53 protein-coding genes and 1 pseudogene (2 of these 54 cut by a window edge) are annotated in these 55774 nt (G+C 71.6%); 18 read left to right on the top strand and 36 right to left on the bottom strand.

Annotation, left to right across the window (positions count from 1 at the left end):
• Positions 1-247, top strand: partial view of a hypothetical protein gene (locus tag AMK10_RS13380; RefSeq protein WP_073747899.1) — the end only. The gene continues 449 nt to the left of window position 1, outside the view; 247 of the gene's 696 nt are visible here — the last part of the coding sequence; its start codon lies off the left edge, out of view; its stop codon occupies positions 245-247.
• Positions 248-307: 60 nt separating this feature from the next.
• On the opposite strand, the gene AMK10_RS13375 is transcribed toward AMK10_RS13380, so the two are convergent.
• On the bottom strand, positions 308-1357 hold the full coding sequence (locus tag AMK10_RS13375; protein WP_073747898.1) for a zinc-binding dehydrogenase: 1050 nt from the start codon (positions 1355-1357) through the stop codon (positions 308-310).
• A gap of 73 nt (positions 1358-1430) precedes the next feature.
• On the opposite strand from AMK10_RS13375, the gene AMK10_RS13370 reads away from it, so the two are divergent.
• The gene (locus tag AMK10_RS13370) at positions 1431-2012 is read left to right on the top strand and encodes a TetR/AcrR family transcriptional regulator (protein WP_073747897.1); all 582 of its coding nucleotides are present in this window, start codon (positions 1431-1433) and stop codon (positions 2010-2012) included.
• 43 nt (positions 2013-2055) lie between these two features.
• Entirely contained in the window at positions 2056-3063 is a 1008-nt protein-coding gene (locus AMK10_RS13365) for a VOC family protein (protein ID WP_073747896.1), read from the top strand.
• 3 nt (positions 3064-3066) lie between these two features.
• Here the strand turns inward: AMK10_RS13365 and AMK10_RS13360 are convergent, their stop codons facing one another.
• Both AMK10_RS13360 and AMK10_RS13355 read right to left on the bottom strand, forming a co-directional pair.
• Positions 3067-4626: a glycoside hydrolase family 53 protein gene (locus AMK10_RS13360; protein ID WP_073747895.1), complete on the bottom strand. Its 1560-nt coding sequence runs from the start codon at positions 4624-4626 to the stop codon at positions 3067-3069.
• Between the two features lie 45 nt (positions 4627-4671).
• The gene (locus tag AMK10_RS13355; protein WP_073747894.1) at positions 4672-6717 is read right to left on the bottom strand and encodes a beta-galactosidase; all 2046 of its coding nucleotides are present in this window, start codon (positions 6715-6717) and stop codon (positions 4672-4674) included.
• A 188-nt stretch (positions 6718-6905) separates the two neighbouring features.
• On the opposite strand from AMK10_RS13355, the gene AMK10_RS13350 reads away from it, so the two are divergent.
• The 4 genes from AMK10_RS13350 to AMK10_RS13335 are packed head-to-tail and all read left to right on the top strand — an operon-like array spanning position 6906 to position 11076.
• Entirely contained in the window at positions 6906-8219 is a 1314-nt protein-coding gene (locus AMK10_RS13350) for an extracellular solute-binding protein (RefSeq protein WP_073747893.1), read from the top strand.
• Positions 8216-9142, top strand: a complete 927-nt coding sequence (locus AMK10_RS13345) for a carbohydrate ABC transporter permease (RefSeq protein ID WP_073747892.1) — start codon at positions 8216-8218, stop codon at positions 9140-9142. Before AMK10_RS13350 ends, AMK10_RS13345 begins: the two co-directional genes overlap by 4 nt.
• On the top strand, positions 9139-9999 hold the full coding sequence (locus AMK10_RS13340) for a carbohydrate ABC transporter permease (RefSeq protein ID WP_073747891.1): 861 nt from the start codon (positions 9139-9141) through the stop codon (positions 9997-9999). The genes AMK10_RS13345 and AMK10_RS13340 overlap by 4 nt, the downstream gene beginning before the upstream one ends.
• 42 nt (positions 10000-10041) lie before the next feature.
• Complete coding sequence (locus AMK10_RS13335; protein WP_073747890.1) at positions 10042-11076, top strand: LacI family DNA-binding transcriptional regulator; 1035 nt, start codon at positions 10042-10044, stop codon at positions 11074-11076.
• 113 nt (positions 11077-11189) lie between these two features.
• Here the strand turns inward: AMK10_RS13335 and AMK10_RS13330 are convergent, their stop codons facing one another.
• The 4 genes from AMK10_RS13330 to AMK10_RS13315 form a co-directional block, all read right to left on the bottom strand.
• A complete protein-coding gene (locus AMK10_RS13330) occupies positions 11190-11651 on the bottom strand; it encodes a GNAT family N-acetyltransferase (RefSeq protein ID WP_382565777.1) in 462 nt (153 codons plus the stop codon).
• Positions 11652-11862: 211 nt separating this feature from the next.
• Positions 11863-12318: a MarR family transcriptional regulator gene (locus tag AMK10_RS13325; protein WP_073747888.1), complete on the bottom strand. Its 456-nt coding sequence runs from the start codon at positions 12316-12318 to the stop codon at positions 11863-11865.
• Positions 12315-12809 carry a MarR family winged helix-turn-helix transcriptional regulator gene (locus tag AMK10_RS13320; protein ID WP_073747887.1) on the bottom strand — a complete coding sequence of 165 codons (495 nt, stop codon included), beginning with the start codon at positions 12807-12809 and terminating at the stop codon, positions 12315-12317. Before AMK10_RS13320 ends, AMK10_RS13325 begins: the two co-directional genes overlap by 4 nt.
• Positions 12810-12898: 89 nt before the next feature.
• A complete protein-coding gene (locus AMK10_RS13315; protein WP_073747886.1) occupies positions 12899-13966 on the bottom strand; it encodes an alkene reductase in 1068 nt (355 codons plus the stop codon).
• A gap of 144 nt (positions 13967-14110) precedes the next feature.
• Between AMK10_RS13315 and AMK10_RS13310 the strand changes: the two genes are divergently transcribed.
• A complete protein-coding gene (locus AMK10_RS13310) occupies positions 14111-14647 on the top strand; it encodes a MarR family winged helix-turn-helix transcriptional regulator (protein WP_073747885.1) in 537 nt (178 codons plus the stop codon).
• A gap of 14 nt (positions 14648-14661) precedes the next feature.
• Here AMK10_RS13310 and AMK10_RS13305 read toward each other — a convergent pair whose 3' ends face one another.
• Together AMK10_RS13305 and AMK10_RS13300 are read right to left on the bottom strand one after the other, a co-directional pair.
• Positions 14662-15723, bottom strand: coding sequence for an aminotransferase class V-fold PLP-dependent enzyme (locus tag AMK10_RS13305; protein ID WP_073747884.1), 1062 nt, complete (start codon positions 15721-15723; stop codon positions 14662-14664).
• A 70-nt stretch (positions 15724-15793) separates the two neighbouring features.
• Positions 15794-16531, bottom strand: coding sequence for a DsbA family oxidoreductase (locus AMK10_RS13300; protein ID WP_073747883.1), 738 nt, complete (start codon positions 16529-16531; stop codon positions 15794-15796).
• 147 nt (positions 16532-16678) lie between these two features.
• On the opposite strand from AMK10_RS13300, the gene AMK10_RS13295 reads away from it, so the two are divergent.
• Positions 16679-17173 (top strand): DinB family protein, encoded by a 495-nt coding sequence (locus tag AMK10_RS13295; protein WP_073747882.1) that lies wholly within the window; start codon positions 16679-16681, stop codon positions 17171-17173.
• Positions 17174-17311: 138 nt separating this feature from the next.
• Positions 17312-17884 (top strand): dihydrofolate reductase family protein, encoded by a 573-nt coding sequence (locus AMK10_RS13290; protein WP_073747881.1) that lies wholly within the window; start codon positions 17312-17314, stop codon positions 17882-17884.
• An 83-nt stretch (positions 17885-17967) separates the two neighbouring features.
• Here the strand turns inward: AMK10_RS13290 and AMK10_RS13285 are convergent, their stop codons facing one another.
• The 7 genes from AMK10_RS13285 to AMK10_RS13255 all read right to left on the bottom strand — a co-directional run bounded on the left by AMK10_RS13285 (position 17968) and on the right by AMK10_RS13255 (position 26151).
• Positions 17968-19494, bottom strand: coding sequence for a sensor histidine kinase (locus AMK10_RS13285; RefSeq protein ID WP_073747880.1), 1527 nt, complete (start codon positions 19492-19494; stop codon positions 17968-17970).
• Positions 19491-20213, bottom strand: a complete 723-nt coding sequence (locus tag AMK10_RS13280) for a response regulator transcription factor (protein WP_073747879.1) — start codon at positions 20211-20213, stop codon at positions 19491-19493. The genes AMK10_RS13285 and AMK10_RS13280 overlap by 4 nt, the downstream gene beginning before the upstream one ends.
• 160 nt (positions 20214-20373) lie before the next feature.
• A complete protein-coding gene (locus AMK10_RS13275; protein ID WP_073747878.1) occupies positions 20374-22209 on the bottom strand; it encodes a CotH kinase family protein in 1836 nt (611 codons plus the stop codon).
• A complete protein-coding gene (locus AMK10_RS13270) occupies positions 22209-22886 on the bottom strand; it encodes a DUF4956 domain-containing protein (protein ID WP_073747877.1) in 678 nt (225 codons plus the stop codon). Before AMK10_RS13270 ends, AMK10_RS13275 begins: the two co-directional genes overlap by 1 nt.
• The gene (locus tag AMK10_RS13265; RefSeq protein ID WP_382565729.1) at positions 22883-23803 is read right to left on the bottom strand and encodes a polyphosphate polymerase domain-containing protein; all 921 of its coding nucleotides are present in this window, start codon (positions 23801-23803) and stop codon (positions 22883-22885) included. The genes AMK10_RS13270 and AMK10_RS13265 overlap by 4 nt, the downstream gene beginning before the upstream one ends.
• A gap of 216 nt (positions 23804-24019) precedes the next feature.
• Positions 24020-24634, bottom strand: coding sequence for a DUF1349 domain-containing protein (locus tag AMK10_RS13260; protein ID WP_073747876.1), 615 nt, complete (start codon positions 24632-24634; stop codon positions 24020-24022).
• Positions 24631-26151 (bottom strand): aldehyde dehydrogenase (NADP(+)), encoded by a 1521-nt coding sequence (locus tag AMK10_RS13255; RefSeq protein WP_073747875.1) that lies wholly within the window; start codon positions 26149-26151, stop codon positions 24631-24633. Before AMK10_RS13255 ends, AMK10_RS13260 begins: the two co-directional genes overlap by 4 nt.
• A gap of 154 nt (positions 26152-26305) precedes the next feature.
• Between AMK10_RS13255 and AMK10_RS13250 the strand changes: the two genes are divergently transcribed.
• Both AMK10_RS13250 and AMK10_RS13245 read left to right on the top strand, forming a co-directional pair.
• Positions 26306-27076, top strand: a complete 771-nt coding sequence (locus tag AMK10_RS13250) for an IclR family transcriptional regulator (protein ID WP_073747874.1) — start codon at positions 26306-26308, stop codon at positions 27074-27076.
• A 126-nt stretch (positions 27077-27202) separates the two neighbouring features.
• Entirely contained in the window at positions 27203-28657 is a 1455-nt protein-coding gene (locus AMK10_RS13245; protein ID WP_073747873.1) for a peptidoglycan D,D-transpeptidase FtsI family protein, read from the top strand.
• Between the two features lie 91 nt (positions 28658-28748).
• Here AMK10_RS13245 and AMK10_RS13240 read toward each other — a convergent pair whose 3' ends face one another.
• Positions 28749-30239, bottom strand: a complete 1491-nt coding sequence (locus tag AMK10_RS13240; protein ID WP_073747872.1) for an NCS2 family permease — start codon at positions 30237-30239, stop codon at positions 28749-28751.
• A 218-nt stretch (positions 30240-30457) separates the two neighbouring features.
• On the opposite strand from AMK10_RS13240, the gene AMK10_RS13235 reads away from it, so the two are divergent.
• From AMK10_RS13235 to AMK10_RS13225, 3 genes are all read left to right on the top strand, one after another.
• Complete coding sequence (locus tag AMK10_RS13235; protein ID WP_073747871.1) at positions 30458-31030, top strand: SigE family RNA polymerase sigma factor; 573 nt, start codon at positions 30458-30460, stop codon at positions 31028-31030.
• Complete coding sequence (locus tag AMK10_RS13230) at positions 31030-31740, top strand: hypothetical protein (RefSeq protein ID WP_073747870.1); 711 nt, start codon at positions 31030-31032, stop codon at positions 31738-31740. Before AMK10_RS13235 ends, AMK10_RS13230 begins: the two co-directional genes overlap by 1 nt.
• Positions 31741-31883: 143 nt before the next feature.
• Positions 31884-32717, top strand: coding sequence for a pectate lyase (locus AMK10_RS13225; RefSeq protein WP_073747869.1), 834 nt, complete (start codon positions 31884-31886; stop codon positions 32715-32717).
• Here the strand turns inward: AMK10_RS13225 and AMK10_RS13220 are convergent.
• From AMK10_RS13220 to AMK10_RS13140, 17 genes and pseudogenes are all read right to left on the bottom strand, one after another.
• The gene (locus AMK10_RS13220) at positions 32714-33850 is read right to left on the bottom strand and encodes a dienelactone hydrolase family protein (protein WP_241839526.1); all 1137 of its coding nucleotides are present in this window, start codon (positions 33848-33850) and stop codon (positions 32714-32716) included. The two genes, AMK10_RS13225 and AMK10_RS13220, sit on opposite strands and share 4 nt — an antisense overlap.
• Positions 33847-34953 (bottom strand): pectinesterase family protein, encoded by a 1107-nt coding sequence (locus AMK10_RS13215; protein ID WP_073747868.1) that lies wholly within the window; start codon positions 34951-34953, stop codon positions 33847-33849. The genes AMK10_RS13220 and AMK10_RS13215 overlap by 4 nt, the downstream gene beginning before the upstream one ends.
• Positions 34954-35046: 93 nt before the next feature.
• Complete coding sequence (locus tag AMK10_RS13210; RefSeq protein WP_073747867.1) at positions 35047-36375, bottom strand: pectate lyase family protein; 1329 nt, start codon at positions 36373-36375, stop codon at positions 35047-35049.
• 56 nt (positions 36376-36431) lie between these two features.
• Positions 36432-37256, bottom strand: a complete 825-nt coding sequence (locus tag AMK10_RS13205; protein ID WP_073747866.1) for a rhamnogalacturonan acetylesterase — start codon at positions 37254-37256, stop codon at positions 36432-36434.
• Between the two features lie 129 nt (positions 37257-37385).
• Complete coding sequence (locus AMK10_RS13200; RefSeq protein WP_073747865.1) at positions 37386-38720, bottom strand: ABC transporter substrate-binding protein; 1335 nt, start codon at positions 38718-38720, stop codon at positions 37386-37388.
• A 68-nt stretch (positions 38721-38788) separates the two neighbouring features.
• Positions 38789-39832, bottom strand: a pseudogene (locus AMK10_RS13195) (pectate lyase family protein); the annotation flags it as partial.
• Positions 39833-39858: 26 nt separating this feature from the next.
• On the bottom strand, positions 39859-41415 hold the full coding sequence (locus AMK10_RS13190) for a glycoside hydrolase family 43 protein (RefSeq protein WP_073747864.1): 1557 nt from the start codon (positions 41413-41415) through the stop codon (positions 39859-39861).
• Positions 41412-42236: a PmoA family protein gene (locus tag AMK10_RS13185; protein WP_073747863.1), complete on the bottom strand. Its 825-nt coding sequence runs from the start codon at positions 42234-42236 to the stop codon at positions 41412-41414. Before AMK10_RS13185 ends, AMK10_RS13190 begins: the two co-directional genes overlap by 4 nt.
• Positions 42233-43405 carry a Gfo/Idh/MocA family protein gene (locus tag AMK10_RS13180; protein WP_073747862.1) on the bottom strand — a complete coding sequence of 391 codons (1173 nt, stop codon included), beginning with the start codon at positions 43403-43405 and terminating at the stop codon, positions 42233-42235. Before AMK10_RS13180 ends, AMK10_RS13185 begins: the two co-directional genes overlap by 4 nt.
• Positions 43402-44757, bottom strand: a complete 1356-nt coding sequence (locus tag AMK10_RS13175) for a pectate lyase family protein (RefSeq protein WP_073747861.1) — start codon at positions 44755-44757, stop codon at positions 43402-43404. Before AMK10_RS13175 ends, AMK10_RS13180 begins: the two co-directional genes overlap by 4 nt.
• Positions 44758-44762: 5 nt before the next feature.
• On the bottom strand, positions 44763-45680 hold the full coding sequence (locus AMK10_RS13170; protein ID WP_073747860.1) for a carbohydrate ABC transporter permease: 918 nt from the start codon (positions 45678-45680) through the stop codon (positions 44763-44765).
• Positions 45677-46612 (bottom strand): carbohydrate ABC transporter permease, encoded by a 936-nt coding sequence (locus AMK10_RS13165; RefSeq protein WP_073747859.1) that lies wholly within the window; start codon positions 46610-46612, stop codon positions 45677-45679. Before AMK10_RS13165 ends, AMK10_RS13170 begins: the two co-directional genes overlap by 4 nt.
• 189 nt (positions 46613-46801) lie before the next feature.
• Positions 46802-48547, bottom strand: coding sequence for an L-arabinonate dehydratase (araD, locus tag AMK10_RS13160; RefSeq protein WP_073747858.1), 1746 nt, complete (start codon positions 48545-48547; stop codon positions 46802-46804).
• Positions 48544-49446: a dihydrodipicolinate synthase family protein gene (locus AMK10_RS13155; RefSeq protein WP_073747857.1), complete on the bottom strand. Its 903-nt coding sequence runs from the start codon at positions 49444-49446 to the stop codon at positions 48544-48546. Before AMK10_RS13155 ends, araD begins: the two co-directional genes overlap by 4 nt.
• Before the next feature lie 50 nt (positions 49447-49496).
• On the bottom strand, positions 49497-50153 hold the full coding sequence (locus tag AMK10_RS13150; protein WP_073747856.1) for a GntR family transcriptional regulator: 657 nt from the start codon (positions 50151-50153) through the stop codon (positions 49497-49499).
• 219 nt (positions 50154-50372) lie between these two features.
• Complete coding sequence (locus tag AMK10_RS13145; RefSeq protein WP_073747855.1) at positions 50373-51557, bottom strand: hypothetical protein; 1185 nt, start codon at positions 51555-51557, stop codon at positions 50373-50375.
• Positions 51554-52513, bottom strand: a complete 960-nt coding sequence (locus AMK10_RS13140; RefSeq protein WP_073747854.1) for a 5-dehydro-4-deoxyglucarate dehydratase — start codon at positions 52511-52513, stop codon at positions 51554-51556. The genes AMK10_RS13145 and AMK10_RS13140 overlap by 4 nt, the downstream gene beginning before the upstream one ends.
• 342 nt (positions 52514-52855) lie before the next feature.
• On the opposite strand from AMK10_RS13140, the gene AMK10_RS13135 reads away from it, so the two are divergent.
• From AMK10_RS13135 to AMK10_RS13125, 3 genes are all read left to right on the top strand, one after another.
• Positions 52856-53665, top strand: coding sequence for an NAD-dependent epimerase/dehydratase family protein (locus AMK10_RS13135; RefSeq protein WP_073747853.1), 810 nt, complete (start codon positions 52856-52858; stop codon positions 53663-53665).
• Positions 53666-53745: 80 nt separating this feature from the next.
• The gene (locus AMK10_RS13130; protein WP_073747852.1) at positions 53746-53979 is read left to right on the top strand and encodes a hypothetical protein; all 234 of its coding nucleotides are present in this window, start codon (positions 53746-53748) and stop codon (positions 53977-53979) included.
• A gap of 64 nt (positions 53980-54043) precedes the next feature.
• Positions 54044-55255, top strand: coding sequence for a TerD family protein (locus tag AMK10_RS13125; protein ID WP_198959684.1), 1212 nt, complete (start codon positions 54044-54046; stop codon positions 55253-55255).
• Between the two features lie 113 nt (positions 55256-55368).
• Here AMK10_RS13125 and AMK10_RS37995 read toward each other — a convergent pair whose 3' ends face one another.
• Together AMK10_RS37995 and AMK10_RS13115 are read right to left on the bottom strand one after the other, a co-directional pair.
• Positions 55369-55599: a hypothetical protein gene (locus AMK10_RS37995; RefSeq protein WP_014156926.1), complete on the bottom strand. Its 231-nt coding sequence runs from the start codon at positions 55597-55599 to the stop codon at positions 55369-55371.
• 79 nt (positions 55600-55678) lie between these two features.
• Positions 55679-55774: the end of a TROVE domain-containing protein gene (locus AMK10_RS13115; RefSeq protein ID WP_073747850.1), read on the bottom strand. The gene runs 1485 nt beyond the window's last position; 96 of the gene's 1581 nt are visible here — the last part of the coding sequence; the start codon falls outside the window, past its right edge — the gene reads right to left on this strand; the stop codon is at positions 55679-55681.

The following is a 55774-nucleotide window of genomic DNA, read 5'->3' as shown; positions in this document are numbered from 1 at the left end:
GAAGGGCGGGACCACGCGCGTCGGAGGGCGGGAGGCGCTCGGGCTGAAGGTGACGGACCCGGCGGACAAGGGCGGGGCGTACACGTTCTACGTGGCCACCGAGGGCGAGCCGTATCTGCTGAAGGCCGTGTACAGGAGCGGGAAGCAGGTCACCACCACGTCGTTCAGCGATTTCGACGAGCCGCTGGACATCCGGCCGCCCGCGTCGGCCGAGGTGCTGGACACGGCCGGCGTCACGGGCCGCTGACCACACCGCCACCCCGCCCCGCGACCCCGGCGCCGCGGGGCGGTCCGGCCTGATCCGGCCCTAGGGGTGCAGGACGATCTTTCCCACATGCGCCCTGCGGGCCAGCTCCTCCTGCGCCTCGGCGGCCCGGTCCAGCGGGAACGCCGCCGCGACGACGGGCTGGATCTCCCCTCGGCGTGCCAGGTCCATGAGCTGGGCGAAGTGCGTCGGCGTGTGCATCGCCGAGCCGATCACCTGGGCGTTGTGCAGGTAGAGACGGCGCACGTCGAACGCCACGTCGTATCCGCCGAGCGCGCCGGCGACGACCCACCGGCCGCCTTCGCGCAGCAGGGGCAGCCCGTCGCCCACCAACTCCCCGGCGACGACGTCGAGAGCGACGTCGATGCCGTCCGGGGCGGCGGCGCGGAGCTGCCCGGCGAGGTCCCGCGCACGGTCGAGGACCTCGTGCGCGCCCGCCTCGCGCACCGCGTCGGTCTTGGATCCGCTGCTGATGGCGAGCACGCGTGCTCCTCGCGCGCGGGCGATCTGGATCAGCGCGATGCCGACGCCGCCGGACGCCCCGGAGACCAGGGCGGTCTCCCCCTCCCGCAGCCGGCCCCGCTCGATCATGCCCAGCGCCGTGCCGTAGGCGGTCGGCAGTGTCGCCAGCTGGTCGTCCGTGAGCGGGGAGTCCGTCACGTCGTGCACCCGCGCCGCAGGCGCGGTCACGTACTCGGCGTAGCCGCCGTCGCGTTCGCTCCCCATCAGGCCCACCGGGTTCGCGTCCGGGCCCTCGGTGTCGTAGATCGCCGGGTCGACGACCACCCGGCGGCCGGCGAGGCCCCCGTCCACGTCGGCGCCGACGGCCACGACGCGGCCCGCGACGTCCGCGCCCTGGATGCGCGGGAAGGCGATCGGGCCTCGCCAGCCCGAGAGCGCCTCGGGGTCACCGGGGCGGCCGTAGGCGCCCTCCCGGGTCCACAGGTCGGTGTTGTTCAGCGCCACCGCGGCGACCCTGACCAGCACCTCTCCCGCCTGCGGGACGGGCACCGCCACGTGTGCCGGCTCCAGGACCTCCGGCCCTCCGTGCCCTGCGATCCGCACGGCGCGCATGGTCTCGGGGGTATCCATCACTCGGCCTCCTCACAGGTATACTGATCTGTAAACATGTCCCACGGTACACCGATCGGTGAAGAGGCGCGCCATGCAGCGGACACCGCCCATGACTCCGGCCGCCCGGCGCATCGTCGCGGCTGCCGAAGAGCTGTTCTACAGCCGTGGGATCACGGCGGTCGGGGTGGATCTGATCGCCGAGCACTCGGGGGTGACGAAGCGGACCCTCTACAACCGGTTCGGCTCCAAGGACCACCTCGTGGCGGCCTACCTCGAGGAGCGCGACCGGCGCTGGCGGTCGCTGGTCCGCGCCGCCGTCGACGCCTGCGACAGCCCGGTCGACGCGGTCACCGCGCCCTTCGACGCGCTGCGGACCTGGAGCGTCACCAACACCCGCGGATGCGCGTTCATCAACGCCCTGGCCGAGCTCCCGGACCCCGCGCATCCCGCGCACGTGATCGCCGCGGCCCAGAAGCTGTGGCTGCTGGGCCTGTTCGGGGAACGCGCCGCCGCGGCGGGCTGTGCGCACCCCGCCGCCCTCGCCGCACAGCTCCTCGTGCTGCACGAGGGCGCCCTCGCCACGCAGCCGCTCCCGGTGGACACCCTCCCGGAGAGCACCGCTCTGGCACGCGCCCTGGTCCGGGCCGCCGTCCCGGCCCGGCACGGGACCTGAAACCGCTGGACCTGAAACCCGGTCAGCGGCGACAGTGACGCCCATGACTTCGTTCGTACAGCACATCACCGTCGACTGCGCCGACGCCTACGGACTGGCCCTCTTCTGGGCCGAGGTGCTCGGCTCGCCCGTCTCGGACGACGACGCGCCCGGCGACCCCGAGGCCCTCGTCGAGTCGCCCCGGGGCACGCTGCTCTTCGTCACGGTGCCCGAATCCAAGAGCGTCAAGAACCGGATACACCTCGACCTGCGCCCCGAGGAACGCACCCGCGACGAGGAGGTCGAGCGGCTGCTCGCGCTGGGGGCCACGCCGGTGGCGGACCACCGCAGGCCGAACGGCAGGGGCTGGATGACGCTGGCCGACCCCGAGGGCAACGAGTTCTGCGTGGAGTGCGGTGCGCGCGAACGCGCCGCGCTGACCGGTTCCCGGCTGCCCGTCACCGCCGACGACGTCACGCTGGCGGTCCGGCTCGCGGTCGACACCCTCGCGACGTCCCCGGCGGACGACTGGCACATCCCGGCGGGCTCCCTGGAGTGGGACTGCTGGGAGACGGTGGAGCACCTGAGCGACGACCTCTTCGCGTACGCCGTCCAGCTCGGCCCGCGCAGGCCGCCGCAGGACGGCGTGGTGCCGTTCCGGTACGCGCCCGACCGTGAGGGCGGCCCCGGGAACTCGGTCTTCGCGGACCCGGAGGCGGGCGTCCCCGGGCTGCTCCAGACCCTGGAGGCGAGCGGGGCCCTCCTGACGGCGATGGTGCGTACGACCCCGTCGGACGTCCGCTCCCACCATGTGTTCGGGCTCTCCGACCCGGAGGGCTTCGCCGCGATGGGCGTCGTGGAGACCCTGGTGCACACCCACGACGTGGCCTCGGGGCTGTCGCTCTCCTGGACCCCGCCCCGGGACCTCTGCGAGCGGGTGCTGGCGCGGCTCTTCCCCGGCGCCCCGGACGACGAGGACCGGTGGACCGTGCTGCTCTGGTCCACCGGCCGGGCCGATCTGCCGGGGCGCGACCGTGTCACCTCGTGGAGGTGGCACGGCGCGCCCCTGTAGCGGTCACCTGTGCGAGAACCAGGTGGCCGCGGGGAGCAGCTTGCCGTTGTAGTCGAACACCGCCTGGTTCTCCCAGGCGTTGCCCGACGACGGGTCGGCGGGGTCCCAGCCGCTGCCGGTCACCGCCGTCCAGGAGGGCTCCCAGTAGACGGCGCCGAGGCCCCGGCCGCCCGGGACGGCCTCGACGACGTTCATGACGTCGCGGAGGTTCGCCGCCTGGCCGGCCGGGGTGGCCGGGTAACCGGCGACCAGCTGGCTCGTGGTGGCGACGTTGTTCTCCAGTCCGTCGTCGTTCGCGAGCGTGTGGGCGTAGGCGGTCTCGGCGACCATCACCGGCTTGCCGTAGCGGGAGGCGGCGTCGTCGAGGTTGGTCTGGAGCTCGGACAGCGAGCCGTGCCAGTAGCCGTAGTAGGAGAGGGCGATGACGTCGAAGGAGATGCCCTGGGCCACGGCGTTGTCGAACCACCAGCGGGTGCCCGCGTTGTCGCCGCCCTCGGCGAGGTGCAGCGCCACCTTCGTGCTGGAGGAGACGGCCTTCGCGGCGTTCGCTCCGGAGGTGATCAGGCCCGCCAGCTGGGACCAGTTGCTGGTCGAGCCCTCCGGCCAGAGCATCCCGCCGTTGATCTCGTTGCCGATCTGCACCATGTCGGCCGTGGTGCCCTGGGCCTTGAGCGCGTTCAGCACGTCGTAGGTGTGGTTGTAGACGTCGGTGCGCAGCTGGCTGTAGCCGTGTCCGGCCCAGGCGGCGGGCTTGTTCTGCTTGCCCGGGTCGGCCCAGGCGTCGGAGTAGTGGAAGTCGATGAGGATCTTCATCCCCAGCGCCTTGGCGCGCTTGGCCATGGCGAGGACGCGGGCCTTGTTGTTGTAGCCGTCGGCCGGGTTCACCCACACCTTGAGGCGTACGTAGTTCATCCCGGAGCTCTTGAGGATGCTCATCGCGTCCCCGGCGGTGCCGCTCGCGTTGCTGTACGTCGCGCCGTACGCCTCGTTCTTCGGGAGGGTGGAGAGGTCACCGCCCTTGACGGTCAGGCCGGTGCTCCCCGCGGTGAAGGTAATGTCGTCGAAGTTGGCCCACTCCCCCGCGTGCGCGTCGGAGTTGAGGCTGATGGTGCAGGCCCCGCCGGTCACCTTGACGGAGGTGACGAGCCGGATCCAGGCGCCGTTCGCGGTCGGCGGCAGATCGGTGCGCTGCTCGGCGCTGCCGCAGTTGCGCAGGGCTATGTAGGCGGAGTTCTGGCCGCCGCCCGAGCGCACCCAGGCGCTGAGGGTGTACGTGCCGTCGGTGAGGCCGCTCAGGTACTGGTAGGTCTCGACCTTGTACGCCGAGGCCGACCAGTGGCTGAGCCGGGTGCTGCCCCCGTGGCCCCCCGCCTCGGTGAAGGAGGCGGCGTTCTGCCCCCCGGCCGAGTACGTCGACCAGCCGGTCGCGCCGGACTCGAAGCCGGTGTTGACGGGGGCGGTGGCCGCGTGTGCGGCCTGGGCGGGGAGCGCGGCGAACACGAGGCCGGCGAGCGCGGCCACCGCCCCGGCCGCCTTCGCGCGGGTGTGCGTCGTTCCGTACATCGTCGATGTCCCTTCGACAGTTGTGCGGGTGAACGTGCGGGCGCCTCAGCCGTCGAGCCGTACGACGCGGACCGCCCCCGCCGGAACGGCGAGCTTGTCCACGGCGGGCTCGCCGGTGAGGAGTTCGGTGCCGGGGGCGTCCAGGGCCACCCCTGCGTCGGCGTCGGTGTGGTTGATCACGAACAGGTAGCTGCCGGTCTCCCCGGTGCGGCGCACGACCTCGACGTCGTACGGGAGGTCGGTGCGGGGCGTGATGCCCGCGTCCGCGGCGGCACGGTCCAGGACGGCGTCCAGGGCGGAGCCGGAGAGCCGGGTGGAGACGTACCAGGCGGTGCCGTCGCCGAGCCGGTTGCGGGTGACGGCGGGGCGGCCCGCCGGGATGCCGTCGGCGTACGACCAGACGGTCTCCGCACCGCGGGGGATCACCGCCTCCGACCAGAGATCGCCGGTCAGGTCCGGGCCTTCGGGTGCGCCCTCGGGGGTGATCAGGCGGACGGTGCCGCCCTCGCCGAGGGGGGAGAACTCCTCGACCGTCACCCCGAGCGCGTCCCGGAGCGCGCCGGGGTAGGCCCCGGGGTGCACGGCGTCGTCGGTGTCGACGATGCCCGAGAAGTACGAGACGACGAGGGTGCCGCCGTTCTCGACATAGCGGCGCAGGTTGCGGCCGCTCGCCTCGGTGGCGAGATAGAGCGCGGGGACGACGACCAGCGGATAGCCGGAGAGGTCGGCGTCCGGGTGGGCGAAGTCGACGGTGAGGTGGCGGTCGTAGAGCGAGGCGTAGAACGTGTCGGCGCGCTCGCGGGCGTCGTGCTCCTCGCTCGGGCGCCACTCCAGGCGCTGCGCCCACCAGGACTCCCAGTCCCAGAGCATCGCCACGTCGGCGACGGTCCTGGTGCCCCGGATGCCTTCGAGGAGGCCGAGACCGGCGCCGAGCGCGCTCACCTCGCGCCAGATCCGGGAGTCGGTGCCGGCGTGCGGGACCATCGCGGAGTGGAACTTCTCGGCACCGCGACGCGACTGCCGCCACTGGAAGAACATCGCTCCCTCGGAACCCCTGGCCACATGGGCCAGGCTGTTGCGGGCCATCTCGCCCGGGCGCTTGGCGGGGTTGCGCGGCTGCCAGTTGACGCCGCTGGTGGAGTGTTCGAGCAGCAGCCAGGGCGCCCCGCCCGCGACCGAGCGGGTGAGGTCGGCGGCCATCGCGAGGTTGACGTGGGTGCGGCGGCCGTCGGTGATCAGGTAGTGGTCGTTGGTGACGAGGTCGACCTCGCGGCCCCAGGCCCAGTAGTCGACGGACTCGCACTGGCTGAGCGCGGTCATGAAGTTGGTGGTGACGGGGATGCCGGGGGCGAGGCGGTGCAGGATGTCCCGCTCGGCGGTGAAGTTCTCCCGCATGGTGGCGTCGGCGAAGCGGGCGTAGTCCAGCTGCTGCGCGGGGTTGCCGACGGTCGGGGTGGTGCGGGGCGGGTCGATGTCGTCCAGGCTCCGGTAGCGCTGGCCCCAGAAGGCGGTGCCCCAGGCCTCGTTGACCGCTTCGGCGGAGCCGTGCCGGGCCGCGAGCCAGCGGCGGAAGTGGGCGGCGCAGCCGTCGCAGTAGCAGGCGCTGACGGGGACGCCGTACTCGTTGTGGACGTGCCACAGCGCGAGGGCGGGGTGCTTCGCGTACCGGCGGGCGAGCTGTTCGGTGATGTTCGCCGCCGCCGCGCGGTAGGGGGCCGAGCTGTGGCAGATCGCGCCGCGTGATCCGAAGGCGTAGCGGACGCCCTCGCGGCTGACCGGCAGGGCTTCGGGGTGGGCGCGGTAGAACCAGGCGGGCGGGGCGACGGTGGGGGTCCCGAGGTCGGCGCGGATGCCGTTGACGTGCAGCAGGTCCAGGATGCGGTCGAGCCAGCCGAAGTCGTAGGTGCCCGGCTCGGGCTCCAGGAGCGCCCAGGAGAAGATCCCGACACTGACCATGGTCACGCCGGCCTCCCGCATCAGCCGGACGTCCTCGTGCCAGACCTCCTCGGGCCACTGCTCAGGGTTGTAGTCGCCACCGAAGGCCAGCTTCCGCAGGCCGACCGGGTAGGGAGCGGATTCTGAGTGCGGCATGGACAGCTCCTGGCTCTTTGGGACAACTTCTGGGAACGTGCACACACACTCTCGGCGGCGCAGGGCCAACATAACCGCACAGCAACAACCATTGACAAGTGTCGGTTTGGTTTCTCTACTGTGAACGCTCACAGCGCTTCTCGGCCAAGCCCGCCGATGCGCTCGCCGGTCTCGTCAGGGGAGAAACCATGAAATACCGCACCGTCGCGGTGACCACCGCCGCCGCTCTCGCCGCCACCGCCCTGCTCTCGGGCTGCGGCTCGGAGGAAGGCGGCGACGAGCCGGCCGCGTCCGGGCCCGCCTCGCTCACGTACTGGGCGTGGGCGCCCGGCCTGGACAAGGTCGCGGACATCTGGAACAAGGGTCCGGGCAAGGAGCAGGGCATCACCGTCACGGTGAAGAAGCAGGCGTCGGGCGACGACCTGGTCACCAAGATCATCACGGCGGCGAAGGCCCACAAGGCCCCGGACCTGGTCCAGGCCGAGTACCAGGCGCTCCCCACGCTGGTCTCCAACGACGTCCTGGCCGACATATCGAAGGAGGCGGGCGACGCCGAGGGCGAGTTCGCCGACGGGATCTGGCAGCAGGCCACGCTCGGCTCGGACGCCCTGTACGCCCTTCCGCAGGACTCCGGCCCGCTGATGTTCTACTACCGCCAGGACCTCTTCGAGCAGTACGGCCTGAAGGTGCCCACCACCTGGGACGAGTTCGCCGAGACGGCACGCGCGCTGAAGAAGAAGGCGCCGGACAAGGACCTCACCACCTTCTCCTCCAACGACTCGGGTCTCTTCGCGGGCCTCGCCCAGCAGGCGGGCGCGCAGTGGTGGACGACCGGCGGCGACAAGTGGAAGGTCGCGATCGACGACCCGGCGACGCAGAAGGTCGCGGACTTCTGGGGCGGCCTGGTGAAGGAGGGCGCCATCGACAACCAGCCGATGTACACCCCGGCCTGGAACAAGGCGCTCAACACCGGCAAGCAGGTCGCCTGGGTCAGCGCGGTCTGGGCCCCTGGCACGCTGACCACCGCGGCGCCCGACACCAAGGGCAAGTGGGCGATGGCCCCGCTCCCCCAGTGGACCGCGGGTGAGAACGTCACCGGCAGCTGGGGCGGCTCCTCCACCGCCGTCACCAACGACTCCAAGCACAAGGGTGCCGCCGCCACCTTCGCGAAGTGGCTGAACACGGACCCGACCGCCCTCGCCGCGCTGGTGAAGGAGAGCGGCGTCTACCCCGCCGCGACCTCCGCCCAGACCGGTGGCGCGCTCGCGAAGGCCCCGGACTACTTCTCCAACCAGCCCGCCTTCTACACCGAGGCAGCCAAGATCGCCCAGGGCACCGCGCCCGCCGCCTGGGGCCCCAACGTCAACGTCGCGTACAGCGCCTTCAAGGACAACTTCGCCACGGCCGCCAAGAACAAGTCCGACTTCGGCGCCGCGCTGACCGCGATGCAGGACGCCACCGTCGCGGACCTGGAGAAGCAGGGCTTCGGAGTCTCCGAGTGACACGCGCACCCCGCGGGAAGGCGTACGGGGTCAGGAGCGCCCCGTACGTCTTCCTGGTCCCCGCCACCCTCCTGTTCCTGCTCTTCTTCGCCCTGCCCATCGGCTACGCCGTGTACCTCAGCTTCCGCAGGACCGAGGTCAAGGGCCTCGGACTCGGCAAGGGTGCCCGGGAAGAGATCTGGGCCGGCCTGGCCAACTACACCGACGCGCTCACCGACACGGAACTGCTCGGCGGAGCGCTGCGCATCCTCGGCTACGGCGCGATCGTCGTCCCGACCATGCTCGGCCTCGCCCTGCTCTTCGCGCTGCTGCTGGACAACGAGCGGCTGCGGCTGCGCGGCTTCAGCCGGCTGGCGATCTTCCTGCCGTACGCGATCCCGGGCGTCATCGCCGCGCTGATGTGGGGCTTCCTGTATCTGCCGGACGTCAGCCCCTTCCTGTACGTGCTCGACGCGGTGGGGCTCCCGCAGCCCGATCTGCTGGACGGCGGGCCGCTGTACCTCTCGCTGGCCAACATCGCGGTGTGGGGCGGCACCGGCTTCAACATGATCGTGATCTACACCTCGCTGCGGGCCATCCCCGCCGAGATCTTCGAGGCCGCGCGGATCGACGGCTGCTCGCAGCTCCAGATCGCGCTGCGCATCAAGATCCCGATGGTGGCGCCGTCGCTGATCCTGACCTTCTTCTTCTCGATCATCGCGACGCTCCAGGTCTTCAGCGAGCCGACCACGCTCAAGCCGCTCACCAACTCCCTCTCCACCACCTGGAGTCCGCTGATGAAGGTCTACCAGGACGCCTTCGTCAACAACGACATCCACGCGGCGGCGGCCCAGGCGGTCATCATCGCCCTGGCCACCCTCGCCCTGTCCTTCGGCTTCCTCAGGGCGGCCAACTCCCGTACGAAGCAGGGAGTCTCCCGATGAGCACCCAGCCCCTCGCCGCCACCGGCCGCCGGCGCTTCCCGCTCGTTCCGACCGCCGCGCTGCTCCTCGGCGCCGTGTACTGCCTGCTGCCCGTCGCCTGGGTCCTGGTCGCCTCGACCAAGTCCGGCAGCGAGCTGTTCTCCACCTTCACCTTCCTGCCGGGCTCCGGCTTCACCGACAACGTCGCCGACCTCACGGAGTACCGCGACGGGGTGTACTGGAAGTGGATGGCCAACTCGGCCTTCTACGCCGGGGCGGGCGCGCTGCTCTCCACCGCGGTGTCGGCGGTCTCGGGGTACGCCCTGGCCGTGTACCGCTTCCGGGGCAAGGAGACGGTCTTCAACATCCTGCTCGCCGGGGTGCTGATGCCCCCGGTGATCCTCGCCGTGCCGCAGTACCTGCTGCTCGCCGAGGCGGACATGACCGACTCCTACCTCTCGGTGCTGCTGCCGCTGATCCTCTCCCCGTACGGCGTCTACCTCGCCCGGATCTACGCGGCTGCGGCCGTGCCGGTCGATGTCATCGAGGCCGGGCGGATGGACGGCGGCGGTGAGTGGCGGATCTTCCGGACGATCGCGCTGCCGATGATGCTGCCGGGGCTGGTGACGGTGTTCCTGTTCCAGTTCGTGGCGGTCTGGAACAACTTCCTGCTGCCCTACATCATGCTCGGCGACGACGAGAAGTTCCCGGTCACCCTGGGGCTCTACACGCTCCTCCAGCAGGGCTCGAACACCCCGGCGCTCTACACGCTGGTCATCACCGGAGCGCTGCTGGCGATCATCCCGCTGATCGCCCTGTTCCTCGTGATCCAGCGGTTCTGGAGCCTCGACCTGCTGTCCGGCGCCGTAAAGTCCTGACTGCTCCTCAACAGGGCACCCCTTCATGAAAGATCGAGCACCATGAGCCGCACAGAACAGAACGGCGCGGGACGCCGCAGGCCGCCGACGATCCACGACGTCGCACGGGAGGCGGGTGTCTCCCGGGGCACGGTCTCGCGGGTGCTGAACGGCGGCCACAACGTCAGCCCGGCCTCGCTCGACGCGGTTCAGTCCGCCATCCGCAGGACCGGTTACACCGTGAACCGGCACGCCCGGTCCCTGATCACCGGGCGCTCCGACTCGGTGGCGTTCCTGCTGACCGAGCCCCAGGAGCGCTTCTTCGAGGACCCGAACTTCAATGTGCTGCTGCGCGGCTGCACCACCGCGCTCGCCGCGCACGACATCCCGCTGCTGCTGATGATCGCGGGCACGGAGGCGGAGCGCCGCCGCAACATGCGGTACATCGCCGGGCACGTGGACGGGGTGCTGCTGGTCTCCAGCCACTCCGGGGACCCGGTCGCGGCCCAGCTGCACGAGGCCGGCGTACCGCTGGTGGCCTGCGGCAAGCCGCTCGGGCAGGGGTCGCGGGTCAGCTATGTGGCGGCGGACGACCGCAACGGCGCGCGGGACATGGTGCGTTTCCTGTACGAGTCGGGGCGGCGCAGGATCGCCACGGTCACCGGTCCGCTGGACACCCCCGGCGGTGTGGACCGGCTGGCGGGCTATCGCGAGACGCTCACCGAGTGCGGCCTGCCCGTCGACGAGTCGCTGATCGTGCCGGGCGACTACAGCCGGGCGGGCGGCGAGGCCGCAGCCTCGCTCCTGCTGGAGCGGGCACCGGACGTGGACGCGGTGTTCGTGGCGTCCGACCTGATGGCGCAGGGCGTGCTGAGCACGCTGGAGCGGGCGGGACGCCGGGTGCCGCACGACATCGCGGTCGGCGGCTTCGACGACTCCCCCGCCGCGCTCGCCGCGCGCCCCGAGCTGACGACGGTCCGTCAGCCGTGGGACCGGATCAGCGCGGAGATGGTACGGGTGCTGCTGGCCCAGATCGGCGGGGAGGACCCGGCCGCGGTGATACTCCCCACGGAGCTGGTGCGCCGCGAGTCGGCGTAGCCGCCGAGCCCGGCGGGGGCTCGGCACAGGCGGCACACTCCGGCGGGGGCTCGGCGGGGGCTCGGCACAGGCGGCACACCCCGCTCAGCCCCGGCCCGTCCGGCGGTCGGGGCTCAGCCGACCCTCCGGGCCAGCACCTGCCCCGGCCAGGTCCCGGACAGGAAGCTGTCCGTGGGCGTGAAGCCGTTGCGCTCGTAGTACGCGACCAGCTCACCCCCGCCGCCCGCCCAGCAGTCGACCCGCAGCAGGCCGACGCCCGCCCGCCGGGTCTCCTCCACCGCGTGGGCCAGCAGGGCCGCACCGATGCCGAGACCCGCGTGCCTGCGGTCGGAGATCAGCAGCCGCACATAGCGCTCCGGTTCCCCGGCCGTCGCGATCGGCATCTGCGGGCTGGGGCCGGTGTCGAGCACCACCGCCCCGGCGGGCACCCCGTCCAGCTCCGCGACGTAGGGCGAGTTCACGGTGGTGTACCGCTCGACACGTTCGGCGCCGCCGGACGTCTTCGAGTACGGCACGGTGCCCCACTGCTGCGTGTTGCCGCGGGCGTTCATCCAGGCCACCGCCGCGTCGAGCATGTCCAGGATGGCCGGTGCGTCGGACGGACGGCCCGGCCGGATGCGTATGTTCCCGTTCGTCTCGTCGTTGCTCACGGCGGCAGTCTGCCACGGGGGACCGTCCGGACGCCGTACGCCCGTACGCCGCCGGCACCGCCCCAGGCCGGGCGGAGGCGGACGCGGATCGCGCCGGACGATCCGGACGGCGGCGTACGGGAAGGTGGTGCGGCGGTCAGTCGGCCAGCGCCGCGAGCTCCGCGTCCGCGCGCTGCCTGACCAGGGCGAGCACCCGCCCGGCGGCGGCGAGGTCCTCGGCCGGTATCCCGGACCAGATGCGGGCGGACAGGGGCGCGGTCTCCGCGCCGACGACGGCGATCAGCTCGCGTCCCGCGTCCGTGGGGCGCAGGTGCGCGCCGTCCTCGACGAGCAGTCCGCCGTCCAGCAGTTCACCAATGGTGGCGTGCACGGCGGCCGGGCCGGTCTTCAGGGAGGCCCGGACCTCGGCGACGAGTTCGTCCGGGGTGAGCGGGGCGTCGGCGGTCACCGCGGCGCGCAGGGCGATCTGCTGCTGGAAGGTGGCGCCGTGCCGCGCCAGGACGTGTTCCTGGACGCCGCGGGCGGCGTAGTGGGCCAGCCCCAGGCTACGGGCGTCGGCGGCGGGTGCGGTGGTGGGTGCGGTGCTCGTCATGGAGTCATCCCCTGAGTGCTCTCGTCGTTCGGTACGGATGGAGCGAGAGGTACGTCGAGCAGGGCCGTCAGCTCGTCGGTGAACGCCCGCGTCCGTGGGCCGTCGAGACCGCCGAGCGGCTCCAGCAGCTGCTGGAGCAGTTCCTGGACCGCCTCGACGGCCTGCCGCGCGACTGCCCGGCCCTGCTCGGTGAGGGCGAGCTGCACGGCGCGCGGGTCACGGGGATCGCGGGTGCGTTCGATCAGACCGGCCGACTCCAGGGCACGCGCCAGCTTCGAGATGTACAGCGCCTCCATGCCGGTGTGGTCGGCGAGGCGGCGCTGGCTGGGCCGCTCCCCCGTGCGCACCATGCCGTACAGCGACGCGACCACCGCGTACTGCGCGTGGGTGAGGCCCAGCGGGGCCAGCGCGCGGTCGACCGCGACGCGCCACTTGTTGGCGAGCCGCCATACGAGGAAGCCGGGTGTGGGCCCGGGTGAACCCTTGCTCATGACACATAGAGTACATGGCGACTATGTACATGGCTACTAAATTCATCGCACCCCGGACCCACACACCCGGCACCCCGCCGGGTGCCGCCTCAGGCCGTCAGGGCCGGATAGTCGGTGTAGCCCTTCGCGTCGCCGCCGAAGAAGGTCGACGGGTCCGGGGTGTTGAAGGGCCCGCCCGCCTTCAGCCGGGCCGGCAGGTCCGGGTTGGCGAGGAACAGGGCGCCGTAGGAGATGATGTCGGCCGTCCCGTCGTCGATCACCGTGTGGTGCTCGGGTCCTGTCGGCCCGTCGGAGAAGACGTTGATGACGAGGGTCCCGGTGAACTTCTTGCGCAGCGCGAGCGTCAGTTCACGGCCGTCGGCCTGCTCCAGCACGTGCAGATAAGCCAGCCCGAGCGGCTCCAGCTCGGCGGCGAGTGCGAGGTAGGCGGCGTCCGGCTCGGGCTCCTCGATGCCGTTGTACGGGTTTCCGGGCGAGATGCGCAGCCCGGTCCGCTCGGCGCCGATCTCGGCGACGACCGCCTTGACCACCTCGACGGCGAAGCGGATGCGGGCGGTGTCGGAGCCGCCCCAGCCGTCGGTGCGCAGGTTGGTGTTGGGGGCCAGGAACTGCTGGATCAGATAGCCGTTGGCGCCGTGCAGCTCGACGCCGTCGAAGCCCGCGTCCACCGCGTTGCGGGAGGCCGTGGCGAAGTCCTGGACGGTCGCGCGGATCTCGGCGTCGGTCAGCTCGCGCGGCTCCACGAAGTCCTTCGGGCCCACATGGGTGTAGACCTGGCCGGGCGCCGTGACCGGGGAGGGGCCCACGGGGGTCAGCCCGTCCGGCAGCAGTACGGGGTGGCCGATCCGGCCCGCGTGCATGATCTGGGCGAAGATGCGGCCACCGGCCGCGTGCACGGAGTCGGTCACCTTGCGCCAGGAGGCGATCTGCTCGGCGCTGTGCAGGCCGGGGGTGGAGGGATAGCCCTGGCCGACCACCGAGGGCTGGATCCCCTCGGTGATGATCAGCCCTGCCGATGCCCGCTGCGTGTAGTACTCCACGGTGAGGTCGGTCGCCGTACCTCCTTCGCCGGCCCGGCTGCGGGTCATGGGCGCGAGGGCGATGCGGTTGGAGAGCTGCGTGCCGGAGAGATCGATGGGGTCGAACACGGTGGTCAAGGGAGCCTCCAGGGCTTTACATGGTCGGCCAAGTAATCTTGCGGCTGCCACTGTAACCGATTAATTGGCCGACCAAGGTAAAGTTCATGAGGGCGTCATGAACCCGGCAACGGTCCGGCAGCGACACCGCCCCGAGGAGACCCGATGCAGGCCGACAGCACCACCCCCGCCGACGCGGCATGCCCCGACGGCGGCGCTCCCGACGGCTCCGCGTGCTCGGGCGGCCTGCCGAGCGCGGCCCTCGGCGGCCCCGTCAGCCTCGCCGTCTCCCGGCTGGCCCGGCTGCACAGGCTCGCGGCGGGCCGGCTGCTCAAGGGGCTCGGGCTCTACCCGGGCCAGGAGTTCCTGCTGATGCACCTGTGGGACACCGGGGCGGTCCGTCAGGCCGAGCTGATCAAGGCCATGGACCTGGACCCGTCAACCGTCACCAAGATGCTCCAGCGCCTCGAACAGACCGGGCATGTGCGCCGCCGCCCCGACCCGGACGACCGGCGGGCCGTGCTGGTCGAGGCGACGGAGAAGAGCTGCGCCCTGCGCACCGAGGTGCGCGACGCCTGGTCGGGCCTGGAGGAGCACACCCTCGCCGGGCTCGGGACCGCGGAGCGCGCGGAGCTGACCCGGCTGCTGGCCAAGGTGGAGGAGAACCTCTGCCGGGAGGCCGGGGACTGCCCCGAGCGGTAGTCCGGGCGTCGGGCTCAGCCGGACAGCACGTCCAGGGCGCGGTCGACGTCGGCCACGGTGTTGTACAGGTGGAAGGCGGCCCTCAGGTTTCCCGCCCGGGCGGAGACCATCACCCCGGCCTCGGCCAGGCCCGGTTCCCTGTCGCCCAGTCCGGGCACCGCGACGACCGCGGAGGCGCCGGGCACGGCCGGGTGGCCGAGCGAAGCCAGCCCCTCCCGGAAGCGGGCGGCGAGCCCGGTGGCATGGGCGTGCACGGCCTCGATCCCGACCTCCGCCAACAGTTCCAGGGACTGCTCGGCCGCGTGGTAGGAGAGGAAGGCGATGGGCTCGTCGAAGCGCCGGGCCTCGGAGGCGAGCTTCTCGACCGGACCGTACGTGCTGTTCCAGCGGTCCTCGGCCGCCACCCAGTTCGCGTGCGGCGTCGGCAGGGACGGCTGCGCCTCCTCGGTCACGGTCAGGAAGGACGAACCGCGCGGACACAGCAGGAACTTGTAACCACCGGTGACGGTGTAGTCGAACGCCCCGGCGTCCAGCGGCAGCCACCCGGCCGACTGGCTGGCGTCGAGCATCGTGCGCGCCCCGTGCGCCACCGCGGCCTCGCGCACGGCGTCCAGGTCGGCGATCCGGCCGTCGGAGGACTGGACGGCCGAGAAGGCGACGAGCGCTGTCCCGGGCCGGACCGCCTGGGCCAGTCCGGTCAGCGGTACGTAGCGCATCCTCAGGTCACCGCGTACGGCGAAGGGGCTGACGACGGAGCTGAACTCCCCCTCCGGCGCGAGGACTTCGGCGCCCGGCGGGAGGGACGCCGCGACGAGGCCCACATGGGCGGCGACGGAGCCGCCGACGGCCACCCGCGCGGGAGTGACCCCGGCGAGCCGGGCGAAGCCGGCGCGAGCGGCGTCCACCGACGCGAAGCTGCCCACGCCACCCCGGACACCCAGGGTGCTCTCGTCGGCCAGCTTCCTGACGGCCTCGACCGCGCGACGGGGCAGCAGCCCGCAGGTCGAGGTGTTGAGATAGGTGGAACCGGACGCGAACTCGGTGGCCCTGGCCTGGTCGATCACGGAAGTCTCCATGCCCGACAGCCTGACGGCCGCCCAAATTCGCGTCAATCACGCGACTTTGAGCGGCGCGCCCCCGGTTCCCTCAGACGGGCCGGCCGGCGGGGTCCGCCTGGGGCACCTCGCAGGCTCCGTCCGCGTCGCAGGCCGCGGCGTCCCCGCCGACCTGGGTGAGGGTGGGTGCGGGGCGGTCCTGCCACGCCCGCTCCAGGGCCTGGGCGAAGACCTCGGCGGGCTGTCCGCCGGAGATGCCGTAGCGCCGGTCGAGCACGAAGAAGGGCACGGCGTTCGCGCCGAGCTCGGCGGCCTCGCGCTCGTCGGCCCGCACGTCGTCGGCGTAGGCCTCGGGGTCGGCCAGCACGGCGCGCACCTCGTCGGCGTCGAGTCCCGCCTCGACCCCCAGGTCGGCGAGCACCGCGTCGTCGAAGACGGAGCGCTCCTCGGCGAAGTTCGCCCGGTAGGCGAGGGTCAGCAGCTCGTCCTGGCGCCCGCGGGCCTTGGCGAGGTGCAGCAGCCGGTGGATGTCGAAGGTGTTGCCGTGGTCACGGCCCTCCGCGCGGTAGCCGAGCCCTTCGGCACGCGCGTTCGCGGCGACGTTGGCCTCCATGCCCCGCGCCTCCTCGGGGGTGCGCCCGTACTTCTGCGCGAGCATGTCGATCACCTGCTCGGTGTCGCCCTTGGCCCGGCCGGGGTCGAGCTCGAAGGAGCGGTGGACCACCTCGACCTCGTCACGGTGGGCGAACCCTGCCAGCCCCTTCTCGAAGCGGGCCTTCCCTATGTAGCACCAGGGGCAGGCGATGTCGCTCCAGATCTCGACGCGCATGACTCTTCTACTCTCCAGCTCTGCGGTAGCGGTGCGGAGGGAGCCTCCGCCGCCCGTTCAACGCGTGGCCGGGGCGGCTGATTCCCGGCGCGGGCAGGGGCGCCATCAGGACGGTTCCCGGCCTCTTGGCCTCCTAGGCTGCCCGGCATGAACCCAGAGACCGAAGGCATCCTCGAAGCTCTGCGCGAGGCGCGCCGGCTCCTCCTGATCACCGTGCGGGACATCACCGACGAGCAGCTCACCGAGCGGTCCACGGTGAGCGAGCTGACCCTCGGCGGCATCCTGAACCACCTCACCCGGGCCGAGCGGGTCTGGACGCACGTCCTCACCGACGGCACCGGCCGGACCCCCGACGGCATGTGGGACATGGACCAGTACAAGGCACCGGACGGTGCCGCGGTCGCGACCTCGGTCACCGCGTACGAGGAGGCGGCCCGCGCGACCGACGAGGCCGCCGCGAAGGCCCTCCCCGACGCGGAGGTCCCCCTCCCCCCGGCTCCCTGGGAGCCGGGCGTCGTCCGCCACTGGCAGACACGCAAGATCCTGCTGCACCTCCTCCAGGAGACCGCCCAGCACGCCGGGCACGCGGACATCGTGCGGGAGTCGGTCGACGGGGCGAACAGCACGGCGCGGCGCGGCTGACCGGGGCCGCCGGTACCGATGAGTTTCCGTGTGGCCGGCGGTCGAAGAACATGGACGTGCGCGACGGCCACGACGCGGTCGCCGCGCGCCCAGGACGGATCCGCCGGAGTACCGGACACGAGATACCGAGGAACTCAGATGCGTACGCTGATCAGCACCGCCTTCGTCTCGCTCGACGGCGTCATGGAAGCACCGGGGGGCGAGCCCGGTTACCGGAACTCCGGATGGACCTTCAAGGACGTGGAGTTCCTTCCCGAGGCCTTCGAGATCAAGGGCCGGGAGCAGAAGGAGGCCGCGGCGATGCTGCTGGGCCGGGTCAGTTACGAGGCGTTCAGCGCGGTGTGGCCCGACATGGAGGACTTCGCCGACTACAGGGCGATGCCGAAGTACGTCGTCTCCACCGGCCTCACCGAGGACGGGCTCGTGTCGAACTGGGGCGACACGACGATCCTGCGCTCGCTCGACGACGTCGCCGCGCTGAAGGAGACCGAGGGCGGACCGCTCATCGTCCACGGCAGCGCCACCCTGAACCACGGCCTCTCGGACGCCGGTCTGATCGACCGCTACCACCTGCTCGTCTTCCCGCTCCTGCTGGGCGCGGGCAAGCGGCTGTTCAGCGCCACGGACAAGGACACCCAGAAGCTGAAGCTCGTCGAGCACGAGGCCTACGCCGACGGGCTGCAGAAGAACGTCTTCGACGTCGTCCGCTGAAGTCGGCGGCGGGGAACGCGTCCGGGGCGCAGGGCGGGCCGGCTCGGGACGGCCCGCCCTGTCCCGAGCCGGGCCGGCCGGCCTCAGGCCGGGCCGGCCGGGAGGAGCAGCCGGAAGACGCAGCCCTCGCCGGGGCCGGTGTCGAGTTCCAGCCGGCCGCCGTGGGCCTCGGCGATCGTCGAGGCGATGGCCAGACCGAGGCCCGAGCCGCTGTCACGCGGTGCGCCCGAGGCCGGTGCCGCCCGGTAGAAGCGGTCGAAGACCTGCCGCGCGTCCTCGGGCATCAGACCGGGACCGTCGTCGACGACCTCGATGACGTGCGCGCGGGCGCCGTCGGGCAGCGGCGGACCGGAGCTGGTGCGGCCCCGGCGGTCGGCGCCCCCGGTGCGGGGGCCCACGCTCAGGCTCCCGACGTGCACCTGGACACGGGTGGCGGGCGGGGTGTGGGTGCAGGCGTTGTCCAGGAGGTTGGCCAGCACCTGGGCCAGCTGGTCCGGATCTCCCGAGCCCTCCACGACGTCGAGCTCCCCCGAACCGTCGCCCCCGCCCCGATCCAGCGGGGCGAGGGTGATGCGCCGCCCCGGGTGGCGTACGGCCGAGGCCGCGATGCCGTCGGCCGCCAGGGAGAGCAGGTCGACGGGGCCGTGCTCGGTGCCGGGGGCCTCGCCGAGCTTGGCCAGCAGGAAGAGGCTGTCGACCAGGCGGCTCATCCGGTCGGCGTTCTGCGCGATGAGCTCGTGGGCCTCGCGCCGGCGGTCCGGGGACATGTGCGGGTCGTGCAGGAGGAGTTCGGCGAAGCCCTGGAGGGACGTCAGCGGCGTGCGCAGCTCATGGCCCGCGTCCGCCATGAAGCGGCGCAGCCTCCGCTCGGTCCTGTCCTTGCGGTGCAGGGCCGCGCGCAGCTGGTCCAGCATGGTGTTGAAGGCGATGCCGAGGCGGCCGACCTCGGTGTCCGGGCTGGTGTCGGCGACCTTCTGTTCCAGCCGGCCGCCGGCGATGCTCCGCGCCGTGTGTTCGACACGGGTCAGCGGCCGGAGGCCGAGCCGCACGGCGACTCCGCCGAGCAGCATCACCCCGGCCGCCGTGACCGCGCCGATGGCGAGGCTGAACCAGAGCAGCCGGGACGTCGCGTCCCGCACCGTGTCGAGGGGCAGCGCCACGACGGCCCGCATGCCGTCGGGTCCGGGGTCGGCGACCACGCGCCAGCTGCCGTCGCCGCCCTCGGCGGGCACCGTGGCGGGGCGTCCGTCCGCGAGGCCGGCCTCGGTGACGGTGCGCGCGAGACGCGGTTCGCCGTGGCCGCTGCCGAGGGAGTCGGGCAGGAGCCTGCCCTCGGCGTCGTAGAAGTAGACGCGGAAGTCCGAGGGCAGGGCCTCGTGGTCGGGCGGCCGGTGGGCGGGCGCCCGGCCACTGGCGATGTCCCGGTAGACGGGTGAGGGCGGGCGGAAGTCGGTGAGGCGGTCGTCGACCTGCCCGATGAGCCAGGAGCGCATGAGGGTCAGTCCGGTGGCCTGGCACACCAGCACGGCGGCGGTGGCGAGGACCGTGGCGATCAGCACCAGCCGGGTGCGCAGGGAGCGGGGGCGCAGCCGCGCCGGAGGCCGTCTCATGCGGCGTCGTCCCTCGGCAGGCGCAGGCAGTAGCCGACGCCCCGGACGGTGTGGATGAGCGGCGGTTCCGTACGGTCGATCTTGCGGCGCAGGTTCTTGATGTAGGTGTCGACGATGCGGGTGTCACCGGCGAAGTCGTAGTGCCAGACCCGTTGCAGGATCTGCTGCTTCTCCAGGACCTTCTCGGGCTGCGCGATGAGGCAGGCCAGCAGCCTGAACTCCGTCGGCGACAGCGGCACCCGCTGCCCGGCGCGGCACACCTCGTGGGCCTCCTCGTCGAGGATGAGGTCGGCGTAGCGCAGGGGCGGGCGCGCGGCGGGCGGCTCGGTGCGCGGTCCGGCGCTGCGGCGGAGGATGGCCCGCACCCGGAGCAGGATCTCCTGGACGTGGAAGGGCTTGGTGACGTAGTCGTCGCCGCCCGAGCTGAGGCCGATGATGCGGTCCTCGACCTCGGTGCGGGCGGTGAGGAAGAGCACCGGGGTGTAGATGCCCCGGGCGCGCAGTTCACGGGTCACCCGGAAGCCGTCGGTGTCGGGGAGCATCACGTCCAGCACGATCAGGTCCGGGCTGCTGCGGTCCGTCTCCGCGAAGGCCTCCTGCCCGGTGCCCGCCGAGGCGACGGCGTAGCCGGCCGCGTGCAGGGCCGAGGTGAGCAGCGTGCGGATGCTCGGGTCGTCCTCGACGACCAGAACGGTGTGCCGGGCTGGGGAGGCCGTCACGTGGGGTTCACCTCGGATGTACGGGGGCACGTCGTGCCCGGGCCGGAAACCGGCGGGGTGGCACGGGGGGCGGTCTCCACCGTACGGAACGCGCCTGTGAGAGGCGGGTGCGCCGGCGCCCCGGAACGGATGGGGGGATCCGTGTCCGGGGCGCCGGTGGTCATCCGGTCACTTGCTCGTCCTTCGCCAGCGCCTCGGTGCGCGTGGTGACGGTGGTGCGCAGCGTGGCGACGGCCTTCTTCAGATCGGCCGCGTCGACACCGGCCTTCGCGGCCTGTCCGGAGACGTCGTCCAGCGCCTTCAGCGCCGTACCCGAGCCGAACCACTTCTCGTACAGCTCGCCGTACGCCTTCTTGTAGACGCTGTCGAAGGCGTCCAGCTCCAGGAAGCGCTCCTTGAGGGCGTGGCCCCCCATGGAACCGCCCGGGCCGCCCTGGCCTCCCTGGCCGCCGTCCTCGCCGCCGGGCATCTCCATGCCCTCCGGCATCTCCATGCCTTCCGGCGGTTGCATGCCCTCGGGCGGTTCCATGCCCTCCGGCAGTTCCGGCATGCCCTGCGGCTGCCCGCCCTCCTGGCCGCCGTTCTCCTGGCCACCGGCCGCCTGGCCCGTCCCGCCGGCACCGGCACCGCCGCGGAAGCCGCCGCCCATGCTCATGTCGTCGTCCGGCCCGGCCTCGGCGTCGCCGCTGAAGGTGAGGTTGTAGTCCCACCCGAGCACGGAGAACTTCTTGGTGTCCAGGTCGTACCAGAGCAGGTAGTTCTTTCCGGGGCCCGCCATGTCGTCGAAGTTCAGCAGCAGGTTCTGCGCGGCGACGTACGTGGCGAAGGACTCGACGTCGACATGCTTGCCGAGGTCTTCGGCGAACTCCTCGTCCGATGCCTCGTCCGCCCACTTGATGAGCTTCATGACGGGTTCGAGGTCCTGGCTCCCGACCATGTTGAGCTGCCGGAAGGAGCTCTCGTAGTCGGAGGGGTCGTCACCCTGGTAGTCGAAGCTTCCGCCCGCCCTCGCCTTGTACAGCACTCCGTTGCCTTCGACTGCCTCGGCGTACTCGGTGTCGGGGTTCTCGACCATCAGCCGGGTGACGGCCGGCCGGTTGTTGACGGCCACGGTGGTGAAGCCGTAGCGCTCGGCGGGCTCCCCGCTGCTGTCCATCAGGGACAGCGACAGGGCCTCGTTCAGCGGCACCTGCTCGTCGCTGCCGGGGCGCAGGGAGATCTCGCGCTCGCCCTGGTAGGCGCGGCCCTCGACGTACTCGTCGATCTTGATGAGCCAGGGAAGCTCCTCGGGCCTGTCGGCGGAGAGGTCGTACTGGGTCATTCCGCCCCCCATACCGCCTCTGCCTGCCGCGGCTCCGGCGGTGTCCCCACCGCCGGAGGCGCCCGTGGTCCCCTCGCCCGCGGCACCGGTGGCGCCCGCGGTGCCGGTGCCGCCCTCGGCGCCCGCGCCCTCCGTTCCCGTACCGCCCGTGGTGCCAGGACCGCCGCCGTTGGCCGTCCGGCGGTCCTGGCCCCCGCCGCCCTGTTGCTGCTGCGGGGCGCCCTGTCCGGCTCCAGCGGGCATCCGGCCGCCACCGGCCCCGCCCTGGTTGCCGCGCAGGGACATCAGGGTGGAGTTCCCCTTGAGGCGGATTCCGACGTCCTCCAGATAGACCCCGTCGATGGTGAGGTCCGCCTCGATGGAGTCCTTGGTCCCCTCGTCCTGGAACTCCTTCATCATCTTGTCGAAGTCGGTCTGGTCGAACGACAGCTGGATCGAGTGCTCGACCGTGGTGTCGTACAGACCGACGGTGCCCTGGACGTCGTCGGTGATCGTGTCGGCCTCCACCTGCGAGGCCGAGGTGACGTACGGCGAGATACGGGCGTCACCGAAGCCGTACACCATGACGGCCAGGCCCAGGCAGAGCCCGGCGGCCGGCTTCCAGTGGTGCCGCAGCCGCACCGGCAGGCGGTCCTTGAGCCGCTTCCGGCGGACCGGCGTCGTACCGCCGCTCATCACAGGTCGGTCGTGTCGTAACCGGTCAGCACCGTCACCCGCTGCCCGGAGGTGCGCTCCTGGAGGGCGGTGACGAGGTCCCCGGGTTCGGTGCCCTTCTTCATCCGTACGGTGTAGAACACCTCGTTGAGGGCTCCGCCGCGGATCGTCTCCGTGCTGACCAGCTCGAACTCGCTGGTGTACTTGATGAGCACGTCACGGATGGCGGGCGTGTAGTCCTCGCCCGCGGGGACCTGGACCTTGACGACCTGGCGCTGGACGTTCAGGGCGAACCAGTTGAACTTGAACATGATGAGGATCACGACGCAGATGACCACGGCGCCGACGGCCGCGAGCGTGTAGAAGCGCGCACCGCAGGCCATGCCGATGGCCATCGCCAGGAAGATGAAGCCGACGTCCCTCGTCTCCTTGACCGCGTTCCTGAAGCGGACGACGGACAACGCGCCGACCAGGGAGAACGCCCGCGCCAGGTTCGAGCCGACCACCAGCATGATCAGAGCGACGATCATGCCGACGATGACCAGTGTCTGGACGTAGGACTGGCTGTAGGAGACGTTCCGGTGCGTGTACCGGTAGGTGTAGCCGATCACCGTGCTCAGGACGAACGACAGTGCCATGGCCGCGACCACGTCCGCGACGCTGAACGTCCCGCTGAGTTCCTGCAGATCGAAGTTCACTGTGCTCCTGCTTTCAACGGCGCGTACCGCGCCGCCGGCTGCCCCAGCGGCAGTCGGTTGTGGGGGGTGGGCGGCGGGTAGTCCGCCTCGTCGACGTGGAAGACGGACCTGGGGGCCAGGCCGAACGCCTCGATGGACTGCACGTACTTGCTGATCCGCACCAGGTTCAGATTCCGGCGCGCGGCCAGATCGGTGATCCAGTGCGGGGTGCGCTCGTTGACCTTGATCTCCATCACCGTCATGTGCGGCGGGATGGTGAACCGGTTCTCCGGCGTGGCGATCCCGAAGTGGAAGTCGCGGTCCCGGCCTCTGACGCGCCGGTCGAAGGTGACCCGCAGCCCGGTGTCGGAGCCCCGGCCGACCAGCGCCTCGCGCTGGTATCCGGTGATCGCGGTCGGGCGGAGGTTCAGCCGGATGACGAGATCCAGCACCTCCTGGACGAAGGCGCTCTCCCGGGATGAGTGCTCCACCATCTCCCGGGCGTCGCACAGCTTCCTGGCCGTGCCGTACGGCAGGGTGATGCGCCGCTTCTGCGTCACACGGTTCACCCGCTGCTTGATCTCCACGCACACCGGCGACTCGTCGGTGACGCCGTCGAGATCGCCGTAGTGCCGGATGCGCAGCTTGCGCCGGAACTTCAGGCCCTCGATCTTCTCCCAGTAGAACCGCAGCTCGGGGCTGTCGTAGTACAGACTCCAGACCCCGTAACCGCCCACCGGGCTGTTCAGGTCACGGTCCATCCGCTCGCCGAGCTCCTCCCGGATCTCGGCGGCCTGTTCGACGGGCACGAGGTACTTCAGCTCGAACCGGTTGAACGCGTGCAGCCTGCTCGCCACGTGCAGCGGCTCGTCATCCTCCCGGGCCGGGGCGTCGCCGTCCCGGAGCCCGTGGGGTGCGGCCGTGTCGGGTCGCGACACCGTGCGCCTCCTTACGTCTACGTGCCGGACCGGCCGGCACGTGACACGGAATCAACGGCGCATGAGGAAGCCGTGAGAAACACGGGTTGATTGCAGGAGGATTCCAGGTGTCTCCCGGGTGAACGGCAGGCGCACGGGACACCGCGTCCCCCCACAGGCCGAAGGGCCCGGAATCCTCTCGGATCCGGGCCCTTCCCGCACCTGTGTGCCGTTGTGTCAGCTGCCGTCCCGCAGATCGGCCGGGCCGGCGGGCCGGAAGGCGATGTGGTCGAACGACACCGCGCAGCCGTCACCCGTGGGCGACTGGACGAGGAAGCCGATACGGGCCGCCGCGCGCTCCTCCTCCGTACCGAGCGTGAAGAACCGCACGAAGGTCCACCGCTCACCGTCCGCCGAGGCGTGGAAGGCGAACGCGCCGCCGACACGGCTGAGCCGCAGCCAGTGGCTGTCGCCCTCCACCTCGGCGGAGTTGACGTCGTCGGACTGGCCGCGGGTGACCACGGTGCAGACCGTCGGGCGTTCCGGGGAGAGCTCCAGGCAGATCTTCGCCCAGTCCCGCTCCCCCACGTGGAGGTAGAGGACGCCCGCGTCGAAGGCGGCGGCGAAGTCCACGCTCACCCGGGCGATCAGCTGGAAGTCGCCCTCCGGCGCCGCGCCCAGCAGGCGGGGCGCGTCGGTGGCGGGCTCCAGTGCGTCACCGCCCGGCGGGACGAAACGGTCCTGCTTGGCACCGGCCGAGCCGGTCAGCACGCCGTCGGCGTACGCCCACTGCCCCTCGGGGCCGACGGGCCGCAGGGAGAAGGGGAGCTCGGGGAGCTGGACCGCCGTCATGCGCGCCGCCCGTCGACCCGGCGGGGCAGGCCCTGCGGGTTGTCCTCGCGCAGCTCCGGAGGAAGCAGCGCCTCGGGCGTCGACTGGTAGCTGACGGGCCGCAGCCAGCGCTCGATCGCGGTGGCGCCGACCGAGGTGGAGGTGGAGGTGGTGGCCGGGTAGGGGCCGCCGTGGTGCTGGGCGGGGGCGACCGCGACACCGGTCGGCCAGCCGTTGACCAGGACGCGTCCGGCGACCGGGGTCAGCTCGGCGAGCAGCCCGGCGGCGCTGCCGTCGGCCTCCTCGGTGGCGATCTGGAGGGTGGCGGTGAGGTTCCCGGGGAGCCGGGAGAGCACGGCGGTGATCTCCTCCGGGGAGTCGTAGCGCGCCACGACGGTGACCGGGCCGAAGCACTCCTCCAGGAGCGCGTCGTGCGGCCCCTCTTCGGCGAGGCGCCGCGCCGGCACGGTGAGGAAGCCCGCGGAGACGGTGTGCTCGCCGCCCGCGCCCGGGGTGACCGGGGTCTCGACGTCGGGGAGCGCGGCCCGCTCGGCCACTCCACTGACGAAGGCGTCGCGCATCCGGTGGTCGAGCATGACCCCGGCGCCGGTGCCGCTGACGGTCTCGGTCAGCGACTTCAGCAGCTGGTCGCCCGCCTCGCCGGACGGGGCGAACACGAAGCCGGGCTTGGTGCAGAACTGCCCCGAGCCCATGGTCATCGAGCCGCCGAGTCCCGCGCCGATCTGCTCACCGCGCTCCGTGGCGGCGGCCTCGGTGACCACGACCGGGTTGAGGGAGCCGAGCTCGCCGTGGAAGGGGATCGGGGCGGGCCGGGCGGCCGCCGCGTCGAACAGTGCCCGGCCGCCGCGGATCGACCCGGTGAAGCCGGCGGCGGAGACCAGCGGGTGCCTGACGAGCTCGACGCCCGCCTCGAAGCCGTGCACCACGGTCAGGACGTCCTCGGGCAGACCGTGCCGGACCGCGGCCGCGCGCAGGATCGCGGCGCAGACCTCGGAGGTCGCCGGGTGGTCGGGGTGCGCCTTGACGACGACCGGGCAGCCCGCGGCGAGCGCGCTCGCGGTGTCGCCGCCGGGGACGGAGAAGGCGAGCGGGAAGTTGCTGGCCGCGTAGACCGCGACGACGCCGAGCGGGATCTTGTAGCGCCGCAGGTCCGGCCAGGGCGGGGTCCTGCTGCCGTCCTCGTGGTCGATGTGGATGTCGAGGAAGGCCCCCTCGTCGACGACCTCGGCGAAGGCCCGCAGCTGCGCGGCCGTGCGGGCGAGTTCCCCGGTCAGCCGGACCGGGCCGAGCGCGGTCTCCGCGTCGGCGGCCTCGACGATCCGGTCCTTGGCATCGGTGAGCAGATCCGCCGCGGTGCGCAGGAAGGCCGCGCGCACGGTGCGGTCGGCCAGCGCGCCGCGCACGGCGTGCGCCGCCCGGACCGCACGGTCGACCTCCTCCGCTGTAGCCTCCACCGCAACCTGCTCACGCGGGTTCCCCGTTCGGGGGTCGACGCTCCAGACTGGTGCTGCTGCCACCGTGTTTCCTTCCGGTCCACTGCCACACAGGAGAAGTTGTTCGGTATTCTGAACAGCGTTCCTGAACGTGAATACACGGGAACTCTATTTCCGGGCGTTCCGTGTTGGCAAGAAGTCGCAGGGTCGTACAAGAGGGCTGGAAGGGGCATAAGGCATGTCGGTAGCCGAGTCTGGTGGGGCACAGGTCAAGTCCGCTGTGCGGACGGTGGAGCTCCTCGAATACTTCGCGGGGCGCCCCGGTATGCACTCGCTGGCCGCGGTGCAGGAGGCCGTCGGTTACCCCAAGTCCAGCCTCTACATGCTGCTGCGCACGCTGGTGGAGCTCGGCTGGGTGGAGACCGACGCCACCGGCACGCGGTACGGCATCGGCGTGCGGGCCCTGCTCGTCGGCACCTCGTACATCGACGGCGACGAGGTCGTCGCCGCGGCCCGCCCCACGCTGGACCGGCTCTCCGACGACACCACGGAGACCATCCACCTGGCCCGGCTCGACGGGACCAACGTGGTCTACCTCGCCACCCGGCAGTCCCAGCACTATCTGCGCCCCTTCACCCGCGTCGGCCGCCGGCTGCCCGCCCACTCCACGTCGCTCGGCAAGGCGCTGCTCGCCACCCACAGCGACGAGCAGGTCCGCAAGATGCTGCCCGAGACGCTGCCCGCGCTGACCGAGCACACCCTGACCGACCGCGAGAAGCTGATCGAGGAGCTGCACGTCATCCGCGAGCAGGGTTACGCGGTGGACCGCGAGGAGAACACCCTGGGGCTGCGCTGCTTCGGTGTGGCGATCCCCTACCGCACGCCGGCGCGCGACGCGATCAGCTGCTCGGTGCCGGTCGCCCGGCTCACGCCCGCGCACGAGCAGATGGTCAAGGACGCCCTCTTCGACGCCCGCGACCGGCTCACCCTCGCGACCCGGCGGCTCTGAGCCCCCAGAGGGCCTGTCGCGCTCCCGGGAGACCCGCGCTCCTGGGACACCGGCGCTCCTGAGAAACCGGTGAGAAGGAACACGAACGGGAACGCCCCCGGCGCCCCCGTTCGTCCCTCCAGCGGGATGAACAAGACGATCAGGCGCGCTTCGGTCTTCTGTCTGCTCATGGTCCTCGCCCTGCTGGTGCGGGCGACCTGGGTGCAGGCGTACGAGGCCCGGGCGCTCGCAGACGACGAACACAACCGGCGGAACGTGATCGCGCAGTACGCGCAGCCGCTCGGTGACATCATCGTGGCCGGCTCGCCGGTCACCGGTTCGAAGGAGACCCGGAGCGTCGACGACCTCCGCTACAAGCGTTCCTACACCCAGGGCGAGCTGTACGCGGCGGTCACCGGCTACAGCTCGCAGGCGTACGGCGCCACCCAGCTCGAAGGCATCTACAGCGATGTCCTCGACGGCACCGACGACCGGCTCAAGAACCCCGCGGATCTGCTCACCGGCGAACAGACCTCGCCCGGCGACGTGGTGACCACCATCGATCCCGACGTCCAGAAGGCGGCCTTCGAGGCGCTCGGCGACGACCGGGGCGCGGCGGTCGCGATCGACCCGGAGACCGGCCGGATCCTCGGGATGGTCTCCTCGCCCTCGTACGACCCCTCGGACATCAGCGGTACGTCGGACGGCGACGCCTGGCAGAAGCTGCTGGACGACACGGACAAGCCCCTGGTCAACCGGGCGCTGCGGCAGCCGCTCCCGCCGGGCTCGACGTTCAAGCTGGTCGTCGCGGCGGCGGCGCTGGAGAACGGCCTCTACAGCTCGGTCGACGAGGCCACGGACAGCCCAGATCCGTACACCCTCCCGCACACGACCACGGTCCTGTCGAACGAGAACCCCTCGGCCCCCTGCGAGAACGCCACCCTGCGCACCGCCCTCCAGTACTCCTGCAACAACGTCTTCGCGAAGGTCGCGGCCGATCTAGGCCAGGACAGGCTGAAGGCGATGGCGGACGCCTTCGGCTTCGACACCGAGAAGCTGGACGTGCCGGTGCGGGCGTCGCAGAGCGTGTACCCGTCCGGCATGGACGAGGCCCAGACCGCGCTGACCGGCATCGGCCAGTTCGAGGTGACCGCGACGCCGCTCCAGATGGCCATGGTCTCGTCGGCCCTCGCCAACGGCGGTGAGCTGGCCTCGCCGCACATGGTCTCCAAGGTGACCGACTCCGACGGCTCCACGCTCCAGGAGTACTCCGACGACGACACCGAGCGCGTGGTGAAGGCGTCGACGGCCGAGCAGCTGCGCAGCGCGATGGTCACCGTCGTGGAGAAGGGCACGGGCAGCAACGCCCGGATCGACGGCGCCGAGGTGGGCGGGAAGACGGGGACCGCGCAGAACGGCGTGGACAACAGCAACACCCCGTACGCCTGGTTCACCTCGTACGCGAAGGACGACTCGACCGGTAAGCAGGTCGCCGTGGCCGTGGTCGTCGAGGACTCGGGGGCGGCCCGCTCCGAGGTCAGCGGCAACGGTCTCGCGGCGCCGATCGCGCAGAAGATGATGAAGGCCGCGCTGAAGTCCTGAGCCCGGCCGGGGCCTGGCTCCACCGCCCCCGTGCCCGGCCGGGCACGGCTCCGCCATCGTTCCCCTCCGGAGCGGTGGCGGAGCCGTGCGGCTACTTCACGCCGAGCAGCTGCTCGATCGGGTCGATGGCGAAGTAGACCGCGAAGAGCGCCGACGCGCCCCACAGCAGCCAGTGGACCTCACGCGCCTTGCCGAGGACCGCCTTGATGACGACGTAGGCGATGAAGCCCGCGCCGATGCCGTTGGTGATCGAGTAGGTGAACGGCATCACGGCGATCGTCAGGAAGGCCGGGACCGCGATCTCGTACTTCTCCCAGTCGATGTGCCGCACCTGGGCCATCAGCAGGAAGCCGACCGCGATCAGGGCCGGCGCGGCGGCCTGCGCGGGCACGACGGTGACCAGCGGGGTGAGGAACAGCGCCAGGGCGAACAGGCCGCCGGTGACCAGGGAGGCGAAGCCGGTGCGCGCGCCCTCGCCGACGCCCGCCGTGGACTCGACGTAGGACGTGGCGGAGGAGGCGGAGGCGGCGCCGCCCGCGACGGCCGCCGCGCCGTCGATGAGCAGGACCCGGCCGAGGTGCGGGACCTTGCCGTTCTCGTCGAGGACTCCGGCCTCGGTGGAGACGCCGACGACGGTGCCCATCGTGTCGAAGAAGTCGCTGAGCAGCAGGGTGAAGACGAGCAGCACGATCGTGACGGCACCGACCTCCCCGAACGCCCCGAAGAGGCTGAACGAGCCGATCAGCCCGAAGTCCGGGGCGGCCACGAGGTCGTCGGGGACGGCCGGGACGGTCAGGCCCCAGGCCGTGGGGGCGATGTCGGCGATCTCGTTGATGATGACGGCCACGACGGTCATCACGATGATGCTGATGAGGATGGCGCCCTTCACCCCTCGGGCGAGCAGCGCGACGGTGAGCAGCACCCCGAGGCAGAAGACCAGGACGGGCCAGCCGGAGAGCTGTCCGGTGAGGCCGAGCTGGACGGGGACGGAGCCGGTGTCGCCGGGGATGCGGGTGGCGAAGCCGGCGTCGATGAAGCCGATGAAGGCGACGAAGAGGCCGATGCCGACGCTGATGGCCTGCTTGAGCGCGGCCGGGATGGCCGTCATGATCGCCTCACGCAGACCGGTGACGACCAGGACGCAGATGAGCAGCCCTTCCAGGACGATGAGGCCCATCGCGTCGGGCCAGCTCATCAGGGGTGCGAGCTGGAAGGCGACCACGGCGTTGAGTCCGAGGCCCGCGGCGAGGGCCAGCGGCAGATTGCCGCCGACTCCCATGACGATCGTCATCACGGCGGCCACCAGGGCGGTGGCGGTGACGAGTTGGGGGCCCGAGAGGTGGTTGCCGAACTTGTCCTCGGCCGACCCGAGGATGATCGGGTTGAGCACCAGGATGTAGGCCATGGTGAAGAACGTCGCGAAGCCGCCGCGTATCTCGCGTCCGAAGTTCGAACCGCGGGCGCTGATCGAGAACCAGCGGTCGACCGCGTTCCACTTCCCCCCGGTCACCGGGGGTGCCGCGGGCTCGGGCGCGGGTGGTGCTTCGCTCTTGTTCACCGTGGAATCGGCTCTGTCCGGCATGACTCTCCTTGTTGCGTGAAGGTCCCTCGACGGGTAGCTGGATTGTTCACCTGTCGCAGGGGGGTTCAGGTTTTCGCTGTGTTACGCCTTACTGGGAAGCGCACCCGCGTCGAAGCGCTTCCGGGGTGCGCGTTGGTACGCTCTCGCCCCGCGAACGGGAATGGGAACGTACACAGTTCGTTCGAGTGCAGGGAACCAGTGCAGAGAAGAGGTCACCCGTGGGCACGGTCGTCGATGATGCTGCCGCCGCCGAGTTCCATGCGTTCTTCGAGGCGCACTACGCCGAACTCGCCAGGCTCGCCCATCTGCTGACGGGCGAGGCGGACGCGGCCGACGATCTGGCCGCGGACGCGCTGATGGCCCTCTGGCACCGCTGGGACCGGGTCAGGGGCGCCGATCACCCGGCGGCGTACGCGAGGGGCGTCGTCGCCAACCTCGCCCGTACGCGCATCCGCAGCGCGGTGCGCGAGCGCCGCAGGATCGCCCTGTTCTGGGCGCCCCGCGGGGCCGGTGACGGCTACGCGGCGGACGGGCCGGACGTGTCGGCCGTGGTGGACGTCCAAGGGGCCCTGCGGCGGCTGCCGTTCCGCAAGCGCGCGTGCGTGGTGCTGCGGCACGCCTTCGACCTGTCGGAACGGGACACCGCTCTGGTCCTCGGGATCTCGGTCGGTACGGTGAAGAGCCAGACCTCGCGCGGTGTGGCGGAACTCCAGCGGCTGCTCGGATCCGAGACCCCGGCGGCACAGGTACAGGTGGCGGTCGCGGGGCAGCGCACCGGAGGAAGGCATTGATGGACGAGGACCTGCGGGAGCGGCTGCGCACGGCCGCCGCTTCGCACCGGCCCGACCGGGCGCGGATGCTGGCCCGGATCGAGCGCGGGATGGCCCAGGAGCCGCAGGCCCGGCCCGCGCGGGCCCCGCGCTCGCCGATGCCGTGGCTGCGGATCGCGGGCGCGACGGTGGCGGTGTGCGGGGTGCTGACGGCGGGCGCGCTCGCGGTCACCTCGACGGGCCGGGAGGAGCCGTCGGGCGGGCAGCGGGTGGCGGCCGAGCCCGCGCCGCCTGCCCCGGCGTCCCCGTCCCCGGTGCGGGGCGGCGAACTGCCCGCGGGCAAGGGCCCGCTGTGGTCGGACGGTTCGCTGGATCCCAACAGCAGCGACTACTGGGCGCAGAGCGAGGTGGTGGTCAAGACGACCGAGCCGCTCACCGCGCTCACCGTCGAACTCCGGATCGCGATGAACGGAGGGGTGAACACCACCGGTTCCTGGCGTTCCCTGCCCGAGGGGGACTTCGAGGCCACGGCGGGCGAGGAGGACGGCTACCTCGTCTACCGCTGGACGCTGAAGCCGGGCCGGAGGGTTCCCACGGGCACGCACACCTTCGCGGGGCAGTACAACCACGCGGAGGGCGCCCGCGACACCGGGCAGGACGACTACACGGCGCGGGCGCGCGCGGCGGACGGGACGACGTCGGTGGGCGGCGGCTTCAGCGACACGCGCTGAGTACGGCGACCCGGGAACGGTGCGCACCGGGGGCGGCGGTGACTGGGAAGGAAAACACGTCCGGAACCCGGCAACCCTTTCGTGGGCGGTGGCGACTCTGGAACGCGACACTCCCCCACCCCCTACGAACGGGACCGACGAACATGAGCGAACGAGCGCACACGCACAGGCGCCGCCCCGGCAAACGCCGTATGGCCGCGGCGCTGACCGCGGCCCTCGGCCTCACCGGCGCCGCCCTGGCCACCAACGTGATGCTCCAGCCCGCCGGCGCGGCGACCGCCGCCGTGCCCGCCTGGCCCAGCGCCACCGGATCCCAGGCCGTCTCGAAGACCATCGAGGTCTCGGGGACGTACGACGGCTCGCTGAAGCGCTTCTACGGGAGCGGTGACCTCGGCGGGGACGGTCAGGACGAGGGCCAGGACCCGATCTTCAAGCTGGCCGACGGGGCGACGCTGAAGAACGTCATCCTGGGCTCCCCCGCCGCCGACGGCGTCCACTGCTCCGGCAGTTGCACGATCCAGAACGTCTGGTGGGAGGACGTCGGCGAGGACGCCGCCTCCTTCAAGGGCACGTCGACCGGCTCCGTCTACACGGTGTACGGCGGCGGCGCCAAGAAGGCCTCCGACAAGGTCTTCCAGTTCAACGGCGCGGGCAAGCTGGTCATCACGAAGTTCCAGGTCGCGGACTTCGGCAAGCTGGTCCGCTCCTGCGGCAACTGCTCCAAGCAGTACAAGCGCGAGATCATCGTGAACGACGTCGACATCACGGCGCCCGGGAAGTCCCTGGTCGGTATCAACACCAACTACGGGGACACCGCGGCACTGCGTTCGGTGCGCATCCACGGTGACAGCAGCAAGAAGATCAAGCCGTGCGTCCGCTACACCGGCAACAGCACCGGTGCAGAGCCGACGGAGACGGGCAGTGGCCCGGACGGCACGTACTGCCGCTACACCGCGTCGGATCTCAGCTACGACTAGGTCTGCGGCGGCAGCGAGGCGCCCCCACCGGGTCCCGGTCCGGACCCGGCGGGGGCGCCGAGCCATGTGCCGAGCCAGGTGTGGACGTCGTCCTGCATGGCGGCCGTGAAGACGTGCCCGGCGTCCGGCCAGAGCGTGGTGGTGAGCCGGTCGCCCGCTCCCGCCGCGTCCCAGACCGCGCGGAGCTTCGCGTACGCCGTCTCCACCCCGGCCGCGGTGAACAGGTGGTCGCGGCCTCCGGCGTGGAACAGCGCGGGCTTGGGAGCGGCGAGGGACGCCACGTCCGGGATGTCGAGCAGGCGGTTGAGTCCCGGGTGGAGCATGAAGTACGCGGACTGGCCCCGCAGGGTGTTGTTGCCCGGCACCATCATCTCCTTGAGCCCCGTCATCCAGCAGACGGCCGCCGCCGCCCGGACTCCGTCGGACAGGGCGGACAGCTGCCAGGCGCGGTAGGCGCCCATGGAGAAGCCCAGCGCGCCGACACGCGCCCCGTCGACCTCGGGCAGCGAGGCGAGGAAGGCCGCCGCGCGGATGTCCTCGTGCGCGGCGAGTCCGGCCAACGAGGTGCCCAGCTGGAGGAGGTTGGCGCCCAGGGCCTGCTGGTCCTCGTGGACGAGCGGGCCCCTGTCGCCCCAGCCGAGGGTGTCCACGGCGAGCACGGCGTAGCCGCGGGCGGCCAGCTCGTCGCCGATGAACCGGCCGTCGTAGTACCGCTCGGTCCAGGCGGTGGCCAGGGCGAGACGGCCGGGATCCGACCAGGGCCGCACGGTCTTCTCACGGCCGATCGAGAACTCTCCGCCGTGGTCGTGCAGGAGCAGCACGGCGGGGAAGGGGCCCGCGCCGTGCGGCACCAGCAGGGAGCCGCGGGCGCGGGTGTAGCGGCTCAGGGCGAACTCCACGGTGCGTCCGGAGTACGTCCCCGAGCGGTGCTCGTCGACCGTCACCGGGTCGAAGGGCTCGGGCCCGGGTCCCGGCGGCTGGAGCAGCGCCTCCCCGGCCGCGGCGCGTGCCGTCGCGCGCCAGGCCGGGAAGTCGCGCGTGGTGGACCTCTCCCAGGAGAGCGGAAAGGTGAGTTCGTCCCGGAGCCGCTCGTGGAAGACGGGCAGCACCCCGTGGGTGGTGCCCGGCGTCACCCCCGGGGGCGCCAGTCGCCGAGGTAACCGGCGGGGGTGTGGGAGCGGGCCTCGGACGCGGTGAGCTGGGGGCGTTCGGCCGGGTCGGTGATGCGCGCGCCGGGGCCGGTGTTGCGGTACTCCGCGAAGCGCTGGTCCTGCCAGGGGAAGCCCGCGGACATCGTGCCGTACGGTGTGACCGCGTCGATGCCCGCGCCGAGGTGGCTGTCGCGGACCGTCAGCATCGGGTGCGCGGTGAGGTCCGACGAGGGCACCCAGGGGCGGGCCAGCTTGTAGTACGCGTCGGGAGCGGTGCTGGTGATCCGGGAGCGCAGGACCAGGTATCCGCGCGGGTTGGCTCCGGCGGTGCTGGGTGCGAAGACGAAACCGTACGGGACCGAGGCCAGGTCGGTCCGTGTCAGTGTGCGGAAGTGGCAGCGGTCGAAGACGGCGGTGGCCCGGCCGAAGACGAAGTCGACATCGCCCTCCACGTAGCAGTCGCGGTAGTACTGCCGGGCGAAGGCGGTCAGGGCGAGGGAGTCGGCGTACAGGGTGTCCTGGTGGCCGAGGAAGCGGCAGCCGAGGAACGCCGAACGGTCGCCCTGGACCTTGATCGCGACGGCCTGGGTGCCGGTGTACTCCGGGTGGTCGGCGCGCAGCCAGTCGTTGGCGAAGGTCACGTCGCGGGCGGTGAAGTCCGCGGCCTGGACGGTGACGCTGGCGGACCCGCTGGTGCCGTAGGTGCCGGAGCCGTCGGGCTTGGGCGTGCCGGCCGCGTTGTCGTGGACGATGACGGTGTCGCGCGGGTCGCCGCTCGCGCCGATGAGGGTGAGGCCGGACCTGGCGGCACCGATGGTGACCGCGCCGCGGTAGGTGCCGGGGGCGATGACCAGGGTGTGGCCGGTGCCGGTCGCGGCCTCGACGGCGGACCGGACGTCGGTGTGGTCGCCCCTGCCGAGCGGGTCGACGTACAGCGTCAGGGCGTCGAGGCGGCGGGACGGTGAGCCGTAGGGGCCGAAGGGGCGGCTGTGCGGTGCGGGGCCTGCGTGGGCGGCGGGGGCGCCGAGGGCGAGGGCCGCTCCCGCGCCCGCGAGCAGGGACAGGGCACTGCGTCTGCTGGGCATGGCGGTACTCCTTGCGAGGAGGGCCGGCCGGAGCGGCGCCTTCCGGGGTGGTGGAAGGGTGCGGTGCCGCTCCGGCCGGATCGGGGGGCGGGGTCAGCGGGCGGAGGTCCTGCCCGCTCCCGCCTTGATGGCCACCAGCGCCGGGACGGCGAGCGGGTGGTTGACCTTGGTGCGCAGCGTCGGGGTCCAGCCGGCGCCCGTGGTGAGCTGCTCCTCGGGTACGCCCGCGTTGTGCACGGCGATCAGGTCGGTCTTGCGCCCGTTGACGTAGTTGTCGCCCGCCGTGAGCGGGGCCTCGGACCACTTCTTCAGGATCTTCGCCTTGTCGAAGCCGGAGCCGAGGGTGAAGGCGTTGGACTCGGCGACGAGCTTGGACTCCTTGCCGATGCCGTAGCTGTAGCCGTAGACGCTGCCGGTGGTGGCGACGAAGTGGTTGTTGTAGGAGTCGACCTGGCCGAAGCGGACGCGGGGCGCGCGCTCGTTGACGTTCTTGAACAGGTTGTGGTGCAGCGTCACCCGCAGGTGGCCGCTGTCCGTGGCTCCAGCGCTGTCGCTGTTGCCGATGAGCATCGTCTTGTCGTGGTCCTTGAGGACGTTCCACGAGACGGTGACGAGGTCGGCGCCGCGCACGATGTCGAAGAGACCGTCGTGCTGCTGGTAGACCTTGCCGAAGTAGTGCGGCTGGTCGGCGTCGGGGCGGTCGCCGTCGCTGAAGGTGTTGTGGTCGACCCAGACGTGGGTGGAGCCGTAGACGACGAGGTTGTCGTACTCGGAGTTCCAGGCGCCCTGGTCACCGTCGGTCGGGTCCCACTGGGGGAAGCAGTCGTAGGTGTCCTCGAAGGAGATGTTGCGGACGATCACGTTGGAGACGTTCTTCACCTGGAGGCTGGCTCCGATGATCGTGGCGTCCTTGCCGACCCCGACGAGGGTGGTGTTGGACGGGACGTTCACGTTGACCGCGGCGGCCTGCAGCTTCGCGGACGCGGCGCGGGCGTCCTCCAGCGGGCCGGAGGGGACCGCGTCGGTACCCCAGACGGCCGGGTCGTAGGCCGCGAGGTACTTCTCCAGGGTGTAGCCGTCCTGCTGGTAGGCCTCGCAGCCGATCGGGGTGCCCTCGGCGTCGGAGTTGCCGTGGACGGTGCCGTCGATCCTGACGATCTTCGGCGCGTCCCCGGCCTCCTCGAAGGCTGCGATGAGCTCGGCCCGGTTGCTCACGGTGTAGACGTGCTCCGGGGTGGCTGCCGAGCCGCCCGTGGTGGAGCCGTCGGCGGCGGCCCAGCCGTCGCCCGCGGGGAGTACGGCGCGCTCGATCCCCTTGCCGTGGTGGGAGGAGGCCTGGGCGGGGACGCTGACGGCCAGGGCCAGCGAGGCGCAGCCCATCACCACGGCGATGGCTCGGACATGTCTCGTGCGTGCGGGCATGACGAATCCTTAACTGTCGTACGGGGGGAGGAAGAAGCGTGCGGGAGGTGCGGGGATCAGGCCTGCGGCCAGGTGATCCACGCCTCCGGTACCGGCGCGTCGAGGCGGCGCAGATCGCGCGGGGCGAGCACGCGCCCGTCGAGCAGCGCGCGTGCGGTGGTGCGGGCCACCTCGACGGCGCCCCGGGGCCGGAAGTGGGTGTTGTCCTGCTTGCCGTCCGGGTAGTTCGGCGACTCGCCCGGCTCCAGCCAGTTGAAGTACGCCAGGGTCCCGTCCGGGCCGAGTTCCTGCCAGCGGGCCAGGGAGAGTGCCTGGAGGTCGAGCAGGGCCACGCCCTCCTCGGCGGCCAGGGCGCGCATGGCCGCGGGATACTCGCCGTGGGTGGGCTTCGCGGTGCCGTCCTCGGCGAACCGGCGGCGCTCGACCGGGGTGATCAGCACGGGCTCGGCCCGGCGCTCACGGGCGCCCTGGATGTACTGCCGCAGATACTCCTGGTACGTGGTGTAGGGGTCGGTGCCCCGGGCGGGGTCCTCGGTCTTCTCGTCGTTGTGGCCGAACTGGATGAGGACCAGGTCGCCGCCGCGGACGCCCTCCAGGAGGGCGGTGAGCCGGCCCTCGTCGATGAAGCTCTTGGAACTCCGGCCGTTCATCGCGTGGTTGGCGACGGTGAGCGAGTGGCCCAGGAAGAAGGGGAGGGCCATGCCCCAGCCGGTCTCGGGTGCCGCGGCGGCGTACTTCTGGGCCGCCGTGGAGTCGCCCGCGATGTGCAGCGTCCGGGGCCTGGGCCTGCCCCGGCCGCCGTCCGCGAGTGCGGGCGTGGCGGCGAAAGCGAGGGGCAGCGCGAGGAGCGCGGCTGCCGTCCGTCTGCGGGTGAGTGACACAGGATGACTGCCTCTCTCGGAGGACAAACGTGAGGTGGTGCACGTGGGGAGGGACCGGCGGCGGGACGCGACCCGGACCGCCGCCGGTCCCCCGGTCACCGGGGTGCCTGGCGTGGCGTGGGCGGCGGCTCAGCCGTTGCCCAGTTCCTTCCACTCCTTCTGGGCGGCGTTCAGTTCCTCGGCCATCTTGTCGAGGAACGCCTTGGCCGTGATCTTGCCGAGGAGCAGCTTCTGGAACTCCGGCTCGTTGTCGGCCTTGCTGATGTTGTTCCAGTCGGGCAGGTAGTACGGGAGGTCGACGACCTTGGTGGAACCGTCGGTCAGGGCCTTCGCCGCGAGAGCGGTGGGTTCGGTCTGGGAGATCCAGGGGTCCTTGGCCGCTTCGGTGTTGGCCGGTATCGCGCCCGCTGACTCGTTCCACTTGCTGTTCGACTCATGGGAGGCGGCGAACTCGATGAACTTCCAGGCGGCGTTCTTGTTCTTGCTGGAGCGGAACAGGCCGAGACCGTCGACGGGGTTGGAGACCTGGACACGGGTGCCGCCCTCCCCGATCGGGGCGGGTATGCCACGGAACTTCTCCTTGCCGAGGGCCTTCAGGTGGTCCTGGTAGGAGCCGAGGTTGTGGCTGAGCATCCCGATGGTGCCGGAGTCCCACTGGGCGACCATCTTGGTGAAGTCGTTGTTGACGTCGGCGGACGGCGTCGTCTTCTTGAAGAGCGCGGCGTACTTCTCCAGCGCCGCGACGTTCTTCGGGTCGTTCAGGGTCGTCTTGTCGCCGTCCCAGAACTCTGTCATACCGGTCTGGCCGTAGATCGCGTCCAGCGCCTGGGCGATGGAGCCGGCGCCGCCGCGGATGGTGTAGCCGAACTTGTTCTTCTTGGCGTCCGTCAGCTTCTCGGCGGCCTCGTAGAACTTGGGCCAGGTGGCGGGCTCGTCCAGGCCGGCCTCCTCGAACAGGTCGGTGCGGTACCAGAGCGCGCCGTTGTTCGCGGAGGTGGGCACGGAGTACAGGTCGTCGCCCCGGCCCGCGGCGGCTCTGACGCTCTCGACCATGTTCTCGACGAGCTTGCCCTTGAGCGACGAGCCGTCCAGGCGGTCGTTGACCGGCTCCAGGGCCTCCTGGGAGACCATGTTGGCCAGGTAGGCCGTGCCGACACCGCCGACGTCGGGCAGGCCGCCGCCCGCGATGGCCGTGTCGTACTTGGACTGGACGTCAGCAATCGGGATCGGGACGTACTTGACCTTGATGTCCGGGTTGGCCTTCTCGAAATCCTTGATGATCTCGGTCCAGATCTCGGTGCGCGGACCACCGTTGTTGTCCCAGAAGGTGATCTCGCCCTTGCCGCTGCCCTCCGTGCCTGAGCTGCTGCCGTCGTCGCCGCAGCCGGTGGCCGCGATGGCCAGGACCGCCGTGAGGGACACCGCGGTCGCGGCACGCCCCCGGAGCGTCTTCGAGATGTTCATGTCGGCTCTTCTCTCTCGGATCTGTACGCGTGCGTGGGGGGAAATCAGTGGTGTGTGCCGTGCGGCGCGGTGCCGATGTACGTCTGCGGGCCGGCGTTGCGGGTGACGAGCTTGGGCACGTCGGCGGCCCGGTGCAGGGTGTACGGGTAGAAGTCGCGCGGCTCGAACGCGGTGCCCCGGGTGTCGGTGCGTCCCGTGGTGTTCCTCAGGATCGATCCGCGCTGGACCAGCTCGGCCGTGTCGTCGGCCTGGTAGGGGTGCTGGACGTCCTGGTAGTAGCTGTTCTCGATGACCATCTTCGTGGCGCCGCGCGCCCAGTTGCCGTACGTCCACAGCGGGTCCCCGTCCGCGACCTGCGCGGAGAGGTAGTTGTTGTAGAGGTGGGCGTAGGCGCAGTTGTCGGCGGACGGGTTGCGCTGCTTGGTGCCGCTGAACCAGTTGTGGTCGATCGTGATCTGCGTGGTGACGTTCTCGGTCCAGCCGATGCCGAGCGCCTTGTTGTGGTGGTCGAAGTGGTTGTACGACACGGTGATGTACTGGCTGTCCTTGCGGATGTCGAGCAGCCCGTCGCCCATGTGCGTCAGCCGGTTGTGGTCGATCCAGACGTGGTCGGCCGAGTCCATCTGGATCGCGTCGAAGTCCGTCGTCTTCCCGTCCCAGTCGCCCTCGATGTACGAGTCGCGGATGGTGAGGTTACGGATGATGACGTTGCTGGTGCCGGGGTTCAGGTGGAGCTCGCCGTGGACGATCTCGCCCGTGTCGCCCGCCCCGACGATGGTCTTGTCCGACGCGACGTCGATGTCCGCCCCGAACGGCTCCACCGCGATGGAGCCGGCCACCCGGATGACGTAGGGCTCCTCGGCACCGGCGTACTTCTCCAGGCCCGCCTGGTCGGTGACGGTCACCACCTCGCCGCCGCGGCCCCCGGTGGTGCCCCCGGCGAGCGAGGCGAACCCGTGCGGGGTGCCGGGCCCGCCGCCCGGGTGGGCGGCGGCCGGCCGCGGCGCCTCCGCCGCCGCCCCGCCCGGGGCGGTGGGCAGCAGGAGGGCGGCGAGGGCGAAGGCCGTGAACAGCGTTCTCGCTCTGGTGCGCTCGGTACGGAGGTGCGTCATTGCGGCTCCCATACAGCGGTGCGGGGTCAGGTGGTGCGAGGTCTTTCGCTGGTGCGGAATGCGGTGAACCCGGCGGTTCCGGAGGGCCCGGTGCCGGTCGGTGCGGTGGCGAAGAGGCCGAGCAGCGCGCCGACCCAGCGCCAGGGGGTGGCGGCGAAGACCTGGCCGGAGGCCCTGAAGCCGGTGCCGTCGCCGGTGTCGGCGAAGAAGCGGCAGCGTGCGCCCCTGCCGACCTCGATCCGGACGCGGACGACGGCGCCGGGCGCGGGGCGGGGGTGTTCGGCGTCCCGCTCGTGCTCGGCGACGGTCTCGGCGTACCGGTGCACGAGCCGGGCCGTGCCGTCGGGGCCGGCCTCCAGGCCGATCCACGAGAAGGCGTCCCCGAGCACGGCGAGCCCGGCCTTGGAGCCCGGCTCGTCGCTGTCCAGCGTGATGCCGACCTCGACGGTGAACTCCTCGGCGGGCAGCCGCTGCACCAGGACGTTGGGCAGGGCGCGCAGATCGTGCGCGTACGCGGTCCGTACGCAGCTGAGCCGCAGCCCGTCGCCGGCGTGCCCGACGGTCCAGCCGGGCCGGGGGTTGGCCGTCCACTGCCACTGGCGGCCGTGGCGCCCGCCGGGGAAGTCGTCGCTGGACGCGGGTGTCCCGGGAGTCCCTCCCGGGCCCTTCGGCAGGGGGTGGACGAGGACGGGTTCGCCCCGGTCGCCGATGACCGGCCAGCCGTCCTGCCAGGTCATGGGCTGGAGGTGCACCACCCGGCCGTACGCTCCGCGTGCCTGGAAGTGGAGGAACCAGTCCTCGCCCGCGGCGGTGCGGACCCAGCCGCCCTGGTGGGGGCCGTTGACCTCGGTGGCGCCCTGTTCCAGGACGACGCGCTCCTCGTAGGGCCCGTCGAAGGTCCGCGAGCGGAAGGCGCCCTGCCAGCCGGTCTCCACTCCCCCGGCCGGGGCGAAGATCCAGAACCAGCCGTCGTGCCGGTAGAGCTTGGGGCCTTCGAGGGTGAACCAGCCCGGGATCGTGTCGGCGTCGATCAGGGTCGTGCCCTCGTCGAGGAGCTCGCGTCCGTCGGGGCTCATCCGGTGGCCGGTGAGCCGGTTCTTGATGCCGGAGCGGGACTTCGCCCAGGCGTGCACCAGATAGGCCTCGCCCGTCTCCTCGTCCCAGAGCGGGCAGGCGTCGATCAGGCCCTTGCCCGCCTTGACGAGGTGCGGGGCGCTCCAGGGTCCGCGGATGTCCTCGGCGTTGATCTGCTGGATGCCGTGGTCGGGGTCGCCCCAGAAGATCCAGAAGCGTCCGTCGTGGTGGCGCAGCGAGGGCGCCCACACCCCGCAGTCGTGGCGGGGCACGGCGAAGTCCGCGTCTGGTCCGAGCCGTTCGAGGGCGTGGCCGATGAGGGTCCAGTTGACCAGGTCGCGGGAGTGCAGCAGCGGCAGCCCGGGAACGCGGCCGAAGCTGGAGGAGGTGAGGTAGTAGTCGTCGCCCACGCGGACGACGTCCGGGTCGGACCAGTCGGCGTGCAGCACCGGGTTGCGGTAGGTGCCGTCCCCGAGGTCCGCGGACCGGAGCCTCACGGGGGCGCTCATGTGGTCGCCACCTTGCGGACGTGGGCGGCGGCGGCGTCGCGGTCGAGGCGGCCGTCCGCGACGACGGTGACGACCCGGCGGACGACGGTGGCTCCGGCGGGGACGGGCAGCCGGCGGTCGGCGGCGAGGGACGAGCCGACGCCGGGGTATTCGGTGGTCCGTACGAACCACGGGTCGCGCCGGGTCTCCTCGGTCGCGCCGGCGAAGACGAGCGTCCAGCCGTCCCCGGCGAGGGCCAGCCAGTCCGCGGCCCTGCCGTGCACGGCCTCCTCGCCGTCGAGGGTCCCGCTGAACACGGCGGGCGGGGCGGCCTCCTTGGGGGCGCGCCAGAAGAAGCCGCCGTATCCGGCGCCGGGGCGGCCGTTGGTGGCGGGGCTGCCGATGGAGAGGTCGCCGCCGCCCCGGTTGGTCAGGGAGAAGGAGAAGTCCAGCGCCCAGGCGGTGTCGGAGAGTTCGGTGACGGCTACGGTGCGGTGCTCGCGCAGCAGCTCGGTGCCGTCGGCCTCCCAGCTGAGCTCCTCCACGAAGCCGTCCGGGTCGCGGAGCTTCCAGCCGAGGTGGCGCTGCGTCCCGTGGTTGTCGAGCTCGGTGGGGCCCTGGTCGCGGACGAAGGTGCGTCCGCCCCAGAAGTTGTGCCCGGCCACGTCCGGCACCGCGACGGAGGCGCCGAGGTGGTGGATGTGGTCGGCCGGGCGCTCCTCGGTGACCGGGGTGCCGGCGAGGGTGGTGACGGGGTGGAGGTAGGGCCGGCCGTCGGTTTCGGGCCGGTAGGTGTAGCGGCCGACGGGGCGTCCGGCGCAGCTGAGGAGTGCCGTGGTCATGGTGTGCTCACCTCGCTGGGGCGCGCCCATGAGGCGCCTAGTTCGGAGAAGAGGGTGAGGGTGTCGGCCGCGGCGGCGACGGTTCCGTCGATGCCGCGCACGACGCGCCGGATGCCGCCGTTGGGTCCGTCGGGCCGGGTGTGCCAGGCCGCGGCGGGCAGCGCGGTGGGTTCGGGTGCGGTGCGTACGGCTTCGACGACCCGCATGAAGGCGCCGGTGCGCTCCGGCGGCACGAGGAGCGCGGTGCCGTGCTCCAGGTGGCCGACGAGGTTCTCCAGGAGGTCGGTCCGCCCGTGCACGGCCTCCTCGGGCCCGTGGCCCGCGCGCTGGACGAGGACGCGGTCCTGCTTGTACCAGAAGGTGATGCGGCCCCGGTCGCCGTGGACGATCACGTACGGCTCGCCCGCCTCCTCGGCGCAGAGGGTGACCGCGACGGTGACGGGGAGCCCGTCGGTGGTGGTGACGCGGACGCAGCTGGTGTCGTCGGACTCGATGTCGTGGGCCCTGAACAGCTCGGTCTCGATGGACGCCACGTCCTCGGCCGTCCCCCGGTCGGCGAGTTCGAGCGCGGTGGCGACGGCGTGCGCGAGCGGGTTGGTGAGCACCCCGTCGACCACGTCCGTCCCGCCGAGCCTGCGGCGGCCCGCCCAGGGCGCCCGGCGGAAGTAGGTGTCGTCGCGTACCCAGGCCCCCGCGGCGCCGATGCCGCGCAGTTCTCCGATGGCTCCGGAGCGTACGAGGTCCTTGATGGCGGGCACGGCGTGCGAGCCGAAGGACTGGAAGCCGACCTGGCAGGCGATGCCCGCCTCCCGTACGCCCTCGGTCATGCGGGCGTAGTCGTCCCAGGTCGCGGCGGGGGGCTTCTCCAGGAGGAGGTGGACGCCCCGGGCCGCCGCGGTGAGGGCGAGCGCGGTGTGGGTCGGGATGGGGGTGCAGATGATCGCGGCGCGGGCCCCGGTGGAGTCCAGGAGGGCGCCGAAGTCGGACGACTGCTCGGGGAGTTCACCGGCGAACGCTTCGAGCTCGTCCTCGGTCAGCGGGTTCAGCTCGCAGATCCCGGCCAGCCTGACCAGGCCCTGGTGCTGGAGCCGGCGGATGTTGGCGAGGTGCCAGCGGCCGTGGCCCCTGGCACCGGCCAGGACGATGGGGAGGGGGGTGCTCGTGCTCATCGGGCCGCCCTCCCCGCTCCGGCCTCGCGGGCTACGTCGGCGGCGGCGCGTTCGGCGCTGTCGACGGGGCCGTGCAGGGCGGGCGTCCAGCCGGTGTCGGGGCTGAGGTCCTGCTCGCTGCCGGAGTTGTAGGCGTTGTAGATGGACACGAGGTCGACGGGGAAGCCGTTGAAGACGGTGCCGCGCTGGGTGAGCGCGCTGCCGTTCCAGCTCTTGAGCAGGTCGGCGACCTCGACGTGGCCCGGGGCCTCGAAGGCGTTGTTCTCCGCGACGATCCGCGACTCGGTGGAGACGCCGATGGAGTAGCGGTATTCGGCGTCCCCGGGGATGACGTAGCGGTTGTTGTAGAGGTGGACCTGGCCGAAGCGGACCCGGGGCGCGCGCTGCACGACGGAGTGGAACTCGTTGTGGTGCAGGGTGACGCGGAGCTTGCCCCGGTCGGTGGTGACACCGTCGCCGTTGCCGATCAGCATCGCCTTGTCGTGGTCGGCGAACCGGCTCCAGGAGACGGTGACCAGGTCGGAGCCGTTGGTGATGTCGAGGAGCCCGTCGTGGCGCAGGAAGTTGCGCCCGAACAGGGTGGGCTCCTTGTCGTCGGGCCTTCCCCTGTCGCTCGCGGTGACGTGGTCGACCCAGACATGGGTGGCGCCGCGCAGCCAGAGCGTGTCGTACGCCGTCTTCCAGTCGCCGAGTCCGCCGGTGTTGGGCTGCCAGGCCGGGAAGCAGTCGTAGGCGTCGCGCAGTTCGAGGTTGCGGACGATGACGTTGTCCGCGTCCCTGACCTGGAGGCTCGCGCCCTTGAGCACCGCGCCGGTACCGACGCCGACGAGGGTGGTGTTGGAGCCGACCAGGAGTTCGACGCGCTCGGCCTGGCGGGCGGCGGATGCCTTGCGGGCGTCCTCCTGGGCTCCCGCCGGCTTGGCACCGCCCCAGGTGCGGGGGTCGTAGGCGGCGAGGTAGGCGTCGAGGGCGTAGCCGTCGGTGGCGTAGTCGGAGCAGTCCAGGCGCCGTCCCCGGTCGTCGGTGTTGGCGTCGATGGTCCCCGCGACCTTGATGATCTTCGGGGTGGAGCTGCCGCCGTCGAGCGCCGCGACGAGCTGCGCCCTGGTGCGCACGGTGAAGACGTGGGCGTCGTCCGCGGCCGAGCCGCCGGTGGTCCCGGCGCCCTCGGCCGCCCAGCCGTCGCCCTCGGGCAGGACCTCGCGGCCGAGGTCGCGCTCCGGGGGCGCGGGCCGTGCCGAGGGGGCCGGGGTGGCCGCCTCGGCGCCCGGCTGGAGGGCCAGGCTGCCGAGCAGCAGGGCGAGCGCGGCGGCGGCTCTGCGCGCCGTACGGGGACGGAGCTTGGGGGTCATGTCCGTCATCCCTTCACGGCGCCCGCGCTGAAGCCGGTGATGAGCCACTTCTGGATGAAGGCGAAGACGATCACCACGGGCACGGCGGCGATGACTCCGCCCGCGGCCAGCGCGCCCAGGTCGACGCTGTCGGCGCCGATGAGGGTGTTCAGGCCGACCGGGATCGTCTGCTTGTCCTGCTCGCTGAGGAACATCAGGGCGAACAGGAAGTGGTTCCAGCTGTGGACGAAGGCGAAGGAGCCGACGGCGATGAGTCCGGGGCGCAGAAGCGGCAGGACCACGGCGCAGAAGGCCTTGAAGCGGGAGCAGCCGTCCACCCAGGCGGCCTCTTCGAGGGAGACCGGCACGTTCTTGATGAAGCCGCTGATCAGGATGATCGACAGCGGGAGCTGGAAGACGGTCTCCGCGATGACGACACTCCCCAGGGAGTTGATCATCTGGAGGTTCTTGAAGATCTCGAAGAGCGGCACGAGCATCAGGGCGCCCGGGATGAACTGCGAGCAGAGCAGCGCCAGCATGAAGGCGCCCTTGATCTTGAAGTCGAACCGGGCCAGGGCGTAGCCGCCGGCCAGCGCGACCAGGGTCGTGGCGATCAGCGTCGCGACGCCGACGATCATGCTGTTCTGGAAGAAGAGGGCGAAGCTGCGCTCGTTCCAGACCTTGGAGAAGTGGTCCCCCGTCATCGGCCAGGGCACCAGCGAGGTGGAGCCGGCGGGCCGTACGGCGAAGAGGAACATCCAGTAGAACGGGATGAGCGTGAAGAGCAGATAGATGCCGAGCGGCACGTAGATCTGCCAGCGCGGTACGTCGTCGAAGGCACGCTCGCGCTTGCTGCGCCGGGGCGCGGAGGGCGGCGGGGCGTCGTCGCCCGCGGCCAGGCCCGGCGTGCGGGCGCTGTTCTTCTCTGCGAGTGCGGCAGTCACTTGTGGTCGCCTCCGAACTTGCTCAGGCGCAGATAGACGATCGAGCAGAAGAGGAGGATCACGAAGGCGACGGTGGTGAGCGCCGAGGCGTATCCGAAGTCGTGGCCCTCGATGCCTGTATTGGCGACGTAGAGCGGGAGTGTGGTCGTCTCACCCGCCGGCCCGCCGCCGGTGAGGGTGTAGAGCAGGTCGACGTTGTTGAACTCCCAGACCCCGCGCAGCAGGGTGGCGAGGATGATCGCGTCGCGGAGGTGCGGGAGGGTGATGTGGAAGAACTGCCGCATCCGCCCCGCGCCGTCCACCGACGCCGCCTCGTACAGCTCCTTGGAGACGGACTGGAGGTCGGCGAGGATGAGGATGGCGAAGAAGGGGACACCGCGCCAGAGTTCGGAGATGGTCGCCGCCCAGAACACCGTCCCGGTGTCGGAGAGCACCGAGGTGCCGTACTCGCCGATCCCGGCGTCCGCGAGGTAGCGGCTGAAGCCGGTGGAGGAGTTGTAGAGCAGGATCCAGATGGTGCTGGTCAGCACACCGGAGACGGCCCAGGGCGAGAAGACCATGGCGCGGGATATCCCGCGGCCTATGAAGGTCTGGTTGACGATCAGCGCGAGCGCGAGGCCGAGTGCGAGCTGCAGGGTGACCTGGGTGAAGACCCACTGGGCGCTGAAGCCGAGCGTCGACCAGAACTGGTCGTCCTCCGTGAAGATCCGGGTGAAGTTGTCGAAGCCGGCGAAGCCGTTCCGCCACGGCTTGGTGACGTTGTAGTTCTGCAGGCTGTAGTAGAAGACGCTGATCACCGGATAGGCGATGAAGCCCAGCATCAGCAGGCCCGCGGGCGCGATCAGCAGGTACGGCAGGCGGCGGGGACTCGCCGAACGGCGCTTGGGCGCCTTTGCCTTGGGCGGCGGTGGGGCCACGGCTGTGTGGGCCATGACGCTCTCCGATCTCTGGGAAGTGCGGGATGTGCCGTGCTCTCGGTGCGTTCTCTCGGTGTGGTGCGGTGCGTGCGCTCCGTGCTCACGGTGCGTTCGGTGCGCGCTTTCCGTGCATGGTGCAAGCGCTTACCGCATGCCGTTCGGTATCCCGGACGGGAGCGGCGCGCTGAATTCCGTGCGCCCGGTTCAGCCCGCGTACGGGTCGGGCACTTCTCCCCGCCGGGCCAGGAACGTGAAGTCGCATCCCGTGTCGGCCTGGGTGATCTGGTCCTGGTAGAGCGCGCCGTATCCGCGCCCGTAGCGGGCGGGCGGCTCGGTCCACTCGGACCTGCGCAGCTCCAGCTCCTCGTCGGACACGTCGAGATGGAGCAGCCGCGCCTCCACGTCCAGCGTGATCAGGTCCCCGGTGCGGACCAGGGCGAGCGGTCCGCCGACGAAGGACTCGGGCGCGATGTGCAGGACGCAGGCCCCGTAACTGGTGCCGCTCATCCGGGCGTCGGAGAGCCGCACCATGTCACGCACGCCCTGCTTGAGCAGGTAATCCGGGATCGGCAGCATGCCGTACTCGGGCATGCCGGGACCGCCCTTGGGGCCGGCGTTGCGGAGCACCAGCACATGGTCCGGGGTGAGGGCCAGGGCCGGGTCGTTGATGGTGCGCTGCATCTCCTTGTAGTCGTCGAAGACGACCGCGGGTCCGGTGTGACGGAGCAGATGCGGCTCGGCGGCGATGTGCTTGATGACGGCGCCGTCGGGGCAGAGGTTGCCGCGCAGCACCGCCACGCCGCCCTCCTCGGCCAGGGGGTTGTCCCGCTCCCGGATGACGTCGGTGTTGTGCACGAGCGCCCCGTCGATCTGCTCGCGCAGGGTGTCGTGGGTGACGGTGGGCCGGTCCAGGTGGAGTACGTCGGTGAGCCGGGCCAGGAATCCCGGCAGCCCTCCGGCGAAGTGGAAGTCCTCCATCAGGTACTTCCCGCCGGGGCGGAGGTTGGCGAGGACCGGGACGGTGCGGGCGATGCGGTCGAAGTCGTCCAGGGTGAGCTTCACCCCGGAGCGGCCGGCCATCGCGATGAGGTGGATGACGGCGTTGGTGGAGCCGCCGAGCGCGAGCACCGTGGCGACGGCGTCCTCGTAGGCGTCTGCCGTGAGGATCTTCGACAACGTGAGCTGCTGCCACACCAGTTCGACGATGCGGAGGCCGGACTGCGCGGCCATCCGGTCGTGGCCGGAGTCCACCGCCGGGATGGAGGAGGCTCCCGGCACGGTGACGCCCAGCGCCTCGGCGGCGGCCGTCAGGGTCGAGGCGGTGCCCATCGTCATGCAGTGGCCGGGAGAGCGGGCGAGCCCGTTCTCCAGTTCGCCCATCTCGCAGTCGCCGATGAGTCCGGCCCGCTTGTCGTCCCAGTACTTCCACATGTCCGTGCCGGAGCCCAGGACCTCGTTGCGCCAGTGGCCCGGCAGCATCGGCCCGGCGGGCACGAAGACCGTCGGCAGGTCGACGGAGGCGGCGCCCATCAGCAGCGCGGGGGTGGACTTGTCGCAGCCGCCGAGCAGCACCGCGCCGTCGACGGGGTAGGAGCGCAGCAGCTCCTCCGTCTCCATCGCCAGCATGTTGCGGTAGAGCATCGGGGTCGGCTTCTGGAAGGTCTCCGAGAGCGTGGAGACCGGGAACTCGAGCGGGAAGCCGCCCGCCTGCCAGACGCCCCGCTTGACCGCCTGCGCGCGGTCGCGCAGATGGACGTGGCACGGGTTGATGTCGGACCAGGTGTTGAGGATCGCGATGACCGGCTTGCCCAGGTGCTCCTCGGGGAGGTAGCCGAGCTGCCGGGTGCGGGCGCGGTGGCTGAAGGAGCGGAGCCCGTCCGTGCCCCACCACTGGTGGCTGCGCAGCTCCTCGGGGGCGATGCGGCGGCCCGTCGTACCGTCGGCTGTCATATCGACCACCCGGCGACCTGGTCGGCGACCTCGGCGCGCTGCGCCTCGGGGAGCACCCGGCTCGGCGGACGTACGTCGCGGCGGCAGAGTCCGAGCGAGGCCAGGGCCTCCTTGACGACCGTCACGTTGTTCGCGGACTGCCGGTCGGCGCGCAGTTCCTCGAAGCGGCGGATCCGCTCCCAGACCTTCATCGCCGCGGTGTAGTCGCCGGCCCGCAGCGCCTCCAGCATGTCCAGCGAGACGCCGGGGGCGATGTTGACCAGGCCGGAGGTGAAACCGGTGGCGCCGGTGGCGAAGTAGGAGGGGGCGTAGAGCTCGGCGAGCCCGGCGACCCAGACGAACCGCTCCAGGCCGGCGTCACGGGCGAACGCGCCGAAGCGGGCGGCGTCCGGCACGGCGTACTTCACGCCGATGACGTTGGGGCAGGCGTCGGCGAGCTCGGTGAGCGCCTCGCCCGTCAGCAGCGGGTTGCGGATGTAGGGGACGACGCCGAGCTCCGGGACGGCCTCCGCGATGGCGCGGTGGTAGTCGATCCAGCCGTCCTGCGAGACGTAGGGGTGCACGGGCTGGTGCACCATCACCATCTCGGCGCCGGCTTCCCTGGCGTGCTCGGCGGCGGCCACGGCGGTCGGCACGTCGTGGCCGACACCCACCAGCACGGTGGCCCGGCCGCCCGCCTCCTCGATGGTCAGCTCGGTGACGGTACGCCGCTCGTCGGGGGTGAGCGCGTAGAACTCACCGGTGTTGCCGTTCGGGGTGACGATGCGGACGCCGCCGTCGAGCAGCCTGCGCAGCAGCGCGCGGTGGGCCGGGACGTCGATGCTCCCGTCCTCGGTGAACGGGGTCACCGGGATCGCCACTACGTCTGCGAGGGCCGCCTTCAGCGGGGTGAGGTCCATGCGGACTGGCCTTTCGTCGGAGTGCTGGTGAGTCGGTTCCAGCGGGTGGTTCACGCCGTGTCACCCCCGTCTTCGTCGTCGGGGAAGGCACGGCGTACGAACGATGCGATGTGGTCGCGCAGGGCTCCCGCGGCGGCCTCGGCGTCGGCGGAGAGGGCGAGCCGGAGGATCTCGCGGTGCTCGGCCGCCTCGCGCTCCCAGGACGGGATGGCCGACCAGGCGACGGTCGACACGAGCGCGGCCTGGTCGCGGACCTCGTCGAGCATCCGGCCGAGCAGCGGGTTGCCGCAGGGCAGGTAGAGGGCCCGGTGGAAGTCCCGGTTGGCGAGCGACCTGTCCGCCTTGTCGATCGCCGAGTCGGCCCGCTCCAGGGCCTCCTGGGCGGCCTCCAGCGACGCCTGCCGGGTGATGGTGCGGCGCAGCGCCTCCGGCTCCAGGAGCAGGCGTACGTCGTACACCTCCCGGGCCATGGCCGCGTCCACGAGCCGCACGGTGGCGCCCTTGTACTGGCTCATGACCACCAGTCCGGTCCCGGCGAGCGTCTTCAGCGCCTCGCGCACGGGGGTCTTCGACACCCCGAACTGGGCGGCGAGTTCGGTCTCCACGAGCGCCTGCCCCGGTCGCAGCTGCGCGGTGAGGATCGCGTGCTTGATCGCCTCCAGCACGTACTGGGTCCTGGACGGGATCGGGGCAGGCGCAAAGGTCATGGGAAGGGTGCTCTCACATCTCGCGTATCGCGTCTCATATATGACGTACGAAGTATGACGCGATGAAGCTAGGACGGTGAGAATGTTTCGTCAATGCTTCTGACGGAAGAATTTCGGTTGCGCAGCCCGCCTCCGGATACGCCGCAGGTCCCCGGCGTGTGCCGGGGACCTGTGTTCGGGGAGCCGCGACGGGAAGGCCGCGGGAGGAGCGTCGGGCGGTCAGCCGCCGCGCACCGCGGACAGGGCGTCCGCGACGGCGCGGAGGTCCGGTCCCGAGGCCAGGCCCGCGTGGTACAGGCGCAGTTCGCCCGCGCCGAGCGAGGCCGCGTGCGCGGCGTCCCGCGCCAGGGTGCCGGGGCTTCCGCCCATGCCGGTGACCACGTTGAAGTTGGCGGCCAGCACCCCGGAGAGCCCCGCGAAGGGGCCGAGGACCGCCTCGCGCGCCGCGTCGCCGCCGGTACAGGGCAGCACGACCCCGTCGGCCGTGGACAGGATGTGGGCGGGGTCCGTACCGACGTTGGCGCCGGTGCGGTACGGCGCGGGATCGGCGTGCAGCAGGACCTGGAAGTCCGGTCCCGGTGCCGCGCCGCGCACCGCCGCGACGGCCGCCTCCTGGAGGCCCCTTGCGACCTGTCCGCGCCACCGCAGGGTGGCGTCGGCGAGGTCCGCGCCGAGCAGCTTCCCGATGCCCTGCCAGCCGGACTCCCCGGACCCCTGACCGGCCCATACGGGCTCCAGGGCGCTGTGCACGGCGGCCCGCAGCTCCTCCGCGTCCAGGCCCACCGAGGCGTAGCCGGCGCGGCAGTCGGCGCAGAAGCAGAGGGACATCAGATACTGCGCGGCGTCCCCGAGGCCCACCCCGGAGGTCTTGTCGTGGGCGTGCAGATGGGCGAAGCCGTACCAGCCGCACGACTCCAGCTCGGCACCCGAGGCCCCGGGGCGTACGGCCGCCTCGGCCGCCAGGTCCACCAGGTACGCCTGGACGTCGGGCCGCGCGATGCACGGCGCCCAGGGGTAGCGGTCGCCGTAGGCGTTGACCACGGAGGTGTCCGGATGCTCCGCGCCGAGCCGGGAGTTGTGCGCGAGGACCACCCAGGAGTGCACCTGGAGGCCCTCCTCCGCCAGGGCCTCGGCGGCCTCGGCGTACGGGTCGTCGCCCGCCACCCAGGACTGCGTCCAGGGGCGCAGCTCGCGCCCTGCCCAGCGGCCCTCGTCCGGCGGGTAGAGCACCGCCGCGTGTTCGGCGGTGACGATCCGGCGGGCGGGGTGGCGCGGCGTCAGGGCCCGGGTGGAGTGGTAGGCGGAGGCGAGCGTCACCTGTTCGACGCCGAGGCCGGCGAGGCGGCGGGCCGCGTCCGGGTCCCCGACGACGTCCCAGGGGTACAGAAAGGCGGAGGCCTTCACCTGGCCTCCCCCGCGGGGTACTTCTCCAGCAGGGCGCGGCCGTTCGCGATGATCGCGGCCAGCTCCTCGACGTGCCCGGCGGAGGGCTCGGTGAGCGGGGTGCGGACGTGGCCGACGTCCAGGCCCTCCAGCCGGACGGCCGCCTTCACGAGCGAGACGGCGTATCCCCGGCCCTTGGCCCGGAGTTCGACGAGCGGCCGGTAGAAGTGGTCGAGCAGCGCGTTGACGAGGTCGTCGTCGCCGGAGTCCAGCGCCCGGTAGAAGGCCAGGGCGATGTCGGGGGCGAAGGCGAAGACGGCGGACGAGTAGAGCGTGACGCCGATGCCCCGGTAGGCGAGCCCGGTGAGCTCGGCGGTGGGCAGCCCGTTGAAGTACAGGAAGTCCTCGCCGGGCAGCCCGGTGCGTACGGCGCTGACGATGCGCTGCATCAGGTCCAGGTCGCCCAGGCCGTCCTTGAGGCCGATGATCCCGGGGGTCTTCGCCAGGGCGACGACGGTCTCCGGGGTGAAGACCGCGTTGTCCCGCTGGTAGACGATCGTCTCCAGGGGGGTGGCGGCGGCGAGCGCGGCATAGTGGGCGAGCAGCCCCTCCTGGCCTGCGACGACCAGGTAGGGCGGCATGGCCAGGAGTCCGTCCGCGCCCGCCTCCTCGGCGAGCTTCGCGTACTGGACCGCGAGCGCCGTGCCGTAACCGGCGCCCGCGACGACGGGCACCCGGCCCGCGGTCTCCTCGACGGCGGCGGCGACCACGAGTCGGAACTCCTCGGGGGCCAGCGCGTGGAACTCACCGGTGCCGCAGCAGGCGAAGACGGCCGCCGCACCGGCGTCGACGCCCGCGCGCACGTGCGCGCGGAACGCGTCGAGGGCGACGGCGCCGTCCGGCCCGTAGGCGGTGACGGGGAAGAAGAGCGGCCCGGCGACGTCGGTGAGTCGGGCGGCAAGGGGGGCTGAGGTCACGGGCGCTCCCTGAGCGATTCAGGCGTGCACAATTATGATCGGCGTCCATATTCATGAACGCTGCCACGCTAAGGCAGTCGCGCGGCGAAGGTCAAGACGGGAGCGGCCGACGTGTGGCGGATCGCGCGAACCGGCGCCCCCCTTGACGCGGGCGGCGGGAGTTTCTTAGCGTGTCCACGCATGTGAATGTCATCCATGCATTTGACGCTCCGGGCGGGTTGCGCCATGTCTGCGTGCCGCGCGTACCTTGCTGTCCGTACGTCCAGCTCCGCGCAGCACCTTGCCGCCCCTGTCCGCGCACGCCGCGCACGCGTCCTGCGCCCGCACCGAGGAGATCCCCGTATGCCCGCTCCCCGCACCGTCCTGCTCACCGGCGCCGCCGGCGGCCTCGGCACCCTCATGCGGGGACTGCTGCCCGCGTACGGCTACGACCTCCGGCTCCTCGACCTCACCCCCATCGAGGGCGAGCCGGACGCGATCACCGCCGGCCTCGGTGACAAGGACGCGCTGCGGGAGGCCGTGCGGGGTGTCGACGCGATCATCCACCTCGCGGGCATCTCCCTGGAAGCCTCCTTCGACAAGATTCTGCACTCCAACATCGAGGGCACCTACAACCTCTACGAGGCGGCGCGCGAGGAGGGTGTCGGCCGCATCGTCTTCGCCTCGTCCAACCACGCGATCGGCTACACCCCGCGCCCGCACGCCGGTGACCCGCTGATCCCGGTCGAGACGCCCCGCCGGCCCGACACCCTCTACGGCCTGTCGAAGTCCTTCGGCGAGGACCTCGCCCAGTTCTACTGGGACAAGCACGGCGTGGAGACCGTCTCCGTGCGCATCGGGTCCTGCTTCATGGAGCCGACGTCGGTGCGGATGCTGTCCGTCTGGATGAGCCCGGGCGACGGCGCGCGCCTCTTCCACGCGGCGCTCACGGCCGAGGACGTGCGGCACACCGTGGTCTACGGCTCCTCCGACAACACGCGCCTGTGGTGGGACCTGACGACGGCCCGCTCCCTCGGCTACGAACCGCAGGACGACTCCGAGCAGTACGCGGAGAAGCTGATCGCCGAGCACGGCGAGCTGGACCCGGAGAATCCCGAGCACGCCCACATCGGCGGCCACTTCGTCACGGACCCGCCGATCTGGCCGTACTGACGGCTGTCCGCAGGGCCGCCGACCGGGCCCGGTCCGGAAAATACCGCGACGCGACGGCGCGGGGCGGGCACCATACGGCCATGCCGAAACCTTCCGGATTCCAGTACGAGCAGCACGGCGACGCGGGCGTCACCATCACCCACCACGGCCGCCCCGCGGGCACCCTGCGCGGCGGCCGGGCGGAGAAGTTCCTGGCCGAGGTGGTGTCGGGCGACGCCCAGCTCGTCATGGCGCGGTGGACCGGCGCGTACAAGCACGGCAACGAGCGGGCGGCCCGCGACCACCCGCGCAACCGGGCCCGCGGCGGGCGCTGAGCCGTACGGAGCACGGCACGAAAGGTAAGGGAACGGCAAAGCCGGGTCGTTCGTTACCCCGTGCATGACCGCAATGACACCCGGCTCGAACATCCCTCTCTCCGCCGCCCGCGTGGCGGTGGACGTCGCCGCCCCCGTGCGGCTCGACGTCTCGGGCCTGCTGCTCACCGCCGACGGCAAGGTGCGCTCCGACGACGACTTCATCTTCTACAACCAGCCCTCGGGCCCCGGCGTGACCTACCGCTCGGGTGGCGGGTCCGCGCCCGACGCGATCGTGGTGGACACCACGGCGGTCCCCCCGGGCATCGAGAAGATCGTCGTCACGGCGAGCCCCGACGCCGCGGGCCAGACCTTCCAGGGTGTGGAGCCCACCGCCACCGTGCGCAACGCGGACGACGGCAGCGCGCTCGCCACCTTCACCCCGCCGCAGCTGGGCAGCGAGACGGCGCTGGTGGTCATCGAGATCTACCTGCGCAACGGCGCCTGGAAGGCCCGCGCGGTCGGCCAGGGCTATGCGAACGGCCTGGCGGGCATCGCCACCGACTTCGGGGTCTCCGTGGAGGAGCCGGCCGCCGCCGCCCCGCCCGCCCCGGCGGCGGCACCCCTCGCACCGCCCGTGGCACCCCCGGCCACCGCGCCGGTGGACCCCCGGATCGCTCCCCCCGCGCCGCCGGCTCCGCCCGCCCCCGCCGGCTCCGGCAAGATCAACCTCGACAAGGGCCGGGTCAGCCTCCAGAAGAACCAGACGGTGTCGCTGGTCAAGGGCGGCAGGCCGCTGCTCTCGCAGGTCAAGATGGGTCTCGGCTGGGAGCCCGCCTTCCGCGGCAAGGACATCGACCTCGACGCCTCGGTGATCGCCTTCGGTCCCAACCGCAACCACCTGGACAGCTGCTACTTCGGCAAGCTCTCCATCCTGAACGGCGCGATCAAGCACTCCGGCGACAACCTCACGGGCGAGGGCGCGGGTGACGACGAGGTGATCGTCGTGGACCTCGGCCGCATCCCGGCGGACGCCACCGGCCTCGTCTTCACGGTCAACTCCTTCACCGGCCAGAAGTTCACCGAGGTCGCCAAGGCCTACTGCCGGCTGATCGACGCGACCACCGGCGAGGAGCTCGTCCGCTTCGACCTGACCGGCGCGGAGCCGCAGACCGGCGTGATGATGGCCAAGCTGATCAAGCAGTTCTCCGGCGAATGGGAGATGACCGGTATGGGCGAGTTCGTGAAGTCACGGACCGTCCGGGGCATGGTGAAACCCGCCGCGAAGGCCCTCTGACGCCACCACGGGCCCCGGAACGGCTTCCGGGGCACCCGATGGGGTTCGTACCCCTCAGGTGCCCCGGATCCGGAGAGTCTCCGGTGGGACGCGGTGCGTGCTCGTCCGCTCTCTCAGAGCTTGGTCAGCTTGGAGTACGGGCTCAGGATCCTCCCCTGTCGCCCAGAGAAGTCGATGAGCACTGCGTCGTTGTCGCCCTCGACAGCGAGGACTCGTCCGAGTCCGAACTGGTCGTGCGACACCCTGTCGCCCACATCGAAGCATTCGACCGGTGGGGCCGCCTGGGCCGGGCGGTTGAAGGGACTGGAAGGCAGGTGACGCCGGGATCCGGCTGACTGTTTCATTACGGTCGAGTATGCGCCCTGTAAGCCCCCGACGCCATGCCCGACCGCTCCGGAGCGGGCAGTAGTGCCGCATTCGTAATCAGCGGTTCCAGGGCCAGTCCGCGCTCCTGCCCGCTTCCAGCAAGGGCACCATGCGGAACGCCGCGTCGGAAAGACCCCCGAAGGTGTGGCGGTT

It is taken from the genome of Streptomyces sp. CB02058, from assembly GCF_001905505.1.
Classification (GTDB): domain Bacteria; phylum Actinomycetota; class Actinomycetes; order Streptomycetales; family Streptomycetaceae; genus Streptomyces.
The sequence above is the reverse complement of the archived record's forward strand: the minus strand, read 5'-3'. Positions and strand labels throughout refer to the sequence as shown.

Bases quoted from the DNA above. Each gene is read 5' to 3' on its own strand.
- AMK10_RS13150 (WP_073747856.1), bottom strand. From the start codon at position 50,153: ATGACCTTTGCGCCTGCCCCGATCCCGTCCAGGACCCAGTACGTGCTG.
- AMK10_RS13290 (WP_073747881.1), top strand. From the start codon at position 17,312: ATGCGTACGCTGATCAGCACCGCCTTCGTCTCGCTCGACGGCGTCATG.
- AMK10_RS13135 (WP_073747853.1), top strand. From the start codon at position 52,856: ATGCCCGCTCCCCGCACCGTCCTGCTCACCGGCGCCGCCGGCGGCCTC.
- AMK10_RS13285 (WP_073747880.1), bottom strand. From the start codon at position 19,494: ATGAGACGGCCTCCGGCGCGGCTGCGCCCCCGCTCCCTGCGCACCCGG.
- AMK10_RS13185 (WP_073747863.1), bottom strand. From the start codon at position 42,236: ATGACCACGGCACTCCTCAGCTGCGCCGGACGCCCCGTCGGCCGCTAC.
- AMK10_RS13350 (WP_073747893.1), top strand. From the start codon at position 6,906: ATGAAATACCGCACCGTCGCGGTGACCACCGCCGCCGCTCTCGCCGCC.
- AMK10_RS13225 (WP_073747869.1), top strand. From the start codon at position 31,884: ATGAGCGAACGAGCGCACACGCACAGGCGCCGCCCCGGCAAACGCCGT.
- AMK10_RS13320 (WP_073747887.1), bottom strand. From the start codon at position 12,809: ATGAGCAAGGGTTCACCCGGGCCCACACCCGGCTTCCTCGTATGGCGG.
- AMK10_RS13210 (WP_073747867.1), bottom strand. From the start codon at position 36,375: ATGCCCGCACGCACGAGACATGTCCGAGCCATCGCCGTGGTGATGGGC.
- AMK10_RS13295 (WP_073747882.1), top strand. From the start codon at position 16,679: ATGAACCCAGAGACCGAAGGCATCCTCGAAGCTCTGCGCGAGGCGCGC.
- AMK10_RS13340 (WP_073747891.1), top strand. From the start codon at position 9,139: ATGAGCACCCAGCCCCTCGCCGCCACCGGCCGCCGGCGCTTCCCGCTC.
- AMK10_RS13165 (WP_073747859.1), bottom strand. From the start codon at position 46,612: ATGGCCCACACAGCCGTGGCCCCACCGCCGCCCAAGGCAAAGGCGCCC.
- AMK10_RS13175 (WP_073747861.1), bottom strand. From the start codon at position 44,757: ATGACCCCCAAGCTCCGTCCCCGTACGGCGCGCAGAGCCGCCGCCGCG.
- AMK10_RS13330 (WP_382565777.1), bottom strand. From the start codon at position 11,651: ATGCTCGACGCGGCGGTGGCCTGGATGAACGCCCGCGGCAACACGCAG.
- AMK10_RS13360 (WP_073747895.1), bottom strand. From the start codon at position 4,626: ATGTACGGAACGACGCACACCCGCGCGAAGGCGGCCGGGGCGGTGGCC.
- AMK10_RS13365 (WP_073747896.1), top strand. From the start codon at position 2,056: ATGACTTCGTTCGTACAGCACATCACCGTCGACTGCGCCGACGCCTAC.
- AMK10_RS13335 (WP_073747890.1), top strand. From the start codon at position 10,042: ATGAGCCGCACAGAACAGAACGGCGCGGGACGCCGCAGGCCGCCGACG.
- AMK10_RS13240 (WP_073747872.1), bottom strand. From the start codon at position 30,239: ATGCCGGACAGAGCCGATTCCACGGTGAACAAGAGCGAAGCACCACCC.
- AMK10_RS13125 (WP_198959684.1), top strand. From the start codon at position 54,044: ATGACCGCAATGACACCCGGCTCGAACATCCCTCTCTCCGCCGCCCGC.
- AMK10_RS13370 (WP_073747897.1), top strand. From the start codon at position 1,431: ATGCAGCGGACACCGCCCATGACTCCGGCCGCCCGGCGCATCGTCGCG.
- AMK10_RS13200 (WP_073747865.1), bottom strand. From the start codon at position 38,720: ATGAACATCTCGAAGACGCTCCGGGGGCGTGCCGCGACCGCGGTGTCC.
- AMK10_RS13260 (WP_073747876.1), bottom strand. From the start codon at position 24,634: ATGACGGCGGTCCAGCTCCCCGAGCTCCCCTTCTCCCTGCGGCCCGTC.
- AMK10_RS13245 (WP_073747873.1), top strand. From the start codon at position 27,203: ATGAACAAGACGATCAGGCGCGCTTCGGTCTTCTGTCTGCTCATGGTC.
- AMK10_RS13325 (WP_073747888.1), bottom strand. From the start codon at position 12,318: ATGACGAGCACCGCACCCACCACCGCACCCGCCGCCGACGCCCGTAGC.
- AMK10_RS13375 (WP_073747898.1), bottom strand. From the start codon at position 1,357: ATGGATACCCCCGAGACCATGCGCGCCGTGCGGATCGCAGGGCACGGA.
- AMK10_RS37995 (WP_014156926.1), bottom strand. From the start codon at position 55,599: ATGAAACAGTCAGCCGGATCCCGGCGTCACCTGCCTTCCAGTCCCTTC.
- AMK10_RS13130 (WP_073747852.1), top strand. From the start codon at position 53,746: ATGCCGAAACCTTCCGGATTCCAGTACGAGCAGCACGGCGACGCGGGC.
- AMK10_RS13275 (WP_073747878.1), bottom strand. From the start codon at position 22,209: ATGAGCGGCGGTACGACGCCGGTCCGCCGGAAGCGGCTCAAGGACCGC.
- AMK10_RS13155 (WP_073747857.1), bottom strand. From the start codon at position 49,446: ATGGACCTCACCCCGCTGAAGGCGGCCCTCGCAGACGTAGTGGCGATC.
- AMK10_RS13250 (WP_073747874.1), top strand. From the start codon at position 26,306: ATGTCGGTAGCCGAGTCTGGTGGGGCACAGGTCAAGTCCGCTGTGCGG.
- araD (WP_073747858.1), bottom strand. From the start codon at position 48,547: ATGACAGCCGACGGTACGACGGGCCGCCGCATCGCCCCCGAGGAGCTG.
- AMK10_RS13355 (WP_073747894.1), bottom strand. From the start codon at position 6,717: ATGCCGCACTCAGAATCCGCTCCCTACCCGGTCGGCCTGCGGAAGCTG.
- AMK10_RS13215 (WP_073747868.1), bottom strand. From the start codon at position 34,953: ATGCCCAGCAGACGCAGTGCCCTGTCCCTGCTCGCGGGCGCGGGAGCG.
- AMK10_RS13230 (WP_073747870.1), top strand. From the start codon at position 31,030: ATGGACGAGGACCTGCGGGAGCGGCTGCGCACGGCCGCCGCTTCGCAC.
- AMK10_RS13305 (WP_073747884.1), bottom strand. From the start codon at position 15,723: ATGGAGACTTCCGTGATCGACCAGGCCAGGGCCACCGAGTTCGCGTCC.
- AMK10_RS13180 (WP_073747862.1), bottom strand. From the start codon at position 43,405: ATGAGCACGAGCACCCCCCTCCCCATCGTCCTGGCCGGTGCCAGGGGC.
- AMK10_RS13310 (WP_073747885.1), top strand. From the start codon at position 14,111: ATGCAGGCCGACAGCACCACCCCCGCCGACGCGGCATGCCCCGACGGC.
- AMK10_RS13300 (WP_073747883.1), bottom strand. From the start codon at position 16,531: ATGCGCGTCGAGATCTGGAGCGACATCGCCTGCCCCTGGTGCTACATA.
- AMK10_RS13190 (WP_073747864.1), bottom strand. From the start codon at position 41,415: ATGAGCGCCCCCGTGAGGCTCCGGTCCGCGGACCTCGGGGACGGCACC.